At 71.2% G+C, this 57215-nt stretch carries 48 protein-coding genes, 1 tRNA gene and 9 pseudogenes (2 of these 58 cut by a window edge); 26 read left to right on the top strand and 32 right to left on the bottom strand.

Annotated features, from left to right (window positions below):
- The 6 genes and pseudogenes from OG242_RS00815 to OG242_RS00790 all read right to left on the bottom strand — a co-directional run.
- Positions 1-285: the start of a FecCD family ABC transporter permease gene (locus tag OG242_RS00815; RefSeq protein WP_405896261.1), read on the bottom strand. It extends 726 nt beyond the left edge of the window; the window shows 285 of its 1011 coding nt (coding positions 1-285); the start codon lies at positions 283-285; its stop codon lies off the left edge, out of view.
- Between the two features lie 35 nt (positions 286-320).
- Positions 321-1361: an ABC transporter substrate-binding protein gene (locus tag OG242_RS00810; RefSeq protein ID WP_405896260.1), complete on the bottom strand. Its 1041-nt coding sequence runs from the start codon at positions 1359-1361 to the stop codon at positions 321-323.
- 114 nt (positions 1362-1475) lie between these two features.
- The gene (locus tag OG242_RS00805) at positions 1476-2198 is read right to left on the bottom strand and encodes a type 1 glutamine amidotransferase (protein WP_405896259.1); all 723 of its coding nucleotides are present in this window, start codon (positions 2196-2198) and stop codon (positions 1476-1478) included.
- 169 nt (positions 2199-2367) lie between these two features.
- Positions 2368-3477: pseudogene (locus OG242_RS00800) on the bottom strand (hypothetical protein); the annotation flags it as partial.
- A 3-nt stretch (positions 3478-3480) separates the two neighbouring features.
- Positions 3481-3549, bottom strand: a tRNA-Gln gene (locus tag OG242_RS00795).
- A gap of 58 nt (positions 3550-3607) precedes the next feature.
- A complete protein-coding gene (locus OG242_RS00790) occupies positions 3608-4087 on the bottom strand; it encodes an MSMEG_6728 family protein (RefSeq protein ID WP_405896258.1) in 480 nt (159 codons plus the stop codon).
- A 161-nt stretch (positions 4088-4248) separates the two neighbouring features.
- On the opposite strand from OG242_RS00790, the gene OG242_RS00785 reads away from it, so the two are divergent.
- The gene (locus OG242_RS00785) at positions 4249-4848 is read left to right on the top strand and encodes a GPP34 family phosphoprotein (protein WP_405896257.1); all 600 of its coding nucleotides are present in this window, start codon (positions 4249-4251) and stop codon (positions 4846-4848) included.
- A 200-nt stretch (positions 4849-5048) separates the two neighbouring features.
- Here OG242_RS00785 and OG242_RS00780 read toward each other — a convergent pair.
- Positions 5049-5210: pseudogene (locus OG242_RS00780) on the bottom strand (serine/threonine-protein phosphatase); the annotation flags it as partial.
- A 299-nt stretch (positions 5211-5509) separates the two neighbouring features.
- On the opposite strand from OG242_RS00780, the gene OG242_RS00775 reads away from it, so the two are divergent.
- The 5 genes from OG242_RS00775 (at position 5510) to OG242_RS00755 (ending at position 12758) form a co-directional block, all read left to right on the top strand.
- The gene (locus tag OG242_RS00775) at positions 5510-7624 is read left to right on the top strand and encodes a cellulose binding domain-containing protein (RefSeq protein ID WP_405896256.1); all 2115 of its coding nucleotides are present in this window, start codon (positions 5510-5512) and stop codon (positions 7622-7624) included.
- 382 nt (positions 7625-8006) lie between these two features.
- Positions 8007-9257 carry an NAD(P)/FAD-dependent oxidoreductase gene (locus tag OG242_RS00770; protein ID WP_405896255.1) on the top strand — a complete coding sequence of 417 codons (1251 nt, stop codon included), beginning with the start codon at positions 8007-8009 and terminating at the stop codon, positions 9255-9257.
- The gene (locus OG242_RS00765) at positions 9254-10477 is read left to right on the top strand and encodes a lycopene cyclase family protein (RefSeq protein WP_405896254.1); all 1224 of its coding nucleotides are present in this window, start codon (positions 9254-9256) and stop codon (positions 10475-10477) included. Before OG242_RS00770 ends, OG242_RS00765 begins: the two co-directional genes overlap by 4 nt.
- Positions 10474-11208 (top strand): methyltransferase domain-containing protein, encoded by a 735-nt coding sequence (locus OG242_RS00760; RefSeq protein WP_405896253.1) that lies wholly within the window; start codon positions 10474-10476, stop codon positions 11206-11208. Before OG242_RS00765 ends, OG242_RS00760 begins: the two co-directional genes overlap by 4 nt.
- Positions 11205-12758, top strand: a complete 1554-nt coding sequence (locus OG242_RS00755; RefSeq protein ID WP_405896252.1) for an FAD-dependent oxidoreductase — start codon at positions 11205-11207, stop codon at positions 12756-12758. Before OG242_RS00760 ends, OG242_RS00755 begins: the two co-directional genes overlap by 4 nt.
- Before the next feature lie 27 nt (positions 12759-12785).
- On the opposite strand, the gene OG242_RS00750 is transcribed toward OG242_RS00755, so the two are convergent.
- From OG242_RS00750 to OG242_RS00730, 5 genes are all read right to left on the bottom strand, one after another.
- Positions 12786-13796 carry a DUF5914 domain-containing protein gene (locus tag OG242_RS00750; RefSeq protein ID WP_405896251.1) on the bottom strand — a complete coding sequence of 337 codons (1011 nt, stop codon included), beginning with the start codon at positions 13794-13796 and terminating at the stop codon, positions 12786-12788.
- Complete coding sequence (locus tag OG242_RS00745) at positions 13793-14785, bottom strand: phytoene/squalene synthase family protein (protein WP_405896250.1); 993 nt, start codon at positions 14783-14785, stop codon at positions 13793-13795. The genes OG242_RS00750 and OG242_RS00745 overlap by 4 nt, the downstream gene beginning before the upstream one ends.
- Positions 14772-16319, bottom strand: a complete 1548-nt coding sequence (gene crtI, locus OG242_RS00740) for a phytoene desaturase family protein (RefSeq protein WP_405896249.1) — start codon at positions 16317-16319, stop codon at positions 14772-14774. The genes OG242_RS00745 and crtI overlap by 14 nt, the downstream gene beginning before the upstream one ends.
- Positions 16320-16439: 120 nt before the next feature.
- Positions 16440-16637: a hypothetical protein gene (locus tag OG242_RS00735; RefSeq protein WP_405901781.1), complete on the bottom strand. Its 198-nt coding sequence runs from the start codon at positions 16635-16637 to the stop codon at positions 16440-16442.
- Positions 16638-16672: 35 nt separating this feature from the next.
- Entirely contained in the window at positions 16673-17695 is a 1023-nt protein-coding gene (locus OG242_RS00730) for a right-handed parallel beta-helix repeat-containing protein (protein ID WP_405896248.1), read from the bottom strand.
- Positions 17696-17949: 254 nt separating this feature from the next.
- Here OG242_RS00730 and OG242_RS00725 point away from each other — a divergent pair, with 254 nt between their 5' ends.
- Both OG242_RS00725 and OG242_RS00720 read left to right on the top strand, forming a co-directional pair.
- Positions 17950-18246: a hypothetical protein gene (locus OG242_RS00725; RefSeq protein WP_405896247.1), complete on the top strand. Its 297-nt coding sequence runs from the start codon at positions 17950-17952 to the stop codon at positions 18244-18246.
- Between the two features lie 192 nt (positions 18247-18438).
- Positions 18439-18660 (top strand): annotated as a pseudogene (locus OG242_RS00720) (3-keto-5-aminohexanoate cleavage protein); the annotation flags it as partial.
- A 22-nt stretch (positions 18661-18682) separates the two neighbouring features.
- On the opposite strand, the gene OG242_RS00715 reads toward OG242_RS00720, so the two are convergent.
- Positions 18683-19981 carry an MFS transporter gene (locus OG242_RS00715; protein ID WP_405896246.1) on the bottom strand — a complete coding sequence of 433 codons (1299 nt, stop codon included), beginning with the start codon at positions 19979-19981 and terminating at the stop codon, positions 18683-18685.
- Positions 19981-20589: a helix-turn-helix domain-containing protein gene (locus OG242_RS00710; RefSeq protein ID WP_405896245.1), complete on the bottom strand. Its 609-nt coding sequence runs from the start codon at positions 20587-20589 to the stop codon at positions 19981-19983. Before OG242_RS00710 ends, OG242_RS00715 begins: the two co-directional genes overlap by 1 nt.
- A gap of 187 nt (positions 20590-20776) precedes the next feature.
- Between OG242_RS00710 and OG242_RS00705 the strand changes: the two genes are divergently transcribed.
- Positions 20777-20905 carry an LPFR motif small protein gene (locus OG242_RS00705; protein WP_275589843.1) on the top strand — a complete coding sequence of 43 codons (129 nt, stop codon included), beginning with the start codon at positions 20777-20779 and terminating at the stop codon, positions 20903-20905.
- A 71-nt stretch (positions 20906-20976) separates the two neighbouring features.
- Positions 20977-21588 (top strand): TetR/AcrR family transcriptional regulator, encoded by a 612-nt coding sequence (locus OG242_RS00700; RefSeq protein WP_405896244.1) that lies wholly within the window; start codon positions 20977-20979, stop codon positions 21586-21588.
- A 124-nt stretch (positions 21589-21712) separates the two neighbouring features.
- Here OG242_RS00700 and OG242_RS00695 read toward each other — a convergent pair whose 3' ends face one another.
- Positions 21713-22219 carry a serine aminopeptidase domain-containing protein gene (locus OG242_RS00695; RefSeq protein WP_405896243.1) on the bottom strand — a complete coding sequence of 169 codons (507 nt, stop codon included), beginning with the start codon at positions 22217-22219 and terminating at the stop codon, positions 21713-21715.
- Positions 22220-22572: 353 nt separating this feature from the next.
- Positions 22573-24119 (bottom strand): annotated as a pseudogene (locus tag OG242_RS00690) (IS200/IS605 family accessory protein TnpB-related protein); the annotation flags it as partial.
- A 251-nt stretch (positions 24120-24370) separates the two neighbouring features.
- Between OG242_RS00690 and OG242_RS00685 the strand changes: the two are divergent.
- A complete protein-coding gene (locus tag OG242_RS00685) occupies positions 24371-25924 on the top strand; it encodes an alpha/beta hydrolase (RefSeq protein WP_405896242.1) in 1554 nt (517 codons plus the stop codon).
- A gap of 24 nt (positions 25925-25948) precedes the next feature.
- On the opposite strand, the gene OG242_RS00680 is transcribed toward OG242_RS00685, so the two are convergent.
- The 7 genes from OG242_RS00680 to OG242_RS00650 all read right to left on the bottom strand — a co-directional run bounded on the left by OG242_RS00680 (position 25949) and on the right by OG242_RS00650 (position 36001).
- Positions 25949-26344 (bottom strand): Rid family hydrolase, encoded by a 396-nt coding sequence (locus OG242_RS00680; RefSeq protein ID WP_405896241.1) that lies wholly within the window; start codon positions 26342-26344, stop codon positions 25949-25951.
- Between the two features lie 112 nt (positions 26345-26456).
- Positions 26457-29474 carry an alpha-mannosidase gene (locus OG242_RS00675; protein ID WP_405896240.1) on the bottom strand — a complete coding sequence of 1006 codons (3018 nt, stop codon included), beginning with the start codon at positions 29472-29474 and terminating at the stop codon, positions 26457-26459.
- Positions 29475-29516: 42 nt separating this feature from the next.
- The gene (locus OG242_RS00670; RefSeq protein ID WP_405896239.1) at positions 29517-31574 is read right to left on the bottom strand and encodes an endo-beta-N-acetylglucosaminidase; all 2058 of its coding nucleotides are present in this window, start codon (positions 31572-31574) and stop codon (positions 29517-29519) included.
- Positions 31575-31628: 54 nt separating this feature from the next.
- Complete coding sequence (locus tag OG242_RS00665) at positions 31629-32882, bottom strand: glycosyl hydrolase (RefSeq protein WP_405896238.1); 1254 nt, start codon at positions 32880-32882, stop codon at positions 31629-31631.
- 46 nt (positions 32883-32928) lie between these two features.
- A complete protein-coding gene (locus OG242_RS00660; protein ID WP_405896237.1) occupies positions 32929-33789 on the bottom strand; it encodes a carbohydrate ABC transporter permease in 861 nt (286 codons plus the stop codon).
- A complete protein-coding gene (locus OG242_RS00655; RefSeq protein ID WP_405896236.1) occupies positions 33786-34703 on the bottom strand; it encodes a carbohydrate ABC transporter permease in 918 nt (305 codons plus the stop codon). The genes OG242_RS00660 and OG242_RS00655 overlap by 4 nt, the downstream gene beginning before the upstream one ends.
- Positions 34704-34711: 8 nt before the next feature.
- On the bottom strand, positions 34712-36001 hold the full coding sequence (locus tag OG242_RS00650) for an ABC transporter substrate-binding protein (RefSeq protein WP_405896235.1): 1290 nt from the start codon (positions 35999-36001) through the stop codon (positions 34712-34714).
- 362 nt (positions 36002-36363) lie between these two features.
- Between OG242_RS00650 and OG242_RS00645 the strand changes: the two genes are divergently transcribed.
- The 3 genes from OG242_RS00645 (at position 36364) to OG242_RS00635 (ending at position 38601) form a co-directional block, all read left to right on the top strand.
- Positions 36364-37398 carry a LacI family DNA-binding transcriptional regulator gene (locus OG242_RS00645; protein WP_405901472.1) on the top strand — a complete coding sequence of 345 codons (1035 nt, stop codon included), beginning with the start codon at positions 36364-36366 and terminating at the stop codon, positions 37396-37398.
- A 152-nt stretch (positions 37399-37550) separates the two neighbouring features.
- On the top strand, positions 37551-37973 hold the full coding sequence (locus tag OG242_RS00640; RefSeq protein WP_329021975.1) for a hypothetical protein: 423 nt from the start codon (positions 37551-37553) through the stop codon (positions 37971-37973).
- Positions 37974-38217: 244 nt separating this feature from the next.
- Positions 38218-38601: a hypothetical protein gene (locus OG242_RS00635; RefSeq protein ID WP_405896234.1), complete on the top strand. Its 384-nt coding sequence runs from the start codon at positions 38218-38220 to the stop codon at positions 38599-38601.
- Positions 38602-38788: 187 nt separating this feature from the next.
- Here the strand turns inward: OG242_RS00635 and OG242_RS00630 are convergent, their stop codons facing one another.
- Both OG242_RS00630 and OG242_RS00625 read right to left on the bottom strand, forming a co-directional pair.
- Positions 38789-40621 (bottom strand): DUF2201 family putative metallopeptidase, encoded by a 1833-nt coding sequence (locus tag OG242_RS00630; RefSeq protein ID WP_405896233.1) that lies wholly within the window; start codon positions 40619-40621, stop codon positions 38789-38791.
- Positions 40618-41679, bottom strand: a complete 1062-nt coding sequence (locus OG242_RS00625) for an ATP-binding protein (RefSeq protein WP_405896232.1) — start codon at positions 41677-41679, stop codon at positions 40618-40620. Before OG242_RS00625 ends, OG242_RS00630 begins: the two co-directional genes overlap by 4 nt.
- A 189-nt stretch (positions 41680-41868) precedes the next feature.
- Here OG242_RS00625 and OG242_RS00620 point away from each other — a divergent pair.
- Both OG242_RS00620 and OG242_RS00615 read left to right on the top strand, forming a co-directional pair.
- A pseudogene (locus tag OG242_RS00620) lies at positions 41869-42585 on the top strand (maleylpyruvate isomerase family mycothiol-dependent enzyme); the annotation flags it as partial.
- Positions 42586-42885: 300 nt separating this feature from the next.
- The gene (locus OG242_RS00615; RefSeq protein ID WP_405901471.1) at positions 42886-43266 is read left to right on the top strand and encodes a hypothetical protein; all 381 of its coding nucleotides are present in this window, start codon (positions 42886-42888) and stop codon (positions 43264-43266) included.
- A gap of 91 nt (positions 43267-43357) precedes the next feature.
- Here OG242_RS00615 and OG242_RS00610 read toward each other — a convergent pair whose 3' ends face one another.
- The 3 genes from OG242_RS00610 to OG242_RS00600 all read right to left on the bottom strand — a co-directional run bounded on the left by OG242_RS00610 (position 43358) and on the right by OG242_RS00600 (position 46375).
- Positions 43358-43897, bottom strand: a complete 540-nt coding sequence (locus OG242_RS00610; RefSeq protein WP_405896231.1) for an O-acetyl-ADP-ribose deacetylase — start codon at positions 43895-43897, stop codon at positions 43358-43360.
- 175 nt (positions 43898-44072) lie between these two features.
- Positions 44073-45362, bottom strand: a complete 1290-nt coding sequence (locus OG242_RS00605) for a haloacid dehalogenase-like hydrolase (protein WP_405896230.1) — start codon at positions 45360-45362, stop codon at positions 44073-44075.
- A gap of 422 nt (positions 45363-45784) precedes the next feature.
- Positions 45785-46375, bottom strand: coding sequence for a helix-turn-helix domain-containing protein (locus OG242_RS00600; RefSeq protein ID WP_405896229.1), 591 nt, complete (start codon positions 46373-46375; stop codon positions 45785-45787).
- A 122-nt stretch (positions 46376-46497) separates the two neighbouring features.
- Here OG242_RS00600 and OG242_RS00595 point away from each other — a divergent pair.
- The 7 genes and pseudogenes from OG242_RS00595 to OG242_RS00565 all read left to right on the top strand — a co-directional run.
- Positions 46498-47062, top strand: a pseudogene (locus OG242_RS00595) (EamA family transporter); the annotation flags it as partial.
- Positions 47063-47096: 34 nt separating this feature from the next.
- Entirely contained in the window at positions 47097-47744 is a 648-nt protein-coding gene (locus tag OG242_RS00590; RefSeq protein WP_405896228.1) for an FMN-binding negative transcriptional regulator, read from the top strand.
- 46 nt (positions 47745-47790) lie between these two features.
- The gene (locus tag OG242_RS00585; protein ID WP_405896227.1) at positions 47791-48498 is read left to right on the top strand and encodes a B3/4 domain-containing protein; all 708 of its coding nucleotides are present in this window, start codon (positions 47791-47793) and stop codon (positions 48496-48498) included.
- Positions 48499-48994: 496 nt separating this feature from the next.
- Positions 48995-49357: a hypothetical protein gene (locus OG242_RS00580; protein WP_405896226.1), complete on the top strand. Its 363-nt coding sequence runs from the start codon at positions 48995-48997 to the stop codon at positions 49355-49357.
- A 344-nt stretch (positions 49358-49701) separates the two neighbouring features.
- Complete coding sequence (locus tag OG242_RS00575; RefSeq protein WP_405896225.1) at positions 49702-50445, top strand: GntR family transcriptional regulator; 744 nt, start codon at positions 49702-49704, stop codon at positions 50443-50445.
- Positions 50446-50818: 373 nt separating this feature from the next.
- The gene (locus OG242_RS00570) at positions 50819-51739 is read left to right on the top strand and encodes a TIM barrel protein (RefSeq protein WP_405896224.1); all 921 of its coding nucleotides are present in this window, start codon (positions 50819-50821) and stop codon (positions 51737-51739) included.
- A gap of 2 nt (positions 51740-51741) precedes the next feature.
- The gene (locus OG242_RS00565) at positions 51742-51906 is read left to right on the top strand and encodes a hypothetical protein (protein WP_405896223.1); all 165 of its coding nucleotides are present in this window, start codon (positions 51742-51744) and stop codon (positions 51904-51906) included.
- Positions 51907-52750: 844 nt separating this feature from the next.
- Here OG242_RS00565 and OG242_RS00560 read toward each other — a convergent pair.
- Together OG242_RS00560 and rsgA are read right to left on the bottom strand one after the other, a co-directional pair.
- Positions 52751-53259 (bottom strand): annotated as a pseudogene (locus OG242_RS00560) (GNAT family N-acetyltransferase).
- A gap of 56 nt (positions 53260-53315) precedes the next feature.
- Positions 53316-54131 (bottom strand): ribosome small subunit-dependent GTPase A, encoded by an 816-nt coding sequence (rsgA, locus tag OG242_RS00555; protein ID WP_405896222.1) that lies wholly within the window; start codon positions 54129-54131, stop codon positions 53316-53318.
- Between the two features lie 699 nt (positions 54132-54830).
- Here rsgA and OG242_RS00550 point away from each other — a divergent pair.
- The 3 genes and pseudogenes from OG242_RS00550 to OG242_RS00540 all read left to right on the top strand — a co-directional run.
- Complete coding sequence (locus tag OG242_RS00550; RefSeq protein WP_405896221.1) at positions 54831-55313, top strand: hypothetical protein; 483 nt, start codon at positions 54831-54833, stop codon at positions 55311-55313.
- Positions 55282-55428 (top strand): annotated as a pseudogene (locus tag OG242_RS00545) (hypothetical protein); the annotation flags it as partial. The gene OG242_RS00550 and the pseudogene OG242_RS00545, both read left to right, overlap by 32 nt.
- Positions 55374-56026: pseudogene (locus tag OG242_RS00540) on the top strand (substrate-binding domain-containing protein); the annotation flags it as partial. The pseudogenes OG242_RS00545 and OG242_RS00540, both read left to right, overlap by 55 nt.
- Positions 56027-56219: 193 nt before the next feature.
- On the opposite strand, the gene OG242_RS00535 reads toward OG242_RS00540, so the two are convergent.
- On the bottom strand, positions 56220-57065 hold the full coding sequence (locus tag OG242_RS00535) for a helix-turn-helix transcriptional regulator (RefSeq protein WP_405896220.1): 846 nt from the start codon (positions 57063-57065) through the stop codon (positions 56220-56222).
- 85 nt (positions 57066-57150) lie between these two features.
- Positions 57151-57215 carry the end of an SDR family NAD(P)-dependent oxidoreductase gene (locus tag OG242_RS00530; protein ID WP_405896219.1) on the bottom strand. The gene runs 691 nt beyond the window's last position, so only the last 65 of its 756 coding nucleotides appear in the window; its start codon lies off the right edge, out of view; the stop codon is at positions 57151-57153.

Raw genomic sequence — 57215 nt, 5'->3', positions numbered from 1 at the left:
GATGCCCGGCTCCGCGATGGGGTTGCGGGTGATCCCCTGCATGACCGTTCCCGCGAGGGCGAGCGCGGCGCCCGCGAGCACGCCGACCACCGTCCGGGGTACCCGCAGCGCGCGTACCACCTGGGCGTCTTCGCTGCCGCCGTCGTGGAACAGGGCCTGCAGCGCATCGCCCGGCGCGACCTGGCGGCTGCCGACCATGAGGCTCAGGAGGACGGCGGCCAGCAGCATCGCCGCGCCGGCCAGCAGCCAGCCCGCCCGCCGACGGGTGAGGTTGGGTGGCGACATGCGCCGGGCTCACTCTCTCTTCTCGGTCCGCGGCCTCAGGCCGTCAGGTACTTCTCAAGGTCGTCGAGCACCACGTCGGCGGCGGTGACACCGAGTCCCAGGTACCAGGTCTCGTCCGGCACGTCGTAGGCGTGGCCGTCCTTGACCGCCTTCAGGTTCTTCCACAGCGGGTTGGCCTGGGCCTTGCTCTTGTCCGTGGCCTTCACGTCGCCGTAGACGCCCGTGAAGACGTAGTCGGCGTCGGCCTGGTCGATGTTCTCGGCGCTGACCTCGGCGGCCAGGTCCGCGATGTCCTGGTTCTTCGGGCGCGGGATGCCGACGTCCTTGAGGATGGTGCCGATGAAGGAGTCGTTGGCGTAGAGCCGGATCAGACCGTCGGGCAGGTAGCGGACCATCGACACGGTCGGCTTGTCCGCGCCCAGCTTGTCCCCGAGGGCCTTCGTCTTCTTCTTGTACGCGGCGAGGTTCGCCTCGGCCTGCGCCGTCCTGTCCAGCGCGGCGGCGTTGAGGAGGTAGTTCTCCTTCCAGGTGAAGCCGGGCCGGATGGAGAAGACGGTGGGCGCGATCTGCGACAGCTCGTCGTAGGAGTTGGCGGCGCGCAGCTGGCTGCCCAGGATCAGATCGGGCTTGAGCGCGGCGATCGCCTCCAGGTTGAGGCTGTTGATCGTGCCGATGTTCTTCGGCGTGCCCGCGTCCTTCTTGAGGTACGACGGCAGCTCCGGCGAGCCCTCGGTCGGCGCGAGACCGACCGGCTTCACACCGAGCGACACAACGTTGTCGAGCTCACCGACGTCGAGCACGACCACGCGCTTCGGCTGTTCCTTGATCTCGGTGCTGCCCATGGCGTGCTTGACCGTACGGGGCCACTGGCCGGGCTTCGCGTCCGTGCCGAGGGCCGCGGTCTTCGCGGCCGCGTCGCCGAAGTCCTTGCCGCCCTTGGCGACCGACTTGGAGTCCTTCGACCCCTGGGAGGACGAGCCGCCGTCCTTCCCGGAGTCGGCGCCGCACGCTGCCAGTGACAGCGCGGCAGCGACGGCGAGGGCGACTGCGGCTGTACCACGGCGCCGATATGACATGAGCGTGCTCCTAGTGTGTTCAGCCTCAAAAGATTAGGCGAGCCTCACCTTATGCCCACGTTATCCATGGGATGTACACGGGGTAAGAGCGCAAGAAGGCGTGGAGTTCACCGACTACCGCTGACGCGCCCGCCCCGCTGAACGGCACACGCCCGCGAACCGTTCAGCGAAGACGGACCAGGCCGCGACAGAGGAATCCTCGTCGGCCACGGCCCGCGCCTGCAGCCGGTCCCGGTCGACGCCCCGGGCGGCCAGCCAAGTCCGGTCCCACGCACTGATGTTCCGGGCTTCCGCTTCGGGGTGGAACTGCACGCCCCAGGCCCGTTCGCCCACCCTGAAGGCCTGGTACGGGCAGCTGTCACTGGAAGCGAGCCAGACCGCCCCCGCCGGAAGCCGCGTGATGGCGTCGACGTGCCGCTCGATCGCGGGGACCGCCTCACCCAGGCCCGCGAGGAGGGGGTCGTCCACCGCCTCGGGGCGCAGCCGGATGATCGTGCTGCCGAACTCGGGCTCCCCGTACGACGCACGCACCGTCCCGCCCGCCACCTGGGCGAGCATCTGCCCGCCCAGGCAGATCCCCAGCATCGGTGTGCCGTCCGCCAGCGCCTGCGCCACCAGGCGACGGGTGGCGGCGAGCCAGGGCGCGCGTTCGTCGTCGTCGGGAAGGAAACCGCCGCCGAGCACGATCAGCGGCCGGCCCCCGAGAACGGCGGGCAGCTCCTCACCGTCGTACGGCCGCAGCACCCGCGGCTCGAGTCCCGCCGCGCCCAACCACGCACCGAGCCGACCGGGGCCCCCGTACGACGTGTTCTGCACGACCAGGACGGACACGGACATCGACCTCCCCATACACTCGGCGAACTCTAACGAACGCTGTCACGGGAGCAGCGGCCGAAGGACGCGTGTGGTGGGCTGCCGCTGCCCGGTTCCTCGCCGAACACCGGCATCTCGGACAAGTCGCGCACGGGATCGCGGGAATCACCGCATCCAGTGCCGTTCGGTCGTCCAGGAGCGCGGTGACATCAGTGATTCCGCCATCCTGAGGGAGCACGGCGAGCCGGCCCAGTATCAGCTGGGACAGAGCGTAGTGGGAAGGGCGCGCCGCCTGGTCGGCCTGACCTCGGCGCAAGGCCCCGTGCGCATCCGACCCCGGCAGCCCCCGGCGTCGCACCATGGACCGCACGGCGTGCCGCAGCAGACCGAGTCGGCGTACCTCCAACGGCCGCCCGGCGACGACCTCTTCCAGCGCCCCGCGCAGAATGCCGAGGTTCTCCTTGGGCTTACGGTGCTTGCTGCACAGGGTGTGCTGCGCCGCGAGCACCCGATACCGGCCGAGCAGGGCCTCGCACCGCGCCAGCCAGTCGGCGTCCGGGGCCACCTCCAGGGCCTGACCGGCCCGCGCCGTCCGCAGCCAGTGGACGAGCAGTTCGTCACCGAACGGCTGCCACACGGCCAGCGCCTCACGCTGGGCTTCGACGGCCGCGTTGGGCCGCCGTCGCACCAAGGTGCCGACGGCGTCGGAGACGGTACGGCGGTGGACCGCCGCACCGGCGGCCGACGCGGGGGCGTCGGCCGGGCGGGGCAGGAAACGCAGCCGGCCGGCGAGCGGCTCCAACTCCGCCACGAGGTCGGCCGCCGCGCCGCTCGCCCCGTGGCGCACCAGCCAGGCCACGGTGAGCAGCGCGGCCTCCTCGGGCACCCCGATCTCGTACCCGCCGCTGTCCAGCAGAGCCCACAGCCAGGCGAGCCCCGGCTCGGTGAGGCAGTACGCGAACAGCGCGCGCCGCTCGGCCGGGACGCCGAAACTCCGTGCGGCGTCGGTCTCGTGGGCCTGCAGCGGGCCACCGGCGCTCACGGCCCCGGTGGAGAAACCGCCCCGCATCACCTTGGGGGTCACCCAGGCCGGGATCCCGGTCACGGGCGTACGCGAGCCGACCGTCACCCGGCCCGCGGTCATGGCCGCCAGTACCTCCCGCCACCGCTGCCCACGTACCTCGGCGCGTTGCCGGGTGCCGGCTTCCTCGTGGGTCAGCGCCGTCACGAAGGCCTGGGCAAGCAGGCTTTCCGGGTAGGAGGTGGCCACGGCGAGGGGCTGCTGCTCAGCGTCGTCATTCATAAGCCGACGTGGCAGGTTCCGCCCCTGCGCCCGGGTCCAGAGCCCGGCGCTCTGCTGCTGAGCTACACGTCGTCGGGCGTAGACGTTAGACGCCGTGGTGATCACTCCACAACCGACTTTTGAGTGACGCTCACCCCGGCTCCGACGGGCGGTCCGACGCCGGCCATACGTAGGGCAGGTCGTCCGGCACACGAGGGAACCGGTCGCGGTAGTACTCCGGGTCCTTGCGGAGCAGTGCCGACTGGTGGCTGCGGTGGAAGTCGGACGTGCCGAGCCACGGTGGAAGATCGCCCTCCTGGCCGAGCTGGGCCTGGGAGCGGACTGCCGCGGCGGCCGGGTGGGCCGCCCGCAAGTCCCGCACGAGAGTGACGGCGCAGGTATCGGCGCGCCCGTCGGCCGTCCAGACCGCGCAGACGTCCAGCCCGTACCGGACCAGCGCCTCCTCGTACCCCGCCCACATGCGGACCGCCGGATGCCTGCGCCACCCGTAACCCGGCACGGTCAGCCCGCGCAACACCTGCACGGCCTCCACCCGCTGCTTGCCGAGCCGCCTGGGGTCCAGGACGACAGCCGACTCGGTGAAGTCCGGAAAGGGGAGAAAAGTCTGCATGAATCCTGTCTACCTGTACGGGTGCCTCATCGCTTTCCGTACGGGGTGACGTGTCCGCTGCGAAGCCGGCTCGCGGCGCCCCGGGCGGGCGATACTGATCGTGGGAGCCGGACCGGCCAGTGGCAGCTGACCGTCGTCGATGTTGCAGAGGAGGGCCGTTCATGACCACGGCGAAAGACCTGTTCATCATCGCCATGGACCCGGCGCATTCCGTGGGGCAGGGCGACCTGTCGCTCGCCCTGGCGGGCGCCGAGCTGATCGATCTCGTCGGAGCGGGCGCCGTCGTCGTGGACGGCGACCGCATCGTGCCGGGGGAGCCCGCGACACCGGACGACCGGCTCACGCGGGCCGCCGCCGACGGACTCGTCCGGGAGACGCCGTACGAGCGGATCGAGGACTGGCTCTGGCGCCGGGGCGAGGATCTCGCGGCCACGTACCAGGCGGCCCTGGAAGAGGCCGGTGAGCTGACGCGGAAGCGGACCGGCCGGCTGTCCTTTGGACCGGACCGCGTGCAGCCGGCGGACACGCCCGCTCGAACCCGCGCGGCCGGCCGCTGGAAGGAGAACGAACCCGTCCTCACCGCCCTGGCCTCGGCCGTGGGCGTCGGGGACGGACGGGCCGACGAGGAGCCCGGCTTCGACGACGAGACGGTGACGACTGTGGTGGCCGCCGTCCACGACTCGCTGATGGAGCTGGAGGCTGTACGCCAAAGGCGCACGATCGAGAACGCGGCCTTCGCCAATGTCTGGCGAGGCCCGTGAGCCGAGGTGGTGGGGCCACCACGCCAGAGGGGCGTCGAGCGCGAGGTGCTGGATGAGCCCCAGGCGGTTCCACCGGGACGGCAGCACTGGGGTCACCCCGCCCCGCCGTGGTGGAGACGCGCGGCGCACATGATCAGGTAGCGCTGCTCCGGGACGCTGGTGGTGCGGGCGGCGGCGGCCCGGTAGTGCTCGACGGCCGCCGATGGCGTGATCGCCGGAGCCGCGACGAGCAGGGGGCCCAGATGAATGCCGGGCGGTGCGAGCACGTCGATCAGGAAGACGGCGACGATCCAGCCGATGGGGATGGCGAGCATGGCCCTCCCTCGCAGCGGCTTACGGATCTTCTCGGCGTGCTGCGGCATGCTTCCTCCCTACACCGCGCACGCGCGGCTCGCACCGCCAGTGGCCGGCCGGCGGCGTGTCCCTCTCCCCGGCGAGGTCTGCGGCGTTACCGGGCGTTGACAGGGGGCCACACCCCTCTCATTATGGGAGCGCTCCCACGCGTGCGGATCAACGTCCCGCGCGAGCACCACCGCTCCGCCCGCACCTCGTCGTCGGTGCCGCCGACGTGTAACGCCTCGTCGCCGCAGCGGACTTCGCCTGTCCGGCGGCACGTACCCGCACTCCGCCCGTGCCGCCGAGATCCCAGGGAGGATCACCCATGGCGCCCTCGCACAGACCCCCACAGGGCTTCCGCCCCCTCGCACGCGCCGCCGCCGTCCTGGCTGCCTCGCTGGCCCTGCTGACCTCGCTGACCGGCGTGGCTCCCGCCGCACCGACGGCGACGGACGGCGCCGACGTCGACGTACGGGTGAACGCCCAGGCGGCGCTGGGCACGCTGACCGGCGCGGCCCGGGGCGTCAACACCGCCATCTGGGACTCGCACATGAACGATCCCGAAGTGGCGGACCTGATGAAGGCGGCCGATGTGGGAGTGATGCGCTACCCGGGAGGTTCGTACGCGGACATCTACCACTGGGAGACCCACACGGCACCCGGCGGATACGTCGCCCCGGGCACCGGCTTCGACGCGTTCATGGGCACCGTCCGCGCGGCCGGGGCGCAGCCCATCCTCATCGCGAACTACGGCTCCGGCACACCGGAGGAGGCGGCCGGCTGGGTCAGGTACGCGAACGTCACCAAGGACTACGGCGCGAAGTACTGGGAGATCGGCAACGAGATCTACGGCAACGGCCACTACGGCAGCGGCTGGGAGAACGACGAGCACGAGGACAAGAGCCCCCAGGAGTACGCGCGCGAGGTGCGTGCCTACGCGGAGGCGATGAAGGCCGTCGACCCCACCGTCAAGATCGGCGCGGTCCTCACCAGCCCGGGGGAGTGGCCGGACGGCGTCGTCGGCACCGGCGATTCCGGCGACTGGAACCACACTGTGCTTCCGGCGGTGGCGGACGTCATCGACTTCGTGAGCGTCCACTGGTACGCGGGAGGATCGGACACCACCGCCGACGACGCCCTTAACAGGCTGGGCAAGCTGCCGGGCGAGCTCCGGGAGGTGCGCAACCAGATCGACCGGGTCGCAGGCGCGCACGCACCGGACATCGAGATCGCCCTCACCGAGATCAACACCAACACCGGCGGAGCCCGGCTCACGGCGCGTCCCAACGGGCTGTTCGCGGCCGACGCGTTCATGACGGCGCTGGAGAACGGCGTGTTCAACGTCGACTGGTGGAACACCCACAACGGCGCCGGCGAGATCACGACCGTCGACGGTGAGACCGACTTCGGCGACATGGGCATGCTGTCCAGCGGAGCCTGCACCGGTGACGTCTGCGAGCCGGCGCCCAACACGCCGTTCCCTCCCTACTACGGGATGAAGATGACCAGCGAACTGGGCACGGCGGGCGACACCATGGTCGCCGCCGAGTCCTCGGCGCAGGAGGTGTCGGCGCACGCCGTGCTCCGCGACGACGGGCGGCTGAGCGTCATGCTTGTCAACAAGGACCCGGACAGCGCGCGGACCGTCGCCCTCGACTACGCGGGCTTCACCCCCTCCGCCAGCGCTCCGCAGGTCATCCGCTACGCGCGGGGTGACAGCGACATCACCGAGGTCACCGACGGCGAGGCGTCCGCGTCGCAGGTCACCGTGGACCCGTACGCCCTGCTCACCGTGACCCTCGAACCGAAGGCCGGCACCGGTCCGGCCGCTTCCGCCGCGGGCACCCCGGGCACCCCGCGCCTGGAAGCGGTCACCGACACCACCGCGGGCCTGTCCTGGAAGGCGGCGACGGGCGCGACCCGCTACCTCGTCCAGGAGCGCGACGGCGCGCACACCCGCCTCATCGGCGAGGCCACCGGCACGTCCGTGACCCTGCGCAACCTGCCGCCGGGCAGCACCCACACGGTCAACGTGCTGGCGGCGGACTCCTCGGGACGGATCTCAGGACCGTCCTCGCCCCTGACCTTCAGCACCGGGACCCCGACGGACGCGGCCTGCTCGGTGACGTACCACCGGGACACGAGCTGGGGCAACGGCTTCGTGACCACCGTGACCGTCACCAACCTCTCCGACACCCCGATCACCGGCTGGACGGTGGACTGGGACTGGCCGACCTCGGGCCAGTCGGTGTCCTCCGGCTGGAACGCCTCGTTCGACCAGACCGGAACCCATGTACGGGTGACCGCTCCGGAGGGCGCGGGACCGCTGGCCCCGGGCGGCGGCTCGACGGCCTCCTTCGGCTTCGTCGGTGCCAACGACGGACCCAATCCCGACCCGGCCGCCTTCCGTCTGAACGGCACGGTCTGCTCCGGCGGCTGACAGACCGACGCACGGGGCACGGCCCCGGCCCGCTTGCGGGCCGGGGCCGTGTGCGTCACCCGGTCCGCTTGCGGGCCGGGGCCGTGTGCGTCACCCGGTCCGCTTGCGGGCCGGGGCCGTGTGCGTCACCCGGTCCGCTTGCGGGCCGGGGCCGTGTGCGTCACCCGGTCCGCTCCGTCGTGGCGCCTCGCTTCGACCGGCCGAACATGGTCGGCTGGACCGGCGGTCACGACCACGACGCCTGTCGCCGTACCGGCAGCCGACGCGCCGTTCGGGTACGCGGCTGCGCCGGTGTGCGCCGGTGTGCTCCGGGCAAGCGGCCGGGCAAGCGGCGTCCCGGGCGTCCGAGCACCGGCCGCCCCCGCGTCGACCGAGGAGCAGCATGAACGACGACCACCGCCGGGCGCCCGACGCCGTCGTCGTGGGAGCGGGCCTGGCCGGCCTGGCCTGCGCACTGGACCTCAGCCGCTCCGGACTGCGGGTGGCCCTGCTGGAGGCATCCGACGCGGTGGGCGGCCGAATGCGCACGGACCGCCGGGACGGGTTCCTGCTGGACCGCGGATTCCAGGTCTTCAACACCTCGTACCCGCAGGTGAAACGGCGACTGGATCTGAAGGAACTGCGTCTGCGCCCGTTCACCGCGGGAATCATCGCCCACACCCGGACGGGCCCGGTCCGCCTCGCCGACCCGACGCGGGAGCCGAGCGCGGCCGGGAACCTGCTGCCGGGCCGCGTCCTCTCCGCCCGCGACCTGGCCGCACTGGCGGCGCTCACCGCACAGGACGCCGTACTTCCCGCTTCCTCTGTGAGGGACCGGAAGGACGGCCACGCCTCCGAGGCCCTGGCCCGGGCCGGCCTGTCGGAGTACGTGATCGACGAGATCCTCCGGCCCTTCCTGGCCGGGGTGTTCCTGGAGGACGAGCTGGAGACCTCCGCACGCTTCTTCCACCTGGTCTGGCGGAGCATGGTGCGCGGAACGCTGTGCCTGCCGGCGCGGGGCATCGGCGCCGTACCCCACCAGCTCGCCCAGGGCCTCCCCGACGGGGTGCTGCGGCTCGGCGCCCCCGTCGCCGGACTCACCGACACCGGTGTGTCACTGGCGGACGGGAGCGAAGTGCCCGCGCCCGTCGTCGTGGTGGCCACGGATCCGGCCACCGCCGCCCGCCTGCTGCCGGACCTGACCGTGCCGGGCACCCGTACCGTCACGACCTACTACCACGCAGCCGACCGCTCACCGCTGTCCGAGCCGACCCTGTTGGTGGACAGCACGGGAACGGTCCTGAACACCTGCGTACTCAGCGAGGTCGCCCCCTCCTACGCACCCGCCGGCACCGCACTGATCTCCACCTCCGTACTCGGCGCCGACCTTCCCGGGCGGGCGCAGTGGGTGCTCCGGCGGCTGGACGAGCTGTACGGCACCGACACGGGGGGCTGGCAGCAGATCGCCGCCTGCACGGTCGAGGGTGCCCTGCCGGCCATGCGCCCGCCCTGGCCGCTGAGCCGCACCACCCGGACCGGCCCCGGCAGGTACGTGTGCGGGGACCACCGCGCGACCGGCTCCGTCCAGGGCGCCCTCGCATCGGGCACCCGGGCCGCCCGGGAGGTGGCGGCGGACCTGGCGCGGCGAACATGACGGCGCACCGCGAACAGCCGTACGGCTGGGCCGATGTGGCCGTCGTCGGGGGCGGCGCGGCCGGCCTGAGCCTCGCGCACCGGCTGGCGGAGACCGGGGCCGCCGGCGTCACCGTGATCGAGCCGCCGGACGGGCCGTTGCGCCCGGCGGACCGGACCTGGTGCTACTGGCACGCGGAGGCGGACGGCCTCGAAGACGCGGTCAGCGCCTCCTGGTCCGTGCTGCGGGTGCACGGAGCCGATGGCCGCCCGGTCACCGTGGAACCGGCCCCCTTCACCTACCGGATGGTGCGCTCCGCGGACTTCGAGCGGCTGGTCCACGGCCGCCTGGCCCGTACGGACGGCGGACACGTCCTGCGGGCCACGGCGGACGCGGTGCGCAGCGTGCCCGGAGGCGCCGAAGTCCGCTGCACACTGCCCGGGGGCGACACGATGACACTGCGCGCCCGGCGCGTGTTCGACTCGCGGCCGCTGCCCGCTCTGCCCCCGGCACGTACCCGGCTGCTCCAGCACTTCCGGGGCTGGTTCGTACGCACCGCCACCGACCGGTTCGATCCCGAGGTCGCCGATCTGATGGACTTCCGCGTCCCCCAGCCGGCCCGCGGACTCGCGTTCGGCTACGTGCTGCCCCTGGCACCGGACCGCGCGCTCGTCGAGTACACGGAGTTCTCCCGCCACCCGCTGACCACCGAGGAGTACGAAACGGCCCTCGGCCACTACTGCCGCGACGTGCTCCGGCTCGGCGCGCTCACGGTGGAGCGTACGGAGCAGGGGGTGATTCCCATGACCGACGCCCGCTTCCCGCACCGGGCCGGGCCGTCCGTGTTCCGCATCGGCACCGCGGGCGGCGCCACCCGCCCGGCCACCGGCTACACCTTCGCCGCCGCACAGAGGCAGAGCCGGGCCATCGCCGCCGGCGTGCGCGACGGACGGTGGACCGTCCCCGCACCCTACGGGCGCCGGGTGCTCGCCATGGACGCGATCGTGCTCCGCGCTCTGGACACCGGCCGGATCGACGGCCCCGAATTCTTCACCGGCCTGTTCCGCCACGTGCCCGCCGAGCGTCTGCTGAGGTTCCTCGACGGCACCGCTTCGCTCCGCGAGGAGTGGGGCATCGGTCTGCGCACCCCGGTCCGGCCCATGCTCGCCACAGCGGCTGGGCTCCCCTTCCTCCCACGCCGGTCCCAACCCCTCGCCAGAGACGGAGAAAGCCACCGATGAGCCTCCTGCGGGACCACGACCTGGCCCGTGCCTTCGACCACGCCTCCCACACCTACGACGGCCTCACCGCCCTCAACCCCGGCTACCGCACCGACCTCCTGCGCTCGGCCCGCCGCCTCCGCCTCCCCGACGACGGCGCCGGACTGCACCTCCTGGATCTCGGATGCGGCACCGGCGCCTCCACGCGAGCCCTGCTCACCGCAGCGCCCCGGGCCCGGATCACCGCCGTGGACGCGTCGGCGGGCATGCTGCGCCGCGCCCTGACCAAGCCCTGGCCCGCACGCGTGCGCTTCGCCCACCTGACGGCCGAGGAGCTCGGCACGGCCGGAGAAGGGCCGTTCGACGCTGTCTTCGCCGCCTACCTGTTCCGCAACGTCACCGACCCCGACGCGGTCCTGCGATCCGTACGGGCCCTGCTGAAGCCGGGCGGACGCTTCGCCGCACACGAATACAGCCTCAGCGGCTCCCCGGCGCACCGGGCGCTGTGGACGGCCGTCTGCCACGGCGTGATCATCCCCGCGGGCACGTGCACGGGCGACCGCGCACTGTACCGCCACCTCTGGCACAGCGTCCTCGCCTTCGACACCGCACCCGGCTTCGCCGACCGGCTGGGCCGCGCAGGTCTGACGTCCGTGCGGGTCGTCCCCGTCGCCGGCTGGCAGACGGGCATCGTGCACACCTTCCTCGCCCGCAACGGCCGACCGGCCACGACACCGGAGCACGCACCGTGAACGCCCCACGCCCCGCCGCCCGACGAGGCCGCGACCGCAAGGCCGAAGTCCTCCTGCCCGCCCCCGGCGCGGATCGCTTCCGACGAGGTGACGAACCGTCCGTCGCGGTCGTCGGCGGTGGCATCGCCGGCCTGGCGGCCGCCACCCTGCTGGCCGAGCGCGGGGCCCGGGTGACCCTGTACGAGAAGGACGGCGCACTCGGCGGCCGGCTCTCCGGTCACCGCACTCTGCTGGCCGACGGCTCCCCGGTGACCATGACCCGCGGCTTCCACGCCTTCTTCCGCCAGTACTACAACCTGCGGGGGCTGCTGCGCCGCACCGACCCTGGTCTCGCCCGCCTCACGCCGCTGCCCGACTACCCGCTCCAACACAGCGGCGGCCTGACCGACAGCTTCGCCCGGGTCCCGAGGACGCCACCCCTCAGCGCCCTCGGATTCGTCGCGCTCAGCCCCACCTTCGGATGGCGGGACCTGGCCGCCATGGACGCCCGAGCCGCACTCCCGCTCCTCGATGTGCGGGTCCCCGAGGTGTACGAGCGGTTCGACGGCGTCACCGCGACCGGCTTCCTGGAAAGCGTGCGCTTCCCGGAGGCCGCCCACCATCTGGCCTTCGAGGTGTTCTCCCGCAGCTTCTTCGCCGACCCGCGCCGACTGTCGGCCGCCGAACTGCTGTTGATGTTCCACATCTACTTCCTCGGCTCGGCCGAGGGCCTCCTCTTCGACGTACCGACCGAACCCTTCCCCCAGGCACTCTGGGAGCCTCTTGCGGAGTACGTGCAAGGCCTCGGCGCTTCGATTCGCACCGGGGAGCTTGTGCGTCAGGTCGCACCGCACGACGGGGGAGGGGCGCACGTGCACACCGAGACCGGCACCGATCACCATGACGCCGTGGTGCTCGCCCTCGACACCGAGGGTCTGCGGCACATCGTTGCCGCGTCGCCCTGCCTCGGCACCGCCGGCTGGCGCGAGGCCATCGCCGCCCTGCGCACCGCACCGCCGTTCCTCGTCTCCCGGCTCTGGCTCGACCGCCCGGTGCGCGCCGACCGGCCCGGCTTCCTCGGCACCAGCGGCTACGACGGGCTCGACAACATCAGCGTCCTGGAACGGTACGAGGGCGAGGCCGCCCGCTGGGCCGCGCGCACCGGAGGCTCCGTCGTGGAACTGCACGCGTACGCCGTCGACCCGGCGGCCGAACGCAAGGATGTGCAGGAGACACTCATCGACCGGCTGCACCGGGTGTACCGGGAGACGCGGGACGCCCGCGTCATCGACTCCCGGCACGAGTGGCGCGCGGACTGCCCGTTCTTCGAGGCCGGCTCCTACCCCCTGCGCCCCACCGTGCGCACCCCGCACCCCTGGCTGACCCTCGCCGGAGACGCGATCCGCTGCAACCTGCCCGTCGCCCTCATGGAACGCGCCGCCACCACCGGGTTCCTGGCCGCGAACGCCCTCCTCGCCGACCGGGGAGTGCGGGGGCAGGTGCTGTGGACGGTGCCGAGGGCGGGCCGCTCCCGCGCGTTGCGCGCGCTCGCGAACCTCGGGCGCGCCTGAACGCTGGTCGCCTGCGCCGGGGTTCGTTCAGCCGGGGAAGCGCCCGGTGCTGCGCAGAGTCCAGCGCCGTTCCGCGTACGCCAGGTCGTCGACCCACAGCCGCCCGGCCGTGCGCCGCATGAGCGGCCGCAGCACCGGGGCGGCGGCCCGTGCGAGCGCGAAGCCCGGCCGGTCCGAAGCGGCGACCGTCGCCTCGATCACCGCAGTGCGCGGACGGTCGTGATCCGGCCGGGTGAGCGGCGTGGCGTGCGTCTCCACCACGGAGGACACCCCCTCGCCGTCCGTGATGCGCATGACGACGGTCCGCGGCTCCGGCGCGGTGAACTCGGCCCGCACCGGGACCACGAGGCGTCCCGCCACCCGGAAGGAGACGTCGACGACGAAGGCGTCGTCCTCCTCGCCCTGTGGCTCGCGCACCACCGACAGATCGACGAACGAGTACGGGTGGAACCACGAGCCGTGCCACGGGTCGAGCCGGTTCGCCACCACGTCCTGCGGTTCACACCGCCCGACCGCCGTGAACACCGCGTCCACCGAACCGCTTCGCGCGGGCCGTTCGGGCACCAAGGGCCGCTCGGTGGGCTCCTCGCCGCCCATCTCGTCCAGCCGCACCCACACGAGTACGCCGTCGTCGTGCACCGGGAAGGGCTGCCAGCCGGCGAACGGCGCACCGTCCAGCGCGAGTCCGTGCCAGTGGCACACCAGCGTGCCGCACACCACCCGGCTCTCCCGCAGCGGCGCCCCGAGGTGCGGACAGCTGCCTGGTCCGGCCCTCAACTCGCCGCCTTCGGCGCGCCACAGCACGACCTCCGTACCGGCGACCGTTCTGCCGTAAGGGCGTTCACCCGCACGCACCTCGCGGGAGGCGCCCACCACGTACCAGTTGCCGGACGGGCGGGCGGCTGCCCGCTTCAGTGCCTCGGCGATGAGCGCGGGCCTCGCGTCGCGCCAAGTAGCCTTTTGCTGAGTCCAGTTGGCGCCGTGCGTCCGCAGTCGAAGCGGGGCCGACCACCGCCTCCCGTCCGCCCTTCGACTCAACGCACCGGCTCCTTCCGTGCGACCCCCGGGCCTTCCTCCGCTGTCGGGTGCCGACGGCGTGCCCGCCACCGGGCCCCGGTCACACGCAGCACCCCGAGGGCGGCGGTGGCGGCGCGGCGGCGCCGGGGGACCACCGCGCGACGGTGCAGGACGCGGTAGTCCTGCTCGGCGATCACATCGAGAATCCCGCCGTAGAGGGTGTACGCGGTGCGGATACAGGGGCGTACCCGCGGATCGAGCATGGCGATGCCCGGCTCCGCCGTCCGGTACACCTCCCGCGTCATCGCCGCAGCGGCCACGAGGGCGGCCCGGATGCGTGCGTCCCCGCGCCCGGTGCGCCGGCTCCACTCCAGCAGGGCCCTGTCCACACCGTGCGAGGCCAGCAGATCACCGGGCAGGTAGATGCGGCCCCGGTCCAGATCCTCACCCACGTCACGCATGAAGTTGGTGAGCTGGAACGCCACACCGAGCGCCGCCGCGTACGGCTCGGCCTCCTCCCGGGGCACGACCGTGCCGAGCACCGGCACCATCTGCAGCCCGATCACCGCGGCCGAACCGTGCACATACGTCTGCAGGTCCGCATAGGTGGGGTAGTCGGTGACGGTCAGGTCGGCCCGCATCGAGGACATGAAGTCGGCGAACAGGCCGTGCCCGATGCCGTACCGGGCAGCAGTGTCCGCGACGGCCCGCACCACCGGCTCGTCGCCCGTGCCGGTCGCCAGCCCCCGCGCCAGATCGCTCTCCAGCCGGAGCAGCAGCCGGTCGCGCTCCGCGGGCGCTTGGCGCCGGTCCAGGTCGTCGACGATGTCGTCGGCCCAGCGGGCGAAGCCGTACAGGGCGTGCACGGCGGCACGCCGCTCGGGCGGCAGCAGGCGGGTGGCCAGGAAGTACGTCCTGCCATGGCGGGCGTTGAGCTGCCGGCACCGGGTGTACGCGAGGCGCAGGCCGGGATCGGTGATGCCGGCTGCGTCCAGTTCACGACGGGTCATCGGCACCTGCCCGGACCAGGAGGGAGGGGCGCGTCCTTCCGGGCCGGAGCCCCGGAAGGCCCGTGATCCGCGCGGCGGCCAGCTTGCCGCTGATGAGGACGGTCGGCACGCCGACGCCCGGTGTGGTGCCGCACCCCGCGAGCACGACGTTCTCCGTCCCCCGTACGAGATTGCGCGGACGGAACGGACCGGTCTGGGCGAAGGTGTGGGACAGCGAGAACGGGCTGCCGGCGGCGTGGCCCCGCGCCGTCCAGTCGAGAGGAGTCACCAGAAGCTCCTGCTCGATGCTGTCCCCGAACCCGTCGAGGCCGCGTCGTTCGAGTTCGCGAACCAGGCTGTCCCGGTAGCGCGGACCGAGGTCCCGCCATGCGGTGGCCGGGGGACCGGTCGTGGTGTTGGGGCACGGGGCGAGGACGTAGTGCAGATGGCGGCCCGGAGGTGCCAGGGACGGATCGTGCGCCGTGGGGCGGGTGATCAGCAGGGAGGGGTCGCTCATCACCTCGCCCGTACGCGTCAGCTCGTCGAACGTCCGCTCCCACGCGGCACCGAACGAGAGAGTGTGATGCGCGAGTTGGGGCCAGGTGCGGTCCGTCCCGGCGTGCAGGACCACGGCGGACGGCGAGTGGTGGGGCCGGACCGGACGCCGGGGCCGGCGCCCCAGCAGCTCGTACGCGACGGGCAGTTCGCACGTCAGCACCACCGCGTCGCAGGCGATGCGCTCACCGGAGGCCAGGCGCACGGCCCGTACGCGCCCCGCCGAACGCTCCAGCGCGCTCACCTCGGCCGTCCAGCGCAACTCCGCACCGGCTTCCGCCGCGGCGTCGGCCATGGCCCGGGGGAGCGCGTGCATGCCGCCCCTCGGGAACCAGACACCGGCCACGGTGTCCATGTAGGCGATCACGGCATAGGCCGCGAGCGCCCTGGCCGGGGCCACACCCGCGTACAGCGACTGGAAGGAGAAGACGCGGCGCAGACGCTCGTCGGAGAGGAAGCGGCGGATCCGGCCGTCCAGCCGCCCGAACCCGCCCAGCGCCGCCAGCCGCGCCAGGTCCGGGTGCAGCAGCCGGAACGGCGAGTCGAAGTTCGTGTCGATGAAGCGCCGCATCTGCGCCCGGTACAGGCGCTCCAGCCACTGCCGCAGTTCGCGGTAGCCCGCCGCCTGCGCCGGTCCGGCGAAGCGCCGCACCTCCGTCTCCATCGCATCGCCGTCGGTGTGCACGTCGAGCGAGGACCCGTCCGCGAAGCACGCGCGGTACGCCGGGTGCAGGGCCGTGAGTTCGACGCGGCGGTACAGGCTGTCACCGACGGCGGCGAAGGCCTCGTCGGCCAGGTGCGGCATGGTCAGCACCGTGGGCCCGGTATCGATCTCGAACCCGCCCAGCCGCAGCCGCCCGGCCCGGCCGCCGGGTCCGGTGTCCCGTTCGACGACGGTGACCCGGCGGCCCGCACCCAGCAGATGCAGGGCACAGGCCAGTCCGGACAGCCCCGCGCCCACCACGACGACATGGCCGGTGGGCCCTGGCACGCCCTTCACGCGACCTCCTCCGCGCGGCGCCGGACCACGCCCGTCGCCGATGTTCTGTCACGGGTGCGCCGGCCTCCTGCCGTAACGCGTGTCGGGTGATCTCATCCCGGCGGGCGGCGGATGCGGCGCTCACGGAGGCGTGTCGCCCCGCGCGTCCTCCTGTCGGCGTACGTCGTCGAGGTCCGCGAGCCGGTCGAGCTGCCGCACCGGTCGGGCGACGCGCTGGTTGCCGGTGCGCTCGTCCGGCCGGCAGGCGCAGGGACCGCACAGGCCGACGGACTGCCCGGTCACCGGCGGGATCTCCGGCGTGAACTCGGCGCGTTTCACCGGCCCGGGGCGGGTGAGCGAGGAGGTCCGGACGGTCAGGTGACAGGGATGCCGGGGTTCACCAGTCCCGCACCCCCGGTCACCCGGTTGTCCGAGGTGACGGTCGCGGGGCAGCCCGACGGGTCGTAGTTGGTGACGTCGATGGCGAAGCGGGTGGGGCCGGTGGCGCCGGTCAGGTCCGCGGCGTTGTCGCGGAACACCGTGCCGCAGCCCCAGCCCGGGTCCTGGGTGTGTGTCTGGAAGCCGTCGTTGGTCGTGCCGGTGCCCTGGTTGTTCTCCACGGTGTACCCGTTGCCCTTGATGTCGACCCAGGAGTCGTCGTAGTTGGCCCCCGTGAGGCCGTCGCCGTCGAAGGTGTTCCCGGAGATCAGGCCGCCGGTGGTGCCTTCCTTGATGTCGATGTTCTCGCCGCCGATGCGGGGGCCGATGTGGTTGTCGAGGATCTGGACGTGGTCGCTGGCGTCCGTGAGGGTGTTCGCCGTGCCCACGTACACGCCCTCGCCCATTCCGTTCCCGGACGTCCCCGTGTCGTGGATGTAGGAGTTGCTGACGACCCCGTAGCTGCTCGACGTCCGGAAGTGGATGCCTTCCATGGTCGTGTGGTGGATCTCCACCGAGTCGGCGACGACATGGTCGGACGCGTCGATCATGATCCCCTTCTGCCCGCCGGTGACGGTGATGCCCTTGATGACCCAGTAGGGGGCGGCGGTGAGCTGGATGCCGTTGCCGCCTCCCGAAGGTGTGGTCAGCACCGCGGCCCGTGAGCCGGTCAGGGTGATCGGCGCGCTCGGGGTGCCGCCGGTCGTGATCTTGAAGTTCCCCGAGTAGGAGCCGTCCGCCAGTTCGATCGTCCGACCCGGTGCGGCAGCGGCCAGCGCGGCCTTGAGCTCCTTGCCGTTCGTCACCCGCACCGTCGTCCCGTCGGAGAGTCCGGGCGGGACGTCCGCCGACGCGGCCCCGGACATGCCGAGCAGCCCGGCGCCGACGAACGCGGCGGCGACAGCGGCGCGCTGCGTCAGCCGTGTGGGCCGGCCGGAGGGGGAGGGAGCTGGGAACATGACGGCACCTCCGGACGGGCGACCACGGGGGGCACCAGTTTGGCAGGGACACAACACTATGATGAGTGCCAAGATTGGACTGGACCAGGGAGGGCGTCAAGAGGGGAGCGGGCCTGGTCCAAAAGGACCTGGCGCGACGCCGCGCGAACTCGTCCGGCTTCCCCCGGCGTCGCCGAACGGGCCGCTGTACGAGCAACGCGACGCAGACACTGGTCGCCCCGATGACCGCGGCACATCGGGGTACACGGGTGCGCATGGCACCGAAGAAGACCGAGCGCATCCAGTTCCTGCGGGCCCTGCGGTCGCTCCACCGCGCCCGTTCCTTCTACGCCGTGGGCGCACTGCTGTGGGCGGCGTCCGCCGCCTGGACCGGCTGGCAGGCCCCCGGAAGCCGTCAGATGTGGGTGTCCGCCATCCTTCTGGCCGTCTTCACCGGCCTGCTCATCACCGCCGCCGTTTCCCTGCGGCACCTCGCGGCCCGCACCACGTACCGGCCCGCACACCATGCCGCGCCCCACAAGGCGTCGCACCCGCGCCAGGCACACGCCTGAGACCGGAAGAACGCGGACGGCGCAGCCTGTCGGGACGTCGACCCGCCGTCTGTGACCATGGCGGCATGCTCCAGGTCTGCCTCAACGGCGCCCGCGGCCGCGCCGAGTACGCCCATCTGCCGGTGACCGCCGCCGAGTTGGCGGTGGCGGCTCGTGAGGCCGTCGCCGCCGTGGACGTCCGCACTCCGGCCGGCGGCCCCACCGATCCTCCTGCACGGCGAGGACGCCGCCGCCTGGCCCGTCCTGCGCCTCGCGGCCGCCCGCCGCCTGCACACCCGTATCGGCCTGGAAGACGTACTCCGCCTCCCCGACGGCGAACCCGCCGCCGGCAACGCGTCCCTCGTCCGCGCGGCACACGGGATCATCCACGACGCAACCTGCCCCAACCCGCCGGGACGCGGACCGAAAGCGTGACCCCGAGGCGGTTGCGTGACCCCTAGGACGGCGACGGCTGGGGGTGTGCCGGGTCCGGGCTGTTCGTGGCGTGGGGAGCCGTCGGCAGATCGCGGGTGCGGCCGATGGGGGAGAAGAGGAGGACGAGTGCGGCCAGGGGCACTCCTGCCGTCGTGATCCACATGGCCGTACGCAGATCGAAGGCCGTTCCCAGCCAGCCGCCGAGCAGGGCGCCCAGGGGGATCGTTCCGAAGTTGAGGAAGGCAGTGCTCGCTGTGAGGCGCCCGAGGAGTTCCGGCGGGCAATAGCGTTGCTGGAAGCTCGACTTGATCACGTTGCCGGCCACGACGCCCGCCGACACGCAGAACCCGCCCGCGACGTAGAGCAGCAGCCCGACTCCTGTGGACGCGACCGGGATGAGCAGCGCGAAGAGCGCGAACCCGAGCTCGAACAGGAGCATCGCGCGTGCGGTCCCGATCCGGCCGGCGAGGCGGCGGGCGACGAACGCACCGGCGACCCCTCCCGTGCTGGAAGCTGCGATGAGCCCGCCGACCGCACCGGGCGCCAGGCCCACCGTGTCGACGAGGAAGATGACCTGGATCGACTGGTAGCCCATGAGGGCCAGGTTGGAGGAGGCCCCGAACAACGTCAGCGTGCGGATCCAGGGGTCGCGGGCGACCAGCCGAAGGCCCTCGCCGACTTCTCCCAGCAGAGCCCCGGGGCGGTCGCCCGCCCGCTCGTGGCGCGGCTCGCGCTTACGGATGCTCGCGATGCACAGGAAGGAGACGAGAAACGTCGCCGCATTGGCGAACATCGCGTTGACCACGCCCACCGCCTGCCCGATCAGGCCGGCGGAGCCGAGACCGCCGATCTGCGCGGCGGACGCACTGCCGTGCAGTTTCGCGTTGCCCTCAGGCTGATCCTCGGGGGCCAGGATGCTGGGAAGGTAGGCGGTGTACGCGGTCTGGAAGAACACCGCCGCGGTGCCGGTCAGCAGAGCGACGACCACCAGCAGGCCGACGTTCAGGTGGCCGGTCCAGGACGCGACCGGGATCAGGGCGAACAGCAGGAAGGACACCGCGGCGGCGCTCAGCATGACGGGCCTGCGACGCACCCGGTCCACCCACGCTCCGACCGGAAGACCGATGAGCAGCCACGGCAGCCAGGCCGAGGCGCTCAGCAGTCCGACCTCCCACGTGCTGGCGTGCAGGGTCGAGACGGCGATCAGGGGCATCGCCACGGCCGTGACGGAGGAGCCGAACTTGCCCGTGGTCTCGCCGCACCACAGCAGACGGAAATCCCGGTCCCGGCGCAGCAGACCGACACGTATCGCGTCGCTCATCAGTTGCCCCGCTCTTTGCGGGGGAACGACTGGATCTGCACCACGACCGGCAGCGTCCCCGGCGCTTCCTCCGCGCCCGGCGCGGGAGTGTGACGCGCGATCACGGCCATCAACTCCGCGTTGAGGGACTTGAGCTGCTCGGGAGTCATACGCAGGTCACGCCAGTCGGAGATGGTGCCGGAACGCTGCCACTCGCCGTCCCAGTCCTGGCTCAGGTAGTTCGTGACCCGGCTGAAGTACTGCTGCACCAACTCGTGCATGTAGACCGACAGGGCGCCCTTGGTGTCGGGGTCGTCGCGGAACTCGGCGGTCTCCAGGATCTTGGTGTCCTCGACGACGCGCCACCAGCGTTCGCGCTTGGTCCCCCGGCCCGTCTCCTCCTCGATGAACCCGTGCTGGGCGAGGTGCCTCAGGTGCCAGCTCACCGTGCCGGTGTTCTCGCCGAGGCGCGCGGACAACCCCGTGGCCGTGTACGGCCCGTCGAGGGCCAGCATTTCGAGAATGTTCATGCGCAAGGGGTGCGCCAGACCCCGCAGGCTGCGGGCGTCGATGCGCCGGACGGGCTTGCGCTGAGCGGCGGCCGCCCCTCGCTCCGTTTCGTCTGTCATGCCGACAGAGTAGGTTGCAGAGGACACTCTGCATAGGGTTCTCTGCAATATGTACGTCAGGGCCGGCCAAGGGCGTGGCGGACGCCCGCGTCGCCCGCATCGCACCTGGGGTTTTTCCGTGCACGACTCGGGTACGCGGGCCATTAGGGCACCCCGGCAGGGGGTGTCACCGAACGGAGGGATCTCCATGCTGAAGGCCATTGCAGATGTGCTTCGTTCCATCGGCGGAGCCATCGCCACGGTTGTCACGCTTCCATTCCGGGCCGTCGCGCGACTGTTCGGCGGCGCGTCAAGCACCGCCCACGGCCACCACTGAGCGCATGATCAGTGACGGAGTGAGTGCTCACTCATTGACGGAGTGAGCACTCACTCCCTATTGTCGTCTCCATGACCACCTCCAAGGAGAACGGGACGACGCGCCGTCGCGCCCCCGCCATGTCGCCGGAAGAGCGGCGCACGATGATCATCCAGACCGCGATCCCGCTGATCGCCGAGTACGGTGCTGCGGTGACCACCGCGAAGATCGCCCGCGCCGCGGGCATCGGAGAGGGCACGATCTTCCGGGTCTTCGCCGACAAGGACGAGCTGATGCAGGCGTGTGTGGCCGAGGCGCTCTCACCCGACCACGCGATCCGCGAGCTCGACGCCATCGACGTGTCCCAGCCACTGCCCGACCGGCTCGTGGAAGCGGCCGAAGCGCTGCAGGCGCACATGTCCAGGATGGGGGCGATCCTCGGCTCGCTGGGGCACGGTGGCGGCAAGCACCCCGGGCCGGTCCGCGGTGCGGGACGCAACGAGTCGACGACGCGGGTCCGTTCGGCACTCGCGGAGCTGCTGGAGCCCGACAGAGAGACCCTCCGCCTGCCCCCTGAGCAGATCGCGGCCCTCTTCTTCGGGCTTCTCTTCACCCAGCGGCGTGCGGACGAAGAGCCCGAACTGAGTGCGCGGGAGCTGGTGGATGTTTTCCTGTACGGGGCGCTCTCGGGGAGCGCCGAGTGAGCGTGCGAGAAGCCGTGTGAGGGTGACGGCCCTGGCGGTCCTCGTCCTGGCCCGGTGCAACCGCCCGCCGGCAGTCTCAACGAGTTGCTGTGATCGCCCGCCTGCCGCCTTGCCGGCTCCTGGGTCAGGGGATCCAAGGAGCCGGTTGGCCACACCATGTGCCGGCTTCCCCGAGCGGGGCGGGAAGAGGTGTGAGACCGAGAAGCGCCGTCGTGGCCTCGGTGGCGACGCGCTGCCACTGGCGGGCGTGGCGGATCATGGTGTGGCCCCCGTGGGGCATGCGGAGGCCGTAGACCTGCGCTCCGGCGGCCTGGGCGCGGGAGAGACAGGCCCAGGTGTCCCCGGCACGGGTGATCCGGTCGGCCTCGTCGTGGAGGGCGATCACAGTACGACCACCCAGGTGCGAGGCCCGCTCATGTGGTGGGCACCACGGGGCCAGCGCGACCACGCCCCGCACCTGCGGGTCGCCGGCCACCCGCAGCGCCGCCCGGGCGCCCATGGAGTGACCGACGAGCACGACGGGAACGGGGCCCGCGACCTCGTACAACTGGCTCAGCGCGCGGCGGGTGTCCGCGACGGGATGAGCGTTCCCGCCGTTCCAGCCGCGGTGGCGGTAACGGACGTGACCCACGAAGACGTCCTCATGGGCAACGGCCCGCTGGATACTCGCGGCGAAAGGCCTCATGCGCAGCGCGGGGAGGTTGACAACCGCAGGAGGCTCCAGTGCCTCGGCCCGCCCGCCGTGAAGCAGAAGGACCGCGGCTCGCGGGCGCCGCACCGGGTGCCGGCCGTGGACGGGGCTCAAAGCGCTGCTCTCGCTGGTGCCGTTCAGGTGCTCGGGGAAGGACATCTCCTGATCCTTACGCGCGTCAGGGACTGTTGACCTGTATTTCGCTGCGCCCGGGAATCCGGATTGGTCGACGACGGCGATTCTTTCGGCCGGTGCGGAACCACCGACAGTGGTGCAGGCTTCACCGTTCCTAATTCAGTGAGCAGGAGTGAGTCTTGGACCCACGCCCTGGCACTGCGGACATCCCGAACGGTTGTGGGTGTCCTGGTTGCCCGTGTTCTCGCCGCGTCCGGTGGCACGGATCGTGTCCGTGGTCCGGGGATGCGGGGGCGGGGTCCCTCACGCCCTGGGGTACCTGGTGCGGCCTGGACGGTCCGATGCCTCACACGATCGCTCCGGTCGTGTGAGGGCGGTGTCGTCCGACGCCGGATCGGGTGTCCGAGGGCGCGTCTCCCAATCGCGATACTGGCGGCATCGTGACGGGACATTCTGCGGTGCGGGGCGGTCAGCGGCTTCTGCCAGTGCTGAGCACCTCACATCGAGGTGTAGGCCGGGTCGGCCGCGATGATCGCGAGACCGTGTTCGGCGGCCATGGAGACAAGGCGTGCCTTGAGCTTGCCGGTGGGCAGGCCGGAGATCAGCTGCCGGAATCGCTTCCTCCGGCCGTGCTTCTCCCGCGTCTTCTCCGCCCCGAAGTCCAGGTCTTCGATGGCGATCGCGCTGACACCGGTCCGGCGGGCCCAGTGCAGGAGGCGGGTGAGGGCGTGGCGGACCTGCGCGTCACGATGTGCGATCGTTCCGGACAGGTCGTAGGCGAAGCGGTGGGGTTCGCCGACGGGATTGCCGTGGGGGGCGAGGCGGTAGGCGGCGAAGTGGCCGGCGTTGGTGTCCACACCGATCACACCCCCCGCCCGCGCCGCCTCCAACGGGACGGTCTGCACCACTGGTTTCTGCCAGGACGCGGTCAGATACCAGCGCCCCCGGCCGGTGTCGTAGTGGATGTGGTAGGACACAGCACGGTTCGCCTCGACACGGTCGGCCCACTCCACACCCCGGTGCGCGAACCCGACCGTGGAGGTGAGGGTGTAGCGGCCGTGTGCGCTGTTGGCCAGGTGAGCCAAGGGGGCGGGCAGCTTGATGCTGACCCGGCCGTCCGGGGTGACGCGGATCGTCTCGTTCCCGTACCGCTTGCCCGACTCACCATCCGCCGCCAGGAACCACCGCTCCGCCTCCCACCGCTGACGCCACTCATCCTCGCTCAGCCCGGCCTCGGTCAGGTGATGGCGGGTGTTCAACAGGCGCTTCCCACCGCGCACGATCCGGACCCGCCCCGACCGCCAGTCCGCAACAGCAGCCGCCAGCCGGTCCTCCAGGGTCTTGAGGCGACGCGACTTCTGGAACCCCACTCACCCCTGGACCGATATCCGCCCGCTGCGCGCTTGGTGCCTTTGGCCCCGACCAGGAGCGACAACCGGTGCCGCAAGGTCCTGATCCCGGCCTCCAAGGAGCGGATGCGCGCGGCCAAGCACCGCCTCGCCAGCGCCCACTGATCATGTGACGCCTTCGTGACCGCCCCAGCGATCCGCGACGACGACGCCCCCGTCAACCCACGCTTACGCGAAGCCCACGCTTCTGCATCATGGTCCAAGCCGTCCGCACACCGGGCCTTCAGATCCCGCGACGCCAGCCCACCCTGATGGGCACCCACGGCCCGCAACACCTGCTCGTCCTGTTCGGTGAGGTCCCACATCCTCACGCCATCCACCCGCACCACCCTGCTCACTCCCATGCATGACGACTCACTCATACGCGCTCTGCCCACAGCAGTTCAGAACCCCACGACATCCGCTTCCTGGACGATCGCCGACAGGCCTGTCGTGCGCGAGGGGTGTGAGCCGTGCTGTCGGAGACGGCTTGTACGCTTCGACGACCGGACGATCACGCATAGGGGCACGGGGCGGGCGTCCAAAAACGGGAGCGCGGGGACTTTCGATGAGTGACGCAGATCCGATACGAAGCCGCAGACCGGGCCTCTCGGCGGGTGCGCTCATCGTCGCCGGGGTCCTCCTCGCCGCGATCGGTGCCGTCGGTGCCTGGCTCAAGCACGACGCTGCGGGCCCGAGCGCGGAGCCGCGTACGGAGTTCACCGCGAAGAATCCGCCCGCGGGTCTGCCCACCGCGCTCACCACCGGCCAGCACCTCCGCTGGTCCCGCTGCACCTCGCCGCCCACCGCGCGCACGGGCTACGACTGCGCCACGATGAAGGCGCCCCTCGACTACCGGAAGCCGGACGGCAGGACGATCGATGTCGCCCTGATCCGCCGCAAGGCCACCGGGCCGAACGCCCGGCGCATCGGTTCGCTCGTCCTCAACTTCGGTGGCCCCGGTGTGTCCGGCGTAACCGGACTGCCCGATTTCCTCAATCAGTACGAGCTGCTGCTGGACCGCTACGACCTGGTCTCCTTCGACCCGCGCGGCGTGGGCGCGACCCTCCCCGTGCGCTGCGGGAAGACCGCGGACGACACCGGCTACGAGGGCGCGGAAGCCTGCGCCAAGCACTCCGGGGCGCTCCTCCCGTACATCGGGACCTCGCACACCGCACGCGACCTCGACCTGATGCGCTACCTCCTTGGTGACGAGCGGCTACACTACTTCGGGGTCTCGTACGGAACGGCGCTCGGCGCGGTCTACGCCCACCTGTACCCGGCGCACGTCGGACGGGTTGTCCTCGAAGCGTCCGTCGACCCGACCGAGGACCGCGTCGAGGACCAGGTGGCGCAGGCCAAGGCGGTCCAGGCGGCGTTCGACCGGTTCGCCACGCACTGCGCGGCCCGCATCCGGCACTGCCCGACCGGCGACGGGCCCGAGGAGGCCGAGCGACGCATGGCGCGTCTGGCCGACCGCCTGGAGAAGAAGCCCGCCCCGGCCGGCGGCGGAAGGACCCTCGACGCCGACGACCTCGCGTACGCCGTCAGCGACCACCTCGACCTGGGCACCGACGGCTGGCCGACACTCGCCAAGGCCCTCACCGCGCTGATCGACGACAACGACGGCCGTCCGCTGAGCAAGGGCTCGGACGACAGCGGCTCCGCCGACCGCTCGGCGACCCCGCCCGACAACAGTCGCGCAGCCCTGACCGCGATCACCTGCGCGGACTCCAGCCTGCGCCCCGGCGGCGAACGTCTCGACAAGGCCGAGGCCCGCGTCGAAGCCGCCTCACCCGTCTTCGGTGCGGCCTGGTCCAGCTCCGTCTACCTCTGCTACGACTGGCCGTTCGACGGCGAGCACACCACGCTCCAGGTGAACGCCGACGGCGCGGCGCCGGTCCTCGTGGTCGGTGGCACCGGCGACCCCAACACCCCGTACTCCGGTGCCCGCCACATGGCCCGCGCCCTGGGCGACGGCGTCGGCGTGCTTCTGACGGCCGAGGAGGAGGGCCACGGCACATACCCGCAGAACCGCTGCGTCAAGAAGAACGTCGACCGGTACCTCCGTACGGGCCGGACCCCGGCCCCGGGGACGGTGTGCCGGGGCAGCATGTCCTGAGGTGCGTACGCGAGAAGGCCCGGTTCAGCGCACCGCCACGGCCTCGATCTCGATGAGCATGTCCGGGTCGGACAGTGCGCTGACCTCCGCCAGGAGGCTGGCAGGCCTGCAACCCACAGCCGCGAGTCCGTCCATCAGCACGTCGTACCGGGAGGTGCACGAAGCGAGGTCGGTGGTGACGATCCGGATCTGCACCACGTCCGCCATCGTCATCCCCGCCTCCGCCACGGTTTCACCCAGCCGCCGGAGTGTCAGTCGCATCTGCCCGGCCATGTCGCCCCGGTGGGCGATGCCTCCCTCGTCGTCGCGCGCTTCGTGCCCGGACACGAACAGCCAACTGCGCGGGTCGTCCACGCGGACGGCCCGGTTGTACATCAGCCGCCCGTCCACCAGACGCGGCCCGATCTCATGAGTGGTCATGGCGTTCCTATACCGGGGCGCAAAGCACTTCAATCCCACACGGAACCCTCCCGCCCGGTCGCACGTCAGGCCGCCGCGCGGCGGCCAGACGTGCGACCGGCCTTGCCGGGGGTCAGCCGGTCGTCAGCCGCAGCGTCACCAGCTCGAAGGGGCGCAGGGACAACCGCACGCCGTCGCCGTCCCTCTCGGGCGCCGGGGTGTCGGACAGCGGCCGCTCCAGCAGGTCGGTCGCCACGACGCCCGTGGCCCGGAAGCCGGCGGTCAGGTTCACCTTCGCGCGTCCGCCCGTCGACTCGTAGAGCCGCACGACGACGTCGCCGCTCCCGTCGTCCGCCAGCTTGACCGCGCTGACCACGACCGCGTCGTTGTCGACGCCCACCAGCGGGGCCACCTCGCGCTCACCGGTGGTCAGGCGCTCCGGCAGGTTCACCCGGAACCCCTCGCGGACCGCGTCGCCGATCGCCGCGCCGGGCACCAGCGCATGACGGAAGCGGTGCACACCCTGGTCGGTCTCCGGGTCGGGGAAGCGCGGCGCCCGCAGCAGCGAGACCCGCACGGTGGTGGTCGTCCCCGCGTCCGCGTCCCGGACGCTGCGCGTCACGTCATGCCCGTACGTGGAGTCGTTGACGAGGGCGACGCCCCAGCCCGGCTCCTCCAGGTGGACGAAGCGGTGGTTGCACGCCTCGAACTTGGCCGCCTCCCAGCTGGTGTTGGTGTGGGTGGGCCGGTAGAAGTGCCCGAACTGCGTCTCGGACGCGTACCGCTCGGCGTGCACGTCCAGCGGGAACGCGGCCTTCAGGAACTTCTCCGTCTCGTGCCAGTCGACCTCGGTGTCGATGTCGAGCCGCTTGGCGCCCGGCTCCAGGGTGAGCAGCTGGGTCACCTTCGAGTCGCCGAAGCTGCGGACGATCCGTACGCCGTGCGCCACCGGGGCCAGTTCGTCGAGATCCGTCAGGTCCGTGACCGTGTTGCGGTAGAACGCGTCGACGTCCCACGCGTCCCACATGTTCGGGAAGTCGGGGTGGATCTGGAGCAGGTTCGCGGCGGCGCCCGGAGCGACGGTCTCGCGATCCGCGGCGATGTCGTACGCGGAGACGACCAGGCCCCGGCCGTCGATCTCCACCCGGAGCAGGCCGTTGTCGAGCACATGGCCGCCGCCCTCGCGCGGGGCGGACCGGGTGGTGCCGGCCGTCGCGGCGGTGGCCGCCGCTCCGGCGGGGACGCCGCCGCGGGCGTGCGGCGCCGCGTTGAACACGAGGGCCCGGCCGCCCGCGGGGTCACCGGCCAGGGCGCGCTGCGCGGCGTCGATGATGCCGGTCAGCTCCTCGGCGACGGCCGCGTACGTCTTCTCGGCCTCGCGGTGCACCCAGGCGATCGAGGAGCCGGGCAGGATGTCGTGGAACTGGTGCAGCAGCACCGTCTTCCAGATCCGGTCCAGCTGCTCGTACGGGTATGCGAAGCCGGTCCGGACAGCGGCGGTGGCGGCCCACAGCTCGGCCTCGCGGAGCAGGTGCTCGCTGCGGCGGTTGCCCTGCTTCGTCTTCGCCTGGCTGGTGAGCGTGGCGCGGTGCAGCTCCAGGTACAGCTCGCCGACCCACACCGGCGCGTTCGGGTATTCGGCCTCGGCCTTGGTGAAGAAGTCCGCGGGGGTCTCCCACGTCACCGTCGCCGAGCCCTCCAGACTCCGCAACCGGGCCGCCTTGGCGATCATCTCGCGGGTGGTGCCACCGCCCCCGTCACCCCAGCCGGTCGGCGCCAGCGAGTGCTGGGCGACGCCCTTGTCCTTGAAGTTCGTCGCAGCGTGGGCGATCTCGCTGCCCTTCATCGAGCAGTTGTACGTGTCGACGGGCGGGAAGTGCGTGAAGATCCGGGTGCCGTCGATGCCCTCCCACTGGAAGGTGTGATGCGGGAACTTGTTGGTCTGGCTCCACGAGATCTTCTGCGTGAGCAGCCACTTGGAGCCCGCGGCCTTGATGATCTGGGGCAGTCCGGCCGCGAACCCGAAGGTGTCGGGCAGCCACGCCTCGTCGTTCTCGATGCCGAACTCGTCGAGGAAGAACCGCTTGCCGTGCACGAACTGCCGGGCCATCGCCTCGGAGCCCGGCATGTTCGTGTCGGACTCGACCCACATGCCGCCGGACGGCACGAACCGCCCCTCCGCGACCGCTGCCTTGACCTTCGCGTAGACCTCGGGACGGTGCTCCTTGATCCAGGCGAACTGCTGGGCCTGCGACATCGCGAAGACGAAGTCCGGCTCGTCCTCCAGGAGGGCGGTCATGTTGGACGTCGTACGGGCCACCTTGCGGACCGTCTCGCGCAGCGGCCACAGCCAGGCGGAGTCGATGTGGGCGTGGCCGACCGCGCTGATGCGGTGGGCGGAGGGCACGGCGGGCGTAGCGAGGACCTCGGCCAGCTCCGCGCACGCCGCGGCCGCCGTGCCGCCCACGTCCTGGAGGTCGACCGCGTCCAGCGCCCGGCCGACGGCGCGCAGGACGTCCCAGCGGCGGGCGCCCTCGACGGGCAGCTCCTGCATCAGCTCGCCGAGCACCTCCAGGTCCTGGACCAGGTTCCACACGTCCTCGTCGAAGACGGCGAGGTCCATCCGGGCCAGCCTGTACTGGGGCTCGTCGCCGGCGGTCTCCCTGTCACCCAGCTGCGTCGGCAGGAAGGGGTGGTAGTCGAGGATCACCGGGTTGGACGCCGCCTCGATGTGCAGCAGCACCTCCTCGCCGCCCGCCACCGGGGCGCCCACCCGCACCCACTGGTTGCGCGGGTTGAGGCCCTTCACCGGGGTGCCGTCGGGGCGGTAGACCAGGCCCTCGCACTGGAAGCCCGGCATGTTCTCGTCGAAGCCGAGGTCGAGCAGCGCCTCCACGGTCCGGCCCGCCCAGGCCTCAGGCACCGTGCCGGAGACCTTGAACCAGGACGTGCCCCACGGTGCGCCCCACCGGTCGCCGACCGCGATCGGCCCGGTGGGCCCGGCAAGGCCGTCGGCGACGGGGACGGGCTCGCCCGGCGCGTTCCAGACGGCGACGTCCAGAGGGACGGACTCCGGGTATACGGCGGGCCGGATGCGCTCGTCGAGGACGCGCTTGAGACGGGCTTCGACCAGGCTGCGGTCGTCGTGCATGAGGGGGACTCCGTTGTGAGTGGTGGGTCGGGTGGGGGGTGGTTACCAGCGGTGCGCGGTGGAGGCGCTGCCGGAGGTCGTGTACAGCTCGCCAACAGCCCTGACCTGGAAACGAGCGGCTTTCTCGCCCGGTTCCCGGCGCAGACCGGGCACGAAGAACGCGGTGGAGGCGGTGGCGCCCAGGAAGCGCCGGGTGCCGTCGGGCAGGACCCTGTGGAGCTCGTAGTGGCGCGGGGCGCCGGGTGCGCGGCGCCAGCGCAGACGCAGGTCGGTGCCGTCGGCGCCCCGGGACGCGCCGGTGACACGCAGCCCGGCCGGTGCGCCCGGCGTCTCGGCCCGGTTCCGTACGGCCAGGGCACCGAGCCGCCAGCGCACCGGACCGGCCGCCGTGAGGCGCACCCCGAGCGCGCGCACCGTCCCGGAGAGGGAGTTCAGCCGCAGCGTGGTGGTGGTCCATCCGCTGCCGCCCGTCCGGAGTTCGCCCGCCGGGACGTAGGCGTACGCGACCGGGTCGCCCGGCCGGTCCGGCTCGTGCAGTGCGACGGCCAGCTCGACGGTGACCGGGCCCGAGCCCGCGTCGGTGCGGTGCGTCAGCTCCACGACGGTGCGCCGGGACAGCGGCAGCCGGGTGCGGTGGAGTTCGACGGTGACCGGGGCGCCCGGCTCCCCGGCGACCAGCAGGCTGCTGCCCCCGCGCCAGGCGTCCGCGAAGTCGAAGCCCACGGACGGGCGCCGGCCGTCGGTGCGGACGACCCAGCGACGGCCCGGCAACCGGTCCTGGACCCCGAGGTGGTTCCACTCCGCGTCCGAGGCGACCCTGCCGTTCTCGTACCAGCGCAGGCCGTGGCCGGTGTTGAACGTGGTGGCGAACGGCAGCCGGTCCACCGTCGAGCGGTCGGCCACCGCCGTCGCGGGCGCGCGCCAGCTGTCCGTACGGTCCGGCCGGGCCGGGTCCAGGGACCGCCCGGTCCAGAACCGCTGGTCGGCGGCGTGGAACTGAGCGGGCGTACGGTCCTCCGGGAGATGGCTGCGGGTCCACTCCGGCCGGTAGAAGCCGTAGCCGACGGTGTGCGGCCGGTCGGCCGGAATGATCGCGTCCCAGTCGACCGGCGCGTCCCAGCCCTTGGACTCGACGTCGACGCCCGCCCACAGGGCGTAGCGGCTGCGTCCGGCGGCCTCGGCGTTCTCGGCGGAGGAGACGAGCGAGGCGGGCGTCCAGCGGAAGTCCACGAACATCGAGTCCGCCTCCCTGAACAGCGCGGTGTTCTCGGCGTTGAGCGCGCCCTGCCAGCCGACCTCGCCCCGCACCGTCATCGCGTCGTACCAGATGATGCGCAGCCCCGCCGCGTCGCTGCGCGCCCGCAGATCGGTGACGAAGGCGAGCATCTCGGCGCCGAGCGCGGCGTCCCCGCCCTCGGTCTCGGCGTTGAGGAACCAGCCGTCGAAGCCGTGCGCGACGGCCGCCTCCACCAGCTTCGCGGCCAGTGGGAAGCGCCCGGCCGCGTCGCGCTGTACGAGGTCCCGGGTCCAGCGCAGGTCGCCGCCGTGGTGCACGGGCGGCAGGAACACGGTCCCGAGGGCGGGCACACCGTGTCGGTGGGCCGCGTCGACGACCGGGGCGTTCGGCGCCAGGATCAGGCCCTCGCCGGCCGAGCCGCCCCAGAAGACCAGCTCGTCGATGTACGCCCAGTGGTTCAGGGCGTAGTAGTCGGCGGTGGCCGAGCCCTGGGAGGGGTTGCCCGCGGTGTTCCCGAAGGCGACCAGGGAGGTGATCCGCGCCTGGTCGGTCCGGGCCGTGGTGTTGGCCGGGGCCGGGGTGAAGCGGTCGGCGAGCGGTACGGACGCGGTGTTGAACGGCAGGTCCGGGTCGGTCTCGGGGCGCCAGGCCTTGAGGCTTCGCCAGGTGATGCCGTCGCCGGGCGTGCCGTCGGGCAGCGAGTCGGGAAACCAGTACGAGGCACAGGGCTGGTCAGCGGCCGGGCCGGCGGCGTGCGCGGTCGTGGTGAGGCCGGGCGTCAGGAGGGCGGCGGCGGTTCCGGCTCCGGCGAGGACCACGGTGCGGCGGCTGGGGGCGGACGGGCGCCGCTGGGGCTGGGTCATGGTGTGCTCCGTATCGTGCGGGTTCGATTCCGGTGCGGTGCGGGGTGACGCGGGTCAGCTGACCTCTTCGGGCGTGACGACCTTGGTGATGCCCCGGGCAGCAAGGTGGTCCTGGTCGGACGCCTTGCTCGCGAGGACGGTGGTGGGGCGGACGCCGTCGGCGGTGAGCCGGGTGAAGGCCTCGAAGACCGCACCGCCGGGGGCGCAGACGGAGCGGCGGGGCGCGGTCTCGTCGTCCCCGGTGTCGACGACGAGGGCCGTGGTCCGGGGCGCGGGCCGGTGGGTGCGGGCACGCTGTTCCTCGACGATCCTGGTGATGGCGCGGCCCGCCGGCTTGACCCGGCGGTCGTTGGTCAGCAGCCCGAGGCTGTACTCCAGCTCCGGGAAGTCGGCCAGCGAGCGGGACACGTCGTGGGAGCACCACCAGGTGACGCCCCACACGTCCTCGCAGTCCAGGGCGTTGGCCACGGTCGCCTCGGTGAACGCGGCGGCGTGCTCGGCGGGGATCAGCGGGGCCGGCGCGCCGACCTCCTGGAGCCAGACCGGCCGGTGCGGGTCGAGCGCCCATGCCTTGGAGAGTTCGATGAGGTAGGCGGCGTGGTGCTCGGTGGCGGTGCCGGTACGGCCGTGGCGCTGGGCGGTGCCGTTGAAGACCCAGGAGTGCACGGCGGTGACGGCGCCCTTGCGCGCCGCGTGCGCCGGGGTGAAGGCGTGGTCGTCCTGGTACCAGGCGGCGTCGTACTCCGCGTGCAGGTGGAGCTTGCCGGGCGCCCCCTCCTCGCAGGCTTCCAGCATCCGGGTCAGCCAGGCGTCCGCCTGCTCGGGCGTGATGCGGTCGGGGTCGGGGTGCGGGTCGCCGGAGAACTGGTTGATCTCGTTGCCGAGGGTCATCCCGATGAAGTGCGGCCGGTCGGCGAGGGCGGCGGCCAGGGTGCGCAGGTACTCGGCCTGCCCGGAGAGGACGTCCGGGTCGGTGAAGAGGTTGCGCCGGTGCCACGTACCGGTCCAGGCGGGCAGGAAGTCGAAGCTCGACAGGTGGCCCTGGAGCCCGTCCACGCAGGTGTCGAGGCCGCGTTCGGCGGCGGCGTCGGCGAGCTGGACGAGCTGCTCCACGGCGCGAGGGCGGATCAGGGTGCGGTTGGGCTGGAAGAGCGGCCAGAGCGGGAAGACCCGGATGTGGTCGAGGCCGAGGCCGGCGATCGAGTCCAGGTCGGCGCGCACGGTGTCGAGGTCGAAGTCCAGCCAGTGGTGGAACCAGCCCTGGCTGGGCGTGTAGTTGGCGCCGAAACGCAAGGGGGAGGTGCTCATACGGAACAGGAGTCCTGGTTCTAGTGGTACGTGGGGGCGGCCGGGATCAGCCCTTGACGGCGCCTTCGCCGACGCCCCGGAAGAAGAAGCGCTGCAGCCCGGCGAAGAGGACGATGAGCGGCAGCACGGCGATGATCGTGCCCGCCGCGACGAGCCGTTCGTCGTTGGCGAAGGTGCCGTGCAGGTAGTTCAGGCCGATGGTCAGGGTGAAGTTCTCCGGGTCGCTGAGGACGATCAGCGGCCACAGGAAGTCGTCCCAGGAGCCCATGAAGGCGAAGATCGCGACGACGGCGAGGGTGCCCTTGACGGAAGGCAGCGCGATCCGCAGGAAGCGCTGCCAGACGTTGGCACCGTCCACGAACGCCGCCTCCTCGATCTCCACGGGAAGGTTCAGGAACGCGTTGCGCATCAGCAGGACGTTCATCGCGCCGACCGATCCCGGCAGCAGCACGCCGAGCAGGGTGTTGTTCAGCCCCAGGTCACGCATGGTGGTGAACTGGGCGATGATGATGCCCTCCACGGGTACGAGCATGGCGAGGATGAACGCCAGCGTCGCGGCCCTGCGCCCCCGGTAGCGGAGCCTCGCCAGGGCGTACCCCGCGAGCGCCGAGCCGACGCAGTTGGTGACCACGTTTGCGGAGGCGACCTTGAGCGAGTTCAGCGCGTAGTCCCAGACCGGGATCGTGTCGGCGACCCGGCTGTAGTTGTCCAGGGTCGGATCGCTGGGGAGGAACTTCGGCGGGGAGCTGAAGATGTCCTCGTTCGGCCCCTTCAGCGAGGTCGACAGCTGCCACAGGAACGGCCCGACGGTCAGCGCCAGGACCGCCAGCAGCAGCACGTACCGCAGCACGAGCTGCCAGACGGGGAGGCGCCGGCCCTCGGCGTCGGTGGTCTTCAGGAAGCTCACGCGTCCTCCTTGCGGTCGGCGCGCAGCACCAGCAGCATGAGGCCGACGGTGACGACGAAGATGACGACCGAGATGGCGGAGGCGTAACCGACCCGCCCGCTCAGCCCGGTGCCGACCCGCTGGACGAGCATGACCAGGGTGGTGTCCTCGCCCGCCGGTCCACCGGAGGGGCCGGCCATCAGGTAGACCTCGGAGAACACCTTGAAGGCGGAGACCGATGAGAGGGCCGCGACCAGCACCATCGTGGAGCGGATGGCGGGCACGGTGACCGTGAAGAAGCGGCGTACGACTCCGGCGCCGTCCACGGACGCGGCCTCGTGCAGCTCCCTCGGTACGTTCGCGAGAGCGGCCAGGTAGATGATCATGTAGTAGCCGAGGCCCTTCCAGACCGTGACCGTCATCGCGCTGCCCAGCAGCAGCCACTGGTCGCTCAGGAAGCCGACCTTGCCGATACCGACGGCCTCCAGGACCGCGTTGACCAGCCCGCGGTCGTCCAGCATCCACACCCAGATCAGGCCGACGACCACGATGGACGCGACGACCGGGGTGTAGAAGGCCGACCGGAAGAAGGTGATGCCGGGGATGTGCCGCTGGACGAGCATCGCCAGCAGCAGCGGCAGGATGACGAGTGCGGGAACGACGCCGACGACGTACAGCACGCTGTTGCGCAGGCCGGTCCAGAACATCTCGTCGTGCAGCAGCTCCCGGAAGTTCGCCAGGCCGACGAACGAGCCGGGGACCAGCGTCCGCCGGTCCGTGAAGGAGTTCACCAGCGTGCTGAAGAACGGGTAGAGGCTGAAGGCGCCGACCACAATCAGACCGGGCGCGGCGAACAGCCAGGGACTGAGGGGCAGATGGCGGCGGATCCGGCCGGTGGGCCGGCCCGCCGCGGCGGTGGGGGTGGGGGAGTTCATGAGGGGGCTCAGCTCTGCTGCAACAGCCGGTCACACGCCTTGACAGCGTTGTCAAGAGCTTCCTTGGGGCTCTGCTTCCCCTGCAGCGCCTTGGCGATCTGGTTGCGCAGCTCGGTCTTCATCTGCTCGCTGAACAGCACCGGGGTGTAATTGACGGCCGTCTTCAAGGACTTCGCGGCAGCGACCCGGACCCGGGTCTCGTCCGTCCCGTCCTCCTTGGTGAAGTACGGGTCGTCGAGCGAGCCGGCGGTGCTCGGGAAGATGGCGACCTGCTTGGCGAACTCCATCTGGCGGGTCGCGTCGGTCACATAGTGCGCGAAGGCCACGGCGGCGGGCTTGCGCTTGGTCTGCGCGTTCACCATGACGCCCATGACGTACATGTTGGCCTTGCCGGTGTTGCTGACCTGGTCGGTGATCCCGATGTTCTTGTAGAGGCTCGGAGCCTGCTTCTTGAAGTTGGCCAGGTCCAGCGCGCTGCCCGGGTTCATCGCCACGGACTCGGTGAGGAACTTGTGGCCCGAGGACTCGGGGGTCGCGGTCAGCGCCTGCGGATCGAGCGCCTTGGCGTCGTACAACTCCTTGTAGTGCGTGAGGAGTTCGACGCCCTTCGCGTCGTTGAAGGCGAAGCCCGTGCCCTCCTTGTTCATCAGCTGTCCGCCGTACCGCCCGAAGTCCTCGATGGTGGGGACGTTGGCGAGGGTGGCGACCTTGCCGTTGCTCTTCTCCGCCAGTTCCAGGCCGTCCGCGAACACCTCGTCGTAGGTGGCCGGCGGCTTCTGCGGGTCGAGTCCGGCGTCCTTGAACAGGCGCTTGTTGTAGAACATCGGGCCGGTGTTCAGGTACCAGGGGAAGGCGTACGTGCCCTCGGTGCCGGGTATCTGGTGGCTCTTCCAGGCGCCGTCCAGGTACTCCTTGCGGTACTTCGGCGCGGCCTTGTCGAGGTCGAGGGCGAGGCCGGCCTTGGCCAGCGGAGCCACCAGGTCCGGCGAGACGTTGACGACGTCGGGCAGGGTGCCGCCGGCCGCGTCCGCGCTGATCTTGTCCGCGTAGCCCTCGCCGGGGCGGTCGACCCACTTGACCTCGGTGCCCGGGTACTTCTTCTCGAAGTCCGCGATCACCCCGTTGAAGTAGCCCTTGAAGTTCGCCTGGAGGTTCCAGGTCTGGAAGGTGATCTTCCCTTCGACCTTGCCCGAGGCGTCGGACGAGTCCGAGCCGGATCCCCCGCCGCCGCACGCGCTCAGCGGCAGGACGGTGGCGAGGACGGCAGCAGCGGCGACTGCTCTGCGGGAGATGTGCACGGTGAACGGCTCCTTTGCTCGGACCAGGCGCGCGGACGGAGGCCCCGGAGTCCCTGACCCGGCGGGCCGCGTTCGCCCGACAGACCCTGCATTGCACTGGAGCTCAAAGTCAATACATTCACCGGAACGTAATCTCCAGTGACCACATCAGCGCAGGTCAGAGAGGTGTAGCGCGCTATTGACGGGCGCTTACTAATGCGCTTTAGGTGCCTTGGACTCAAGCGCATTAGTCATCTGACTATCCTCTCTCGACCAAACAGCCGGGAAGCTCTACGATGCTCCCGGGGCGAGCGGACCCGACGGCCCGTCAATACCCCGGCAGGGCAGGAAGTGAGGCACGGGTGGCTTCGAAGCGGCCGACCATGAAGGACATCGCCCAGCGGGCCGGTGTCTCGGAGAGCGCCGTCTCCTTCGCGCTCAACGACCGGCCCGGTGTCTCCGAGATCACCCGAGCCCGGGTGCGGCGCGTCGCCGAACAGCTGGGCTGGCGCCCGAGCGCCGCCGCCCGCGCCCTGTCCGGCGAGGGCTCGGCCACCGTCGGCCTCGTCGTGGCGCGCCCGGCGGCCAACCTCGGCGTGGACTCCTTCTTCCTCCAGCTGATCTCCGGCATCCAGGAAGTGCTGTCCGAGCGTCATCTCGGCCTGCTCTTCCAGGTGGTGGACGACGTGGCGGACGAGTGCGGGGTCTACCGGCGCTGGTGGGCCGAACACCGCGTCGACGGCGTGCTCGTCGTGGACCCGCGCACCGACGACCCCCGCGTCGCCCTCCTCGACGAACTCGGCCTGCCCGGCGTCGTCATCGGCGCCCTCCCCGGTACCGACACCGGCCCCCACCCCGGCCTCTCCCAGGTCCGCGCCGACGACGCGGGCGCGATGGCGGCCATCGTGGGCCGTCTGCACGAGCTGGGGCACCGGCGCATCGTGCACATCGCCGGCCTGCCCTCACTCGCGCACACCGACCGCCGCATCCGCTCCCTGCGCCTGGAGGCCGACCGGCGCGGCCTGACCGGGGTGCGCTCGGTGACCACGGACTACTCCGACACGGAGGGCGCCGCCGCCACCCGCCGGGTCCTGGAGCTGGACGACCCGCCGACCGCGCTGATCTACGACAACGACGTGATGGCGGCGGCCGGGGTGGCCGTGGCGACAGGCCTGGAGGTCCGGGTCCCGGGCGATGTGTCGGTGGTGTCCTGGGAGGACTCCGCGCTGTGCAGGCTGACCGCCCCGTGGCTGACCGCGCTCTCCCGGGACCCGGTCGCCTTCGGCCGCCTCGCGGCACGCGAACTCACCACCCTCCTTGACGGCGGCCCGCCCCGTACCGTGCGGATGCCCCTGCCCGAACTCATCGAACGCGGCAGCACGGCGCCCGTACAGCAGGACGCGCTGCCGGGGGCCTGACCCGGTGGTGGCCGGATCCGGTCGTCCGCCCATGCCGTCGCGTGTCGGACGGGCGCGTACGGGGAACCGCTCAACCCCGGGGCTCTGTCTCTCCTCGAAGGTGGACGGAGATCCCGGGTCGCGGAGGCATCCGCATCTCGAAGGGGGACGGGATGAGCGAGTCGGGCAACGACGACGAGGGCACAGGCGTCCTGATCGCACTCGGCATGACGGTCTGCCTGTCCGTGGGCTGGGCCTATGTCGTCAAGGACCAGGAAGACCTGATGACTTGGGGCGCGTTACTGGTGGCCGGTGTCACCGGGCTCGTCGCCGGAACGTACAGCAAGAACAGCCAGACGGTCGCCGTGGTCTGTGCCCTGGCCGCCCCGCTGGGCGCCTACCTGGGCACGCTCCTCGGCCTCTGCCTGCTCGCCGTCGCCCCGTACGGAGGCGACTTCGGCGACGCGTGGCACGTCTTCAGCAACAACACGGGTGACATGGCGCGCGTGTTCAAGGTGGAGGCCCAGGACCGCGACTGGCTGTTCCTGTTCCTGTCGGCGCCGGTGGGATACGGAGCGGCGATGCTGGACGGCTGACCGGCGTGGGACCTCGCGGCGGCCGGGGGCTCGCGCGGCTGGGCCGAGGCCGCCGGGAACGGTGTTGTCGGTCCTCGGTGTTAGCGTCGCCACCATGGCAAATCGTTCGTATCTCTATTCCGCTGACTCGACGCCGGACGAGGCGGAGATCCCCGAGCGGATTCGGTGCATATCCGAGCACAACTGGGATGTTCCGCTTGCGCACAAGCTCTTGGTCGGGCGCGGGACGACGATCGTCCCGTCCATGATCTGGAACCCTCGCATCGGTATCGCCGCGGACTACGCCGGCGGGGCGGCCCTGCTCCGTGACCTCCTGCACACGGTCGGGAAGGGCCTGGAGGGCGACGCCGAGTTCGCCGACTGTGTGGCCAGGACCACGGCCCACCTCGAGAAGCAGCAGGCGGCGTACTTCATCCTCGAGACCGGTGAGATCATCTCGATGGACGGCGACGATCCGGCAGCGAGCGTGCAACGCCTGGTGGCCGAGGACATCCCCGACACCGTGGCCGAGGCCGAGGCGGCGCTGGCCGGTCGGAACGAGGCGTGGCTGACCTCACTGCGTGCCGACTGGCAGAGCCACTTCGCGTCCTTCTACAGCGAGGCGCTCTACTTCTCCTTCCCCAGCTGACCGGACGCCGGCGCCGTACACGGCGATGCCGTCGTGGGCGCGACTCCGTACCGGTCGGCGGCCGTGCCCACGTCCGGCTCCAGAGCGTCGACGGCACACGAAGGACCGGGCTTCAGTGACTCCCGACGGAATGCCGCGGCTCCTCGATCAAGCGCAGCGAGGCCCGCCGACGGTGAGTCGCGGGCAGTCAATGGGCCAGCCGGAACACCGGGCCGCGCGGGGTGAACGGCAGCGACGCGCCCTGCGGGATGAGATAGGCGTGCTCGCGTCGGATCCGCAGGACGTCGCACCAGCCGTCCGTGATGACGAGGACCGGCGCGCCCGGCGGAAAGTCGTCCGCCCGTTGCAACAGGTCCACGCCCGGCTGGAGTTCGGTGCCGCCTCGGCCGCGTATCCGCACCCGGCCGGCGATCTCGGTGGGTGGCAGGTAGCCGGCGTCGTAGGGAGCGGCGTCGCAGAAGACGACGCGCGCCGCGGGTACGTCGCGTGCCTCGGCGTACGAGGCGATGGCGCCGAGCGCCTTGCCGAGCAAGGAACTGTTCATGGAGCCGGAGGTGTCCAGGACGACGCCGAAGGTGCAGCGGGCCGTCTCCTGGGGCGGAAAGTACCGTCCCGCGCGCGGGATGTCGGGGGTCGAGGCCTGCCGCCGTGCCGGGCGTGCATAGGAGCGTACGGGCTCCGGCCGGGGGACGTACTCGTCGAACCAGCGGGCCAGTCGCGCGTCCCACGGCACGGGCGGGTGCGCCAGGGCGCGGATCTCCTGGACCAGTCCGGCGGGCAGGAGGCCGCGCTCGCCGTACTGGTGCAGGTCGAGGCCCTGCACCAGCCCGCGCCGGTAGAACTCGTCCAGGTCCGTGTACGGCCGGGCACCGGCGTGCGGCAGCGGCTCGCCGAGGATGTCGCCGGTGCCCTTGCCCCGCAGCGTCGCGAGCCTGCGGCGGCGGCGCAGGTCGTGCACGATGCGGTCGTACACCTCCTCGGCGGACAGGCCCCGCAGGTCCGAGTCGTACAGCAGCCCTTGGGGCATGTCGCCGACGCGCATCTGGACGAGCCAGTCATTGACGACGTGGTCGGCGGCGACGTTGAAGAGGAACGGGTCGCGGCCTCCTCGGCGTTCGCCGTGGCGCAGCGCGGCGTGCAGCATCTCGTGCGCGAGGACGAAACGCCATTCCTCGTCGGTGAACCTGCACAGTGGGTTGATGTAGATCTCGCCCGCGACCGGGCTGACCGCCGCGACGGCGATGTCCTGCGTCCGGGCCAGTTCGGCGTCGGCCACGATCTTCAGGCCCGCGGCGAGCCCGCCCAGCAGGGGATAGGAGGAGACGAACCAGTTCAGCGCGCGGTCCCAGGGCCGCTGGGGCGCGAGCTCTCCGGTGACCCGGTCGCGGCGCCCGCCGGCCACGTCCATCGCGGCGGACACACTGCGGGTCAGCGCGTGTGCGAAGGCGTTCTCCCAGTCCGGGACCGCGGAGTTGTTCCATGCGTTCCAGGTGGTGAGGACCTGGTCGGGATGCTCGCCCGCGGTGCCGCAGTGTTCGTGGGCGGCGGGGATGCCGTCGCGGCGCCACCGCGCGGCGAGCAGTTCCTCGTCGCCGCCCGGGAAGGACTCCGGCAGGGCGGTGGGAGGCATGCCGACCGGGTGGGTGAGCAGGAAGCGGTTGACGACCGCGCAGCGTGCCGCGAGGTCGAAGCGGTCGGGTTGTTCACGCGGTTCGTCCGCCGAGGCGGGCACATGCCCGAAACCGAGGTGCAGCAGACAGTGGGCCAGCACCCACGCCCACTCCGCCGGATCGGCCCGTTTGGTGGGGTGTACGTGGATGGCGCCGTTCGAGGTGACGGTGGCCAGTCCCGCGGCCGGGGTCAGCGCGCACTTGGCCTGGCGGCACACGGACGCCTCGACGGCGGCGAACGCCGGGTTGCGCTTGACGAGAGCGAGCCCGGCGGCGAAGGCCTCGGTGGCAGGGTCGGACGTGCTCTTCCCGTCCTTGCCGCCGCCCCGGCGCCCGCCGGCCCCCTTCACCGCCGGGCCTCGACCAGCCGGGGCATGTCCCGCGCGGCGTCCACGAGGAACCACGCGGGCAGCACGGGCAGCCCGTCGGCGTCGTCCGCGATGACGGTCTGCGCGACCTCGACCGAGATCTCGGCGAGCTGTACGAGCAGCGACTTGGCCCGGTACGCGGTCTGCCGCAGCGACGGCGAGACGTGCTCCTTCTGGCGCGGCAGTTCCTTCACCAGGCGTCCTCGGAACGCGTCGGCCAGGTAGTACAGCAGGTCGCGGTCCTCGGGCCGCCCCGGCCAGGAGGCGTCCCCCTTGAGGATCGCCTCGATACCGAAGGAGTGACGGACGATCTTCGCGTAGCCGCAGAAGGAGACGGCATGAGCAGGTGTCAGCGTGCCGTGCACGACGACCTTCAGCGTCTCCTCGTCGATCTCCGGCCCGAAGGAGTGCAGGGCGTCCGAGAGCATGTGCCACGAGCGGGGCGTGGAGAACGGCTCCTCGGTCTTGGGCGGCTGCGACCACAGGTGGTCGGGGCGGTCGACGAGGTAGTCCGTCACCCACGGGTGGACGCCGTTCTCGCCCGCCCACACCAGCCAGTCCGCGGCCGAGGCCCGAAGGTGGACGTGGGTGAGGCGGTTGACGAGGGCGGAGGCGATGGGCCGCGCCAGCGCGTTGTCCGTGGCACGGTTGCCGGCCCCGATGACGATCGATCCGGCGGGCAGCTCGTACGAGCCGATGCGCCGGTCCAGGATCAGCGAGTAGAAGGCCTTCTGCACATCGGGGGTCGCCGCGTTGAGCTCGTCGAGGAACAGGCAGTACGGCTCGTCACGGGCGATGGACTCGGGCGGGCAGAACACGGACCGGCCGTCCCGGATCTGGGGCACCCCGATGAGGTCCTCCGGCGCGAGCTGGGTCCCGAGGAGGCTGACGCACTCCAGCCCCAGGGACTCGGCGAACTTCCGTACGAGCGACGACTTGCCGATCCCGGGCGCTCCCCACAGGAACACGGGCCGCACGGTGGCGAGGCCGAGCAGCAGTTCGGGGATCTGAGCGGGGGTGACGGTGACGGCAGCCTGCACGCGGGAACGTTCCTTCGGATTCTGGAAGTCGGAGACCGCCAGTATGCGGAGGCACGAGGGCGCGCGCAGTCGAATTTCACCGCCCGCGCCGCGGGCACGGGGACCCGCCTCGGCGAAGCCTTCGGCCCGGCCGCAGCCGCGGTGGCCTCGTACTACCCCGGACCCCGCTCTACGGCTACGAGTTCAACGATCCGGACGCTCCTGTTCGACCGGTCTCCCGGCGCATCCCGATCTCCCCTGGACGCGCCGGTGCCGTCCTGCCCCGAGTGGACCCTGTTCGATCTGGTGCAGCACCTGGGTACGGGCCAGCGCTGGTGGGCCGCGATCGTCGCCGCAGGCCCGGCCGAGACTCCGCCGGCCAAGCGCCCCGTACAGGCACCGGGCGAGCCTGCCGCGCTGCTCGCCTGGTACGCCGAGTCCAACGAGCTGCTGCTGAGCGCGCTGCGCGAGGCCGGTCCGGAGCGCGAGTGCTGGACGTGGTGGAGCACCGGCGTATCACCGGCGAACGCCTGGGGCGTCGCCCGGCGCCGGGTGCACGAGGTGCTGGTGCACACCTACGACGCCCAGCTTGCCGCCGGCACCGTACAGCCGATGCCGGTGGACGTCGCGCTCGACGGCCTGGCCGAATTTCTCGACACCTGCAACTCCACCCCGGCGGCCTGGCCGCACGAGCCCGCCACCATCCATTACCACGCCACCGAAGGCCGCTCCTGGCTCCTCACACTGGACGACACGGGTGCTTGGCCCGCTCCCCTCCCGGACGACGCCGCGCCCGCCTCCGCTTCGGCGACGGGCACGGCCGAGCAACTGCTCCTTTTCGTCTGGGGCCGCCTCACGCTGAACGATCTGAAGACCGAGGGCGACCCGCAGGTGTTCGAGCAGCTGATCGCCTGCGAGCCCGAGGAGCAGCCGGGAGCGGGGCTGCACTTCGGGCGGTCATGCTCGACGCGGCGGGCTCCAGTCCCTTCGCCGAGTACGTGGAGCCGGTGGCCTCTGACCGTCGACGGAGACACGTCCACCCCGTGCGTCCCCACACCATTGGCACCCGGCGCCGCACCAAGGCCACGGCGAGCTGGGGATGGCGGTTCCGCGTGGTCCTCGTATGCCTGCCCGATTGGTAGGAGGCGGACAGCTCCGGGCAAAGGTGTCAGCATGAGCGATGGACACAAGGACGTTCCGGACGCCGCACACCAGCGTCCTGAGGGAATGAGCGACAAGACGGTCGAGGCGTTGGGGATGCTGTCGAAGGCGCTGGAGACGACGGAGCGGGCTCGGGGCGCGCTCTATGAGTTCCACCAGTTGACGGGCACCGCCGACTTCCAGGTCGGCGACGCGGTACGCCTGCTGCGGGAAGCCGGCCACGGTACGGAAGCGGACCTGCTGGAGCGGGAGGTCCTCGGACGCAACGTCATCCCCGGCCACTGGACCTTCCAGATCATCGAGGCCTACAACCGGACCTACTACCACCGCTTCGCCGGCCTCGAACACCGCCTGCTCCACGACCTTGCCCAGGGCCGTGACCACATCCACGAAGCCGAGCTCAAACACCGCCGCCACCGCCCCACCGACGGCACCCCCGACACCTGATCGCCGAGGTGGAGGCGGGCACCGGGACACTCGGGCCACCGCAGCGGCATGTGCGCCCCTGGGCGGGCGCCCGGCGGTCGCAACCCCGGGCTCAGTTGCAGGCAGCCGTCAGAGCCTGCTCGAATTCTCGGTGTGCGTACGCGTCGAAGAGGACGAATCGCACCTCCTCGACGGGTGCTGGGGCCTCTGCCAGCACGGTGCGCACGGCGATTCGGGCTCCGTCGTCCATCGGCCAGCCGTAGATGCCTGTGGAGACCGCGGGGAAGGCGACGGTTCGCGCCCCCAGTTCCGCCGCTACGTGCAGGGCCTCGCGGTAGCAGGACTCCAGCAGGGCCGTGCGGTCCTCGGTTCCGCTCCATACCGGTCCGACCGTGTGTACGACCCAGCGGGCGTCGAGCCTTCCGGCTGTGGTGGCGACGGCCTGGCCCGTACGCAGCCCCTTGCCGTACTGCGAGGCGCGCAACTCGCGGCACGCTGCCAGGATTTCGGGACCGCCTCGACGGTGGATCGCGCCGTCCACCCCTCCGCCCCCGAGCAGGGAGGAGTTCGCGGCATTGACGATGACGTCGACGGACTGCTGTGTGATGTCCCCCTGTACAAGGGTGACGGTAACGGCGGAAGGAGTGCTCATGGGCCCATCATGCCGTGGTGCGTGGCACCGCAGGCCGTTCGGCGAGCCGTTGCCCGTCGGACCGTCGTACCCGGTGAGATCGTTGTACGGGCAGTCCACACCGCAGTCCGTGGCCACTGGGCGGGTTGCGCCCTGAGTCATGAACGTCTCCCGGGCGGCTGGTGCCGGTCCCGCGTCAGTAAACAGTGTCCTGCTGGTCCGGTACGACGCTGCCGTCGCCACGCCGCACGGGGCCGTGGGTGCCATCGGGTTCGGTGTAGGCGGCGGTCGCGCAGGGATAGGCCGTGGTCCTGCGGGGCAGCGGCTCGATGAACATGGGGTTCACGACCCAGCGGCCGTCGGCGTTGTCGTAGGCGCGGCACATCACCTCGTTCTTGTTGCGGTTGAGCACCAGGTGCGCACCCGTGGCATCGCCGACGAACGTCACGTCGGTGTCGGCGTCGCCGCCGCCGAGCGTGATGCGCCGGTGGGGAGCCTGCTGGTTCCAGGCGGCCCGGCCCTTGATCCCGTAGATCTCCTGGTTGATCCAGCAACGTTTGCCGTCGATGTACGGGATGACCTCGCCCGCGGTGACGCCCACGCCGCCGCAACCCTCGTTGCTGGTCGTGATGCGACCCTTGCTGTCGAGCACGGACCGGATGGCGACGGTGTGCGCACGGTCGATTCCGATGCCGCGCGACCACACCTCGGTGACCGGCTCGGAACCCGCCGAGACGATCCAGACGTCGAATCCGGCCTTCTTGAGCGTACGGACGAGGTCGCGTTGCTGTTCGTAGTACCGGACGTAGGCGGGAAGGACGTGGGTGCCGACGGTACGGGTCGCACCGACCGGCGCGGCGAGGGCCTCCGCGCGGGCCGCCGCGGTGTACGCGCGCAGTTCGGGGACGGTGTGTCCGGCGAACAGCTGTGGCACCCATGCGTACTGCGGCACTGTACGTCGGTGGTTCCACTTCCCCGCGAAGGCGGCCTCGCCGCTCATCGTTCTGCCGTCCTCACGGATTTGCAGGATCTCGTCCGCACAGCGGGCGTTGGTGGAGGTGTGCAGGGGCGACCCCACCTTCACGTCGGTTCCGCATGCCTCGGTGAGGGCCTTGTTCGCCGTGCTGGTCAGCCATTTGCTGGTGTCCTTCCAGCTGGCGGGCCGAAGGATCCTGTCGTGCCGCAGGGACCAGCTGATGGTGGCATCGGTGACGTCGTTCTTGGTGATGGTGTTGTCCCAGTCGAAGGCCGCGACCGGGCGAGGTCCACCTCTGCCGTGGCAGGTGCCGCGCTCGTCGATCACCCGCTGCAGCTGGGCTCGGTTGTCGCCGTACCAGGGAAGGTCGTCGGAGAGCTGAGGGCAGCGGGCCGTCGGCGTCACGGACACGCGACCGGCCGGCGCGGCCGCCACGGGGCCAGTAGCGGCCGCGACTGCGAATGCGGCCGTCACGGCCGAGGTCCACGCGAGAACAAGTCGGGTACGCATGCGAGTGGACCGTACATCAATGTCCCGGTGATGTAGAGGGGGCACGCTCCCATCCGCGAAAGGGAGCTGATGGGCACTCAGCTCCTGCCGTCGGCAGTGCGGGGCTGACCTCTGATCATCCGCAACGGTCGACGACGTGCTCACATTCTGGTGGAGAAGCCTTGCGCAATCCGGCCGATGACCCGGCCGTGCGGTTCCGTGCCGGCCTGGACGACGACATGCCCCAGCACGGTGCGGGCACACCTTCTCGCCGGACCGTGCACCAGGTGAGGAGTGCGGTCCGCGCCGCGTTGTCCCGGCGCGTTTCCCCTTGCCCACGCTGGTTTCGGCGGCCGGTCAGGGGTGGTCAGCGAAGTTTCGCGCGGCAGTGGTGTCGGTGTCGGCCACGTTGTGACGGTTGAAGTGGAAGCGGCGCCGGTGGGTCAACCGGGCAGTCCTTGAGCCGGGCCGGGTGGGATGTGGACGGTCATGATCAGGTGGCAGGTTCCGGTGCCCGCGCCCCGGTAGATGTGGGAGACGTCGCCGTCGAAGGTGGCGGTCTGTCCGGCCTCGACGGGATGCTCGGTGCCGTCGACGACGAGGACCATCTGTCCGACGGTGACGCTGACGGTTTCCACGACGCCGGCCTGGTGGGGGTGGCTGGGGTACGCCTCGCCGGGCTCGAGTTTCCAGCGCCAGACCTCTACCGGGGCCGGTCCCGACGTGGTCAGCATGAGCCGTGCCTCGCCGCCCTTCTCCCCGGCCCACAGCGGCATGACCGCGTCGGCGGACACGACACGGACCCGGCCCTCGGCCTGCCCCTCCATCAGCGCGGACACCGAGATGCCGAGCGTGTCGGCGAGGCGGACCAGGGTGGCGAAGTTCGGGTTGCCCTGAGCCTTCTCCAGAGCGACCAGGGCCCCTTTGCTGACCTTGGCCCGGCGGCCGAGTTCGTCCAGGGACAGCCCGGCACGGATCCGGACCGCGCGGACGTTGTGCGCGAGCGTCCGCAACGCCGCGTCGGTCTCCGTCATCGCTATCACCCCTCGTAGTAGGTGGGTCAGTGCACTGCACCCCGCGGTCGTTTGGTTGACGACTGCCGGTCGGTGCGTTGTACGGTGTAGTCGTTCTACTGATTGTAAGGAACGTACTCCCTGTGATCGCTCTGCTCCTGGCTCTGGGCAGCTCTCTGGCCTACGGCTGCGCCGGCTTCCTGGGCGGTCTCGGTGCCCGCAGAGCCCACGTCCTGCGCACCGTGATGGCCGCCGCCCCGGCCACTCGCGCCTGGGGGTGCGGCTTCCGGCGTCGCGTTCGCCCTTCTTTACCGCAACGGCCTGCCGCTGGGGCTGGCGGCCGTGGTGCTGGTCAGCGCCGGGCATGGTACGGAGTCGGGCCGGCCCTCACGTACCGCGCTGCTGCTGGCCTTCGGTGCCGGGGCGGCCATCGCCCTGCAGTTGGACTTTCTGCACCAGGCGCCGTCCGACAGTGGCGTCGGCCCACTGATGATCGGCCGCGTCGTCTCCTCCGCGGTCACCCTGGCCACCGCTGGCCTGATGTTCCGGCGGCTGGGCCCGGAGAAGCCGGCGTACACGATCTCGGCGACGGCCGGTGTACTGGACTCGATCGCCAACCTGCTGTTCCTGCTCGCCGCCCGCAGCGGTGACCTGGCGGTCGTCGCCGTGATCACCGCCTTGTATCCGGCCGGCACCGTCCTGATCGCCCTCACGTGACCCACACCCCGGAAGGGAGCCCGGCATGTTCATCCAGCCCTGGGACGCCGCCCTGGACGACGCCGAATGGCAGACATGGATCGCCGAAGGCCATGACTTCGGCATCTTGAGCGTCAACGGCCGGCTCGGGCACGCGCCGATCGTCGTGCCCACCCACTTCACCGTCGACGGCAACGCCCTGCTGGTTCACCTCGCCCGCCCCAACCCCGTCTGGAAGGCGATCGAGGCCGACCCGAACGTCGCCTTCACCGTCACCGGCGACTACGCCTTCGTCCCCGGCCCCTGGCGCGCCAAGCCAGACGTGCCGCCCACCGACGGCGTTCCCACCAGCTATTACGCCGCCGTCCAGTTCACCTGCCGGGCTACGATCGTCGACGCGCCCGAGGCCAAGGCCGAACTGCTGCGACGCCAGATGGCCCACTTCCAGCCCGACGGCGACCATGCCCCCATCGCGGCCGACCTGCCGCCCTACGGCCGGATGCTGCCCGGCATCCGCGGCCTGCACCTGGACGTCACCGAGGTGCGGGCGAAGTTCAAGTACGACGACCACAAGCCCGTCGAGCAGCGCACCGACACGGTCCGCCGGCTCACCGAGCGCGGCCAGGGACTGGACGTGCCCACCGCCGTGCAGCAGAGGCGCCGACTGGACCGCATCGGCACCTGGAAAGCCTGACCCTGCCACCCCCGGCCCGCCCCTTCCCGGAACGGATTCCCTTGCGATGACCACCTTCCGCATCAGCCCCGCCGTCGCGGACGCTTTCCCCGACACCCTCATCGCCGTCGTCACCGCCCATGGCCTGCGCGGCACCGAGCCCTGGCCCCGCACCACGACTGCCGTGGAGGATCTGGAGCAGGAACTCGCCGTGGGCACCTGGCAGCCCGCCGACGAGAGCGACCCGCGCATCGAGGCGTGGCACACCGCCTACCGCTCCTTCGGCACCAACCCCCGCCGCGTCCGCCCCAGCGTCGACGCCCTCGGCCGGCGCCTCGCGAAGAAGGGCACGTTGCCCCGGATCAACCCGGCCGTCGATTCCTACAACGCCGTCTCGGTCCGCCACGGCCTGCCCGCCGGCGCTTTCGACCTCGACCGAGTGACCGGCGATGTCGACATCCGTTACGCCGACGGCAGCGAGACCTTCACCCCGCTCGGCGAGCCCGACACCGTCGAGCATCCCAAGCCCGGCGAGATCATCTACACCGACAGCACCGATGTGCTGACCCGTCACTGGAACCACCGCGACGCTCACCGCACCCGTGTCACCGATGCCTCCACCCACGTCGCCTTCGTCCTGGAAACCCTTGACGCCACCCGCGACGGCGACCTCCTCAAAAGCGCCGCCGCAGAACTGCAGAGCATGCTCATCCCGCACGCCGGACCAACCACGGTTCACTACCTCACCTGGAAGCAGCCTCAAGCCGGCATCTGACACCACGCCTCGCGCATCCGGCCCGCCCTGACACGGCAGTGGCGCGCAAGCCGACCGCCGTCCTGAACCGGCACCCGATGGAGGAGGAGGTGCGCCACCCATGACTGGGGCCCTCCTGGGCACAGCAACAACATCGCCGACCACTTACCGGCACACCACCCGCCCTCACAGGAAGCGCTCCGCAATGCCGCCCCGTAGAAGGTGCTTATGGCGCCATCGAGGCACGAAGCTGCCGACGATGTACGCCTGCCCCGGCGGGCCGTTCACCCCGGACGCCAACGTGGCTGTCCGGCAGAGGCTCTCCGAACACGGACGTCACCAAGGGCAGTATTAAGTGGTGACCGGCCCTAAGGGCTCGCCCAGCGACGGGGATGCCGGCCACAGACTCGGCTTCCGGGCGGAGCTTGGCGCCGAATCGGCCGGGTGGGCGTGGTCCCGCTCGCGTTCGTGGGAGCAGTTACTCACGATGTGGATAGGGTGCGAAGACGCACTCGTGGTGACAGATGCCGAGTGGATTCGGATGCGGAGAAGCCTGCGCTTCGGGCAGGTCTTCGAGGGCACTGTCGTGCAGGTTCCCCAGCCCGGTGCGATCGGGATCTTCGTGGACATCGGCCTGAGCGTCGGAGGCTTCGTCGACGTCCTGCTGCTTCCGGAGCAGAGCGAAGACTGGCCGGCGGAAGGCACGGTTGAGGATTTCGAGATCTGGTGGGCCGACAGTCGTCAGCAGATCCGGCTGAAGCCGTCCGACTCACGGTATCTGCGGAGCGACTTCACAGACTTCGTGGGACGCGTCCGCCCCCATTGGTCAGCCGAGGCCGGTCAGCCTGTTCGTGATCCCGGATCCCGGGCCCTCGATTGAGGTGCGGCCCTTGCTTCGGGCTGATGGGCCGCCGGTCAGCTCCCCATGAGGCTGGTGAGGCGGCCGACTGTCGCGGCGGGGGCTAGCCGGCCTCGGCTTCGGCGCGGGCCCGGGGAAGCCGGGTGTCGAGGCGACCGGCTTCTCGCAGAAGGTGGGCAGCCCCGCGTGGGTGCCGGTGGGTGCCGCGATGACTATTCCTCAGGGGACGAGCCTGGGACGACCCAGCTGATTCCCATCCCCCGGCCGAGAGAAGAGCAAGAGTTTGTTCAGACATAAAGACGTACGAATCTAAGGGGGAGTGAGGCATACTGGCCGGTGTCGGCAGCAGAGCGCAGGAGGGTGACGTGGAACCGCTCACCAAGAAGATCACGATCGACCGGAGCAGTCCGGTCCCCCTGTACTTCCAGTTCGCCCAGCAGTTGCAGAGCCTCATCGAGGCGGGCGACCTGCCGCCCGGCACCAAGCTGAGCAACGAGATCCTGATGGCCGACGAGTTCGGGCTGTCCCGCCCGACCATGCGCCAGGCGATGCAGCACCTCGTCAACAAGGGGTTGCTGGTCCGCAAGCGTGGCGTGGGCACCCAGGTCGTCACCAACCGCATACGCCGGCAGGCCGAGTTCACCAGCCTCTTCGAGGACCTGGAGCGGGACGGCCGCCGCCCGTCCACTCAGGTGCTCTCCGTCGAGACCGTCCCGGCCGGAGCCGCCACCGCCGCCGCACTCGGCCTGGGCGAGGGCAGCCCGGTGCTGTCCGTCGACCGTCTGCGCCTCGCCGAGGACCAGCCGGTCGCACTCCTGCACAACTTCCTCCCGGAGGGCGTGATCGAGTTGAGCGCCGACTCGCTGGCCGAGGGCGGGCTGTACCAACTGCTGCGCCGGTCCGGCGTCGTCCTCAGCAACGCCGAGCAGACCATCGGAGCCCGCAGGGCGACGGCCGCGGAGGCCAGGCTGCTCAACGAGGCCCGCGGCGCGACCCTGCTCACCATGACCCGCACCGCCTTCGACGGCTCGGGGAGACCGGTCGAGTGCGGGTCGCACGTCTACCGCGCCTCCCGCTACGCGTTCGAGATGACCGTCGCCGCACGCTGACCCGCGGACACATCGGCACACCCGGATGCTTCCGTACGCGCGGGGTGACCCGGCGTCACACGGACCAGTGCTCCCGCTCGAGCAGGGCGATAACTGAGGTGACTCTGTTGCAGGATGAGGTCGACTGAAGGGCTCCGCCCACGCGGCTGTACGCGGTTGCCGGACCGCTCCGGCGACAGCCGAGTACCCGGTGGGCTCGTGGAATTCATCAGTCAGTATGTCAGGACAATAGATTGACGGCTCGCTGCTTGACGGAGCAGACTCGATCACGACGGCCGGGCGGTTTTCCGGCCCACCCACCACGGAGAGAGAAGAGGCACGGCATGCCGATCAGGCTGGCCCCCGCCCTGCACGTCGCCGAAGGAGGCAGGCCGTGACCGCACCCCTCACCCAGCGCATCGCGGGAGCACCCATCTCCTGGGGCGTCTGCGAGGTCCCGGGCTGGGGGCACCAGCTCGGCACGGATCTGGTCCTGCGACAGATGCGCGAGGCCGGACTCGCCGCCACCGAGTTCGGACCGGAAGGCTTTCTTCCCGACGCCCCCGCGGCCAAGGCGGCGACACTCGCCTCCCACGGCCTGCGCGCCGTAGGCCAGTTCGTGCCGGTCGTCCTCCACGACCCGGACCACGACCCGCTCCCCGAGGTCGAGACCGCGCTGACCGGTCTCCTGGCGGCCGACGCCCACACCGTCGTCGTCGCGGCGGCGACCGGGGCCGACGGCTACGACGTCCGGCCCGCACTCGACGCCGCGGGGTGGTCCGTCCTCCTCGCCAACCTCGACCGGATCTCCAACGCCGCGGCCGAAGCGGGCGTCCTCGCGACCCTCCACCCCCACGTGGGCACGATGGTCGAATCGGGCGAGGAGACGCAGCGGGTCCTCGACGGGTCGGGCATCGGTCTGTGTCTGGACACCGGCCACCTGCTCATCGGCGGCGGCGACCCCCTGGCCCTCGCCGCCCGCCTGCCCGGGCGCATCGCTCATGTGCACCTCAAGGACGTACGCCTCGACCTCGCCGACAACGTACGAGCCGGGCGCATGACGTACACACAGGCGGTCGCCGAGGGCATGTACGTCCCCCTGGGCGCCGGAGACATCGACATCGCCGGGATCGTCCGGCTGCTGGAGGCGGACGGATACGCCGGATGGTACGTGCTCGAACAGGACACCATCCTGCGTGCCGCACCTGGCGAGGACGGCGGAGCCGATCCCCTCGACGACGTCCGCGCCTCGGTCGCCCGCCTTCGCTCCCTCGCTGCCGGCGCCGGGCCCGCCGCCGGCACCGTGGTGGGCTGACCATGGCCCACGAGTTCCTCGCCATCGGACGGGCCGGTGTCGACATCTACCCGCTCGACCACGGCGTCGGCCTTGAACAGGTAAGCGCCTTCGAGAAGTTCCTCGGCGGAAGCGCCATGAATGTCGCCGTCGCCGCGGCCCGCCGAACGGCCGCGACGCCGCCCTGATCACCCAGGTGAAGCGTGCCTCCTTCGGCCGCTACGTCCAGCAGGAGGCCGCCCGCCTCGGCGTGGACACCGACATCCGCGAAGCGGCGGTGTTCTGAGCCACCGCCACCGGCCTGTCCGCGGAGCCCAGCCCTACAACCCACTTTGCCGCCTGGCGGTCCTGCGGTCGGCGCACCCGCCCGGACCTGGGCCGCCTCGACTACCGGCCTCTGTTCTGGACCGGGACCGAGCAGGCCCGCCACCAGACTGCTTCGAGAGCGGGGCCTGGAGGCGGCACTGCGTGACCGCGCCGAAGACGGTGACCGTGGCGCCCTGTACGTCCTTGTTCGGCTGATGTGCGAGACGGGGCGGGCGCAAGAAGCCCACAAGGCAGTCCAGGACATCAGTCCGGACGACCAGTACGCACACCAGATTGTGGCCGGACACGGCAGTTCATGACCCAGGGCTTGGCAGACGTCCCCGGCCTGCCGTGACCGGTTCCGCAGGCGTCTGCTCTGTGTGGGGAGGCCGTCGGCCAGGGCCCAGGCAGCGCCTTCCTGATCGTAGATCGACGCTACGAAGCGCCTCGTACCGCGGGAATGAGCGTACAGATGAGGAAACGGGCGAGGGCGGCACAAGCCGCCCTCGGCACCCGCACCAAGCTGCGTCTTCCGTCGCCGTTCCAGTTGCAGCAGACGGTTGCCTGGTACCAGGGGCGGGGCAGAGCGGTGTGATTGCTGACCCAGGGCTTGCGGCCGTCAAACCCGGATGATGTGCGACACCCGCCTGGTCGAGCTCCTCGACACCAGGGGCGCCATGCGTGCCTGTGGCGCCCCGGAGCGTTTCCGGGGCGCCACAGGAGGTGTCAGACGCCGAACGCAGCAGGGTACTGGATGGTGCCCGTCGGGGCAGCGCGGTTGTCGTCCAGTGCCATCGCCATCATGGCCTCGTCCGGGACGTCGAAGGGCGCCGGACGCCGAAGCGGGAGGCGGGCGTGAAGCCGAACCGGGGATAGTAGGTGGCGTGCCCCAGGACCAGGACGAGGTTTTCTCCTCTGGTCCGGGCGGCGGCCAGCACGGCACGGATGGCCGCCGAGCCGGCACCGGTGCGCTGGGCCGAGGGCAGGACTGCGCACTGAGCCAGGGCGAGGGCGGGTTCGCCGTCGACGTGGCAGCGGGTCAGCAGCGCGAACGCCACCGGGGCGTTGTCGGGGCCAGTCGCGAGCATGGAAAGGCCGTCGATCCATGCCTTCGGGTCGGCGCGCAGGGCCTCGACGATGTTGGCCTCGTGGGGGGTCGGGAAGGCCGCGAGGTTGATGTCGCGGATGGCGGGGATGTCGTCGGGGGTCTCGGGGCGGGTGGTCCAGATGGTCATGGTCGTTCCGTTCTCAGGGAGTGGACTGGTGGCGGCGCCGGAGTTGCGGTCGTCGCTCACCGCTGGCGGTCCCGGAACTGGTAGGTCGCGCGCAGATGCTGCGTGATGTCCTTCTTGGTGGCCTCACGGCCGGCCCGCAGGCGGGCGTCGGTGCGCGAAGCCGCGTAGGCGTTCTCGCTCAGCAGCCGGTGGTAGCTGTCCAGTCGGCGTCGGGTGATCTCCCTGGATGCGACAGCGGCCAGCACCGCGCAATCCGGCTCGCTGCCATGCCCGCAGTCGGCGAACCGGCAGTTCTGCGCGAGGAGTTCGATCTCGGCGAAGGTGTGCTCCAGCCCGTCCTGAGCATCGTGCAGACCGATCGCCCGCAGGCCGGGGGTGTCCAGCAGGACCCCGCCGCCTGGCAGCGGGACCAACTCCCGCCATGCGGTGGTGTGCCGGCCCTTGCCGTCCGCGTCGCGCACGGCGCCGGTCGCCAGGCGATCCTCGCCCAGCAGCCGGTTGCCCAGAGTGGACTTGCCCGCCCCGGAGGGGCCGAGCAGCACGATGGTGCCGCGCAGGGCAGCCGTCAGGCCGTCCAGGCCCTCCCCGGTCACGGCACTGGTGACCAGCACATCCGCGCCGGGTGCCACCTCGGCTGCGGCCTGCCGCGGGTCGGCACACTGGTCGGCCTTGCTGAGCACGACGACCGGCTGGGCGCCGCTCGCCCAGGCCAGGGCGATCATGCGTTCCGTCCTGCCGTGGTTCAGCGGAACAGCCAGCGACACCGTCACGACGACGGTGTCGACGTTCGCGGCAAGGACCTGGCCCTGGGGGGTACGCGAAGCCGTGGGCCGCACGAGCGAGGTGCGCCGCTCCAGTACCGCGTGCAGCACCGGTCCGCGAATGGTGGTGGCAGGAGACAGGACAGCCCGGTCGCCCGTCGTTGGCGGCGTCTGCTCGGCGCCGCCGGGGATCTCCGCACTCCGGCGCCGGTGACGGCTTCGCACGAGCCGCGTTCGGCGCGCACGATGCGGGCCGGGACAGGCCGGCCCCGCGATAGGGGGAGAAGGTGTGATCGCACGCCTCATTCCAGCCGTAATCCGCGAGGGAATATGGCTGAGCATGGTGATGGTACGTGGATTGGGACAACGTAAAGGCCCTTGAACAGGGGCCCCGCGGAGGAGCGTGAAACTCCGGTCAGACCGGGGCCCGGGACGTGAGGATGGTCCGGAGGGCGCTGCATACGGCAGCTGTCTCTACGGCAGTCATCAATCTCACCTCCCCATTAATCAGGCACCGACCCAGTTGTCTCTGCGCCGCCGATCTAGCACGACGCAGCTTCTGCCAGTGCTGCCGGCGCGGCGGCCTCTCGTCGCGCTGCGGTCACTGCCGCGGGTGCCGCCCCCACACTGACCGGGGGCCAAAGTGGCACGCTGCCCGGCCCGCAGCCAAGATCAGAAGACGGACAACCCGCATGTGATGGTCACCCGCCAGACGAAGTCCGGCCGGCGCCGACAGCGCGACATGGACGCCTATGAGCGTCGTCGTCACGGGCGAGGGCGGCCAGATCCTGGCACACAAGGTCTCCGGTGATGGTCACGTGGACGGGGTACGGCCAGGACGTCGGCACCGCCTTCTACCGCAGCCGGCCGGGCATGACCAACGTCGTGCCGACCACGGACGGCAAACGGCTGGTGACCTCCGAGGGCAACAACCGCTACAAGATCTGTGACAACCTGCTCAGCTGTGACCCGAACAGCAACGGGTCACAGTTCCCGGGCGCGGGCGGCGGCAGCCCCGTACTGCTGCGGATGCCGGACGGCCGGATCGTCTACAACGCGAACGACAGCTCCTGCGTGTGGGTCAACACGAGCGGTAGCAGTACCGGAACCTGGACCGAACAGAAGACCGCGATGCCGAACGGCTGCAGCCGAAACCCGCAGCACGTGGCGGGAACCGGTCGCGTGCTGATCCTGCAGGCGACCTGGGGCAGCTGTTGCACCACAAGACCCATCCGGTGCGGCGAGCTCGACCTGGGCCACTCGAAGGGGGTACTACAAGCTCGTCAACCGTAAGACCGGCTATGTCCTCGGAGTCGACGGCGGCTCCACTACGCGGGCACACGGTCTCGGGCCATCATGGAGGTCCACCTTCTCGACTCGGCGAGTCTCTCCCTGCCGCCGCACGTGAAGGTCGTCGCCGACTCCGACGCCGACGACCGCTATGCGGTGGTCGACACCGACCATGCGGGCGGCACGCGAGACGCCGTGCACCACCTGCTCGACCTCGGCCACCGCACCGTCTGGCACCTGGCCGGACCCGCCGAATCCTTCGCGGCCCAGCGCCGCACCGCCGCCTGGCAGGAGGCACTCGACGCCGCAGGCCGCGTCGCGCCTCCCGTCATTTGCGGCGACTGGTCAGCCGAATACGGCTACCGCTCCGGGCTCCGACTGGCCGAAGAGCGCGACTGCACGGCGGTGTTCGCGGCCAACGACCAGATGGCCCTCGGCCTGCTGCGTGCACTGAACGAGCGGGGACGCAAGGTCCCCGAGGACGTCTCGGTGATCGGCTTCGACGACATCCCCGAGTCCAGCTCGTTCCAGCCGCCGCTCACCACCGTGCGCCAGGACTTCGCCGAGGTCGGCCGCCGATGCGTCGAGAGCGTGCTGAACCAGGTCCGCCAGGACGGCCCCGGGCACGGCACGACCCTGGTCCGACCAGGCTCGTCGTTCGTGCCAGCACCGCGCCGGCATCGGTGCCCGCGGCGGAGGCGACCGACCCGCGCTGACAGTGCCGTACGACGGGTCGGTGCCCGGTGCCGCCGGACAGGTCATGTGGCCTGGCTCGCCGGCTGCCGCCCCTCCATAGCCGCTACGAACGCAAAGCCGACCAAGTCCTCGCCCGCACCGTCATTTGCTACCGCCGAATCTCCAAGAGTGACGGTCGGAGGGAGCTCAGGCGGTGGAGGCCCTCGGGTGCTGTCAGGTGCCCGCCGTCCGCGCTCCCAGTACCGGCAGCAGCCGCAGCTTCTCGTCGTCCGCCGAACCCGGGGTGGCGGTGTACACCAGCAACGTCTGGTTCTGCTCCGGGTCCAGCAAGACCTGGCACTGGAGAGTGAGAACCCCCAGCTCGGGATGGCGTACCAGCTTGGGGTCCACGCGCGGTACGTCGATCTCGTGGGCGCTCCACAGGCCGGCGAACTCCGCGCTGCGCTCCAGCAGGAGGTCGCGCAGATGCTCGGCCCGGCCGCCCGCACCCTGCCGTGAGTACGCGGCGCGCAGGCCGGAAGTGAAGAAACGGCTGTGCAGCGGGTGGTCTTCCTCCGGGTACAGCAGGCGGGCGGCGGGGTCGGTGAACCAGCGGTAGGTCAGGCTGCGTTCAGGCCCGGTGAATTGTGTCTGGTCGCCGAGGAGCGCGGTGGCCGCCGGTGTCTGGGCGAGGGTCTCCGCCACATCGCTGACGACCTGCGCCGGGGTGTCGTCCAACCGCCCGAGGATGCGCATCAGGCCCGGCGTGATGTGGTCGGAGCGCAGGTTGCCGGGGCGGGAGGGGGTGTTGTGTCCGGCGATACGGAACAGGTGATCACGCTCGGCCAGAGAGAGACGCAAACCGCGGGCGATGGCGGCGAGCATCGGCTCCGAGGGCTGTGGCCCGCGCTGCTGCTCCAGTCGGCTGTAGTAGTCGGTCGACATACCGCTCAGCGCCGCCGCCTCCTCCCGGCGCAGGCCGAGGGTGCGGCGGCGCGGGCCGCGGGGCAGTCCCACGTCCTCCGGTTGCAGGGCTTCGCGCCGGGTGCGCAGGAAGTCCGCGAGTTGAGCTCGGTCCACAGTTCCTGTCTCCTCGTGGCCCCGGTGCCTGACGTCCGGGGCACGGTAGTGGGGTGTGCGGGTCGGCCCCGCGCGGGCCGGGTTTTCAGAGCAGCATGCCGCCCGACGCCTCGATGCGCTGCCCGGTGATCCAGGAGGTGCCCTCGGCGA

Origin of the sequence: Streptomyces sp. NBC_00727, from assembly GCF_045161745.1 — a bacterium.
Taxonomy (GTDB): Bacteria; Actinomycetota; Actinomycetes; order Streptomycetales; family Streptomycetaceae; genus Streptomyces.
This window is presented reverse-complemented; position numbering and strand designations above follow the sequence as displayed.

Coding starts and splice junctions, on each gene's coding strand:
- OG242_RS00685 (WP_405896242.1), top strand. CDS start 24,371: ATGAGTGACGCAGATCCGATACGAAGCCGCAGACCGGGCCTCTCGGCG.
- OG242_RS00785 (WP_405896257.1), top strand. CDS start 4,249: ATGACCACGGCGAAAGACCTGTTCATCATCGCCATGGACCCGGCGCAT.
- OG242_RS00590 (WP_405896228.1), top strand. CDS start 47,097: ATGTTCATCCAGCCCTGGGACGCCGCCCTGGACGACGCCGAATGGCAG.
- OG242_RS00665 (WP_405896238.1), bottom strand. CDS start 32,882: ATGAGCACCTCCCCCTTGCGTTTCGGCGCCAACTACACGCCCAGCCAG.
- OG242_RS00805 (WP_405896259.1), bottom strand. CDS start 2,198: ATGTCCGTGTCCGTCCTGGTCGTGCAGAACACGTCGTACGGGGGCCCC.
- OG242_RS00790 (WP_405896258.1), bottom strand. CDS start 4,087: ATGCAGACTTTTCTCCCCTTTCCGGACTTCACCGAGTCGGCTGTCGTC.
- OG242_RS00600 (WP_405896229.1), bottom strand. CDS start 46,375: ATGACGGAGACCGACGCGGCGTTGCGGACGCTCGCGCACAACGTCCGC.
- OG242_RS00705 (WP_275589843.1), top strand. CDS start 20,777: ATGCTGAAGGCCATTGCAGATGTGCTTCGTTCCATCGGCGGAGCCATC.
- OG242_RS00710 (WP_405896245.1), bottom strand. CDS start 20,589: ATGACAGACGAAACGGAGCGAGGGGCGGCCGCCGCTCAGCGCAAGCCC.
- OG242_RS00725 (WP_405896247.1), top strand. CDS start 17,950: ATGGCACCGAAGAAGACCGAGCGCATCCAGTTCCTGCGGGCCCTGCGG.
- OG242_RS00585 (WP_405896227.1), top strand. CDS start 47,791: ATGACCACCTTCCGCATCAGCCCCGCCGTCGCGGACGCTTTCCCCGAC.
- OG242_RS00745 (WP_405896250.1), bottom strand. CDS start 14,785: ATGACCCGTCGTGAACTGGACGCAGCCGGCATCACCGATCCCGGCCTG.
- OG242_RS00610 (WP_405896231.1), bottom strand. CDS start 43,897: ATGAGCACTCCTTCCGCCGTTACCGTCACCCTTGTACAGGGGGACATC.
- OG242_RS00760 (WP_405896253.1), top strand. CDS start 10,474: ATGAGCCTCCTGCGGGACCACGACCTGGCCCGTGCCTTCGACCACGCC.
- OG242_RS00730 (WP_405896248.1), bottom strand. CDS start 17,695: ATGTTCCCAGCTCCCTCCCCCTCCGGCCGGCCCACACGGCTGACGCAG.
- OG242_RS00645 (WP_405901472.1), top strand. CDS start 36,364: ATGAAGGACATCGCCCAGCGGGCCGGTGTCTCGGAGAGCGCCGTCTCC.
- OG242_RS00700 (WP_405896244.1), top strand. CDS start 20,977: ATGACCACCTCCAAGGAGAACGGGACGACGCGCCGTCGCGCCCCCGCC.
- OG242_RS00655 (WP_405896236.1), bottom strand. CDS start 34,703: ATGAACTCCCCCACCCCCACCGCCGCGGCGGGCCGGCCCACCGGCCGG.
- OG242_RS00565 (WP_405896223.1), top strand. CDS start 51,742: ATGGCCCACGAGTTCCTCGCCATCGGACGGGCCGGTGTCGACATCTAC.
- OG242_RS00765 (WP_405896254.1), top strand. CDS start 9,254: ATGACGGCGCACCGCGAACAGCCGTACGGCTGGGCCGATGTGGCCGTC.
- OG242_RS00615 (WP_405901471.1), top strand. CDS start 42,886: ATGAGCGACAAGACGGTCGAGGCGTTGGGGATGCTGTCGAAGGCGCTG.
- OG242_RS00810 (WP_405896260.1), bottom strand. CDS start 1,361: ATGTCATATCGGCGCCGTGGTACAGCCGCAGTCGCCCTCGCCGTCGCT.
- OG242_RS00670 (WP_405896239.1), bottom strand. CDS start 31,574: ATGACCCAGCCCCAGCGGCGCCCGTCCGCCCCCAGCCGCCGCACCGTG.
- OG242_RS00770 (WP_405896255.1), top strand. CDS start 8,007: ATGAACGACGACCACCGCCGGGCGCCCGACGCCGTCGTCGTGGGAGCG.
- OG242_RS00640 (WP_329021975.1), top strand. CDS start 37,551: ATGAGCGAGTCGGGCAACGACGACGAGGGCACAGGCGTCCTGATCGCA.
- OG242_RS00635 (WP_405896234.1), top strand. CDS start 38,218: ATGATCTGGAACCCTCGCATCGGTATCGCCGCGGACTACGCCGGCGGG.
- OG242_RS00605 (WP_405896230.1), bottom strand. CDS start 45,362: ATGCGTACCCGACTTGTTCTCGCGTGGACCTCGGCCGTGACGGCCGCA.
- OG242_RS00775 (WP_405896256.1), top strand. CDS start 5,510: ATGGCGCCCTCGCACAGACCCCCACAGGGCTTCCGCCCCCTCGCACGC.
- OG242_RS00675 (WP_405896240.1), bottom strand. CDS start 29,474: ATGCACGACGACCGCAGCCTGGTCGAAGCCCGTCTCAAGCGCGTCCTC.
- OG242_RS00715 (WP_405896246.1), bottom strand. CDS start 19,981: ATGAGCGACGCGATACGTGTCGGTCTGCTGCGCCGGGACCGGGATTTC.
- OG242_RS00550 (WP_405896221.1), top strand. CDS start 54,831: ATGGTCACGTGGACGGGGTACGGCCAGGACGTCGGCACCGCCTTCTAC.
- OG242_RS00680 (WP_405896241.1), bottom strand. CDS start 26,344: ATGACCACTCATGAGATCGGGCCGCGTCTGGTGGACGGGCGGCTGATG.